General features: G+C 66.4%; 43 protein-coding genes and 2 pseudogenes. 26 read left to right on the top strand and 19 right to left on the bottom strand.

Annotation, left to right across the window (positions count from 1 at the left end):
* Both ACLQ62_RS08260 and ACLQ62_RS08255 read right to left on the bottom strand, forming a co-directional pair.
* Positions 1–273, bottom strand: a pseudogene (locus ACLQ62_RS08260) (hypothetical protein); the annotation flags it as partial.
* Positions 274–279: 6 nt separating this feature from the next.
* Positions 280–651 (bottom strand): DUF4190 domain-containing protein, encoded by a 372-nt coding sequence (locus ACLQ62_RS08255; protein ID WP_411721165.1) that lies wholly within the window; start codon positions 649–651, stop codon positions 280–282.
* Positions 652–855: 204 nt separating this feature from the next.
* Between ACLQ62_RS08255 and ACLQ62_RS08250 the strand changes: the two are divergent.
* Both ACLQ62_RS08250 and ACLQ62_RS08245 read left to right on the top strand, forming a co-directional pair.
* Positions 856–960, top strand: a pseudogene (locus ACLQ62_RS08250) (DUF2510 domain-containing protein); the annotation flags it as partial.
* A gap of 396 nt (positions 961–1356) precedes the next feature.
* Positions 1357–1818, top strand: a complete 462-nt coding sequence (locus ACLQ62_RS08245; RefSeq protein WP_411721166.1) for a G5 domain-containing protein — start codon at positions 1357–1359, stop codon at positions 1816–1818.
* A 16-nt stretch (positions 1819–1834) separates the two neighbouring features.
* Here the strand turns inward: ACLQ62_RS08245 and ACLQ62_RS08240 are convergent, their stop codons facing one another.
* From ACLQ62_RS08240 to ACLQ62_RS08225, 4 genes are all read right to left on the bottom strand, one after another.
* Entirely contained in the window at positions 1835–2305 is a 471-nt protein-coding gene (locus ACLQ62_RS08240) for a hypothetical protein (RefSeq protein ID WP_411721164.1), read from the bottom strand.
* An 87-nt stretch (positions 2306–2392) separates the two neighbouring features.
* On the bottom strand, positions 2393–3421 hold the full coding sequence (locus ACLQ62_RS08235; RefSeq protein WP_411721163.1) for an LLM class flavin-dependent oxidoreductase: 1029 nt from the start codon (positions 3419–3421) through the stop codon (positions 2393–2395).
* Between the two features lie 90 nt (positions 3422–3511).
* Positions 3512–5293: a DNA/RNA helicase domain-containing protein gene (locus ACLQ62_RS08230; protein ID WP_411721162.1), complete on the bottom strand. Its 1782-nt coding sequence runs from the start codon at positions 5291–5293 to the stop codon at positions 3512–3514.
* A complete protein-coding gene (locus ACLQ62_RS08225) occupies positions 5280–5600 on the bottom strand; it encodes a nucleotide pyrophosphohydrolase (protein ID WP_411721161.1) in 321 nt (106 codons plus the stop codon). The genes ACLQ62_RS08230 and ACLQ62_RS08225 overlap by 14 nt, the downstream gene beginning before the upstream one ends.
* A 902-nt stretch (positions 5601–6502) precedes the next feature.
* On the opposite strand from ACLQ62_RS08225, the gene ACLQ62_RS08220 reads away from it, so the two are divergent.
* The 13 genes from ACLQ62_RS08220 (at position 6503) to ACLQ62_RS08160 (ending at position 19973) form a co-directional block, all read left to right on the top strand.
* Positions 6503–7657 (top strand): Fic family protein, encoded by a 1155-nt coding sequence (locus ACLQ62_RS08220; RefSeq protein ID WP_411721160.1) that lies wholly within the window; start codon positions 6503–6505, stop codon positions 7655–7657.
* A 291-nt stretch (positions 7658–7948) separates the two neighbouring features.
* The gene (locus ACLQ62_RS08215) at positions 7949–8194 is read left to right on the top strand and encodes an AbrB/MazE/SpoVT family DNA-binding domain-containing protein (protein ID WP_411721159.1); all 246 of its coding nucleotides are present in this window, start codon (positions 7949–7951) and stop codon (positions 8192–8194) included.
* The gene (locus ACLQ62_RS08210) at positions 8191–8556 is read left to right on the top strand and encodes a PIN domain-containing protein (RefSeq protein ID WP_411721158.1); all 366 of its coding nucleotides are present in this window, start codon (positions 8191–8193) and stop codon (positions 8554–8556) included. Before ACLQ62_RS08215 ends, ACLQ62_RS08210 begins: the two co-directional genes overlap by 4 nt.
* A gap of 49 nt (positions 8557–8605) precedes the next feature.
* Positions 8606–9529: an aldose 1-epimerase family protein gene (locus tag ACLQ62_RS08205; RefSeq protein ID WP_411721157.1), complete on the top strand. Its 924-nt coding sequence runs from the start codon at positions 8606–8608 to the stop codon at positions 9527–9529.
* Between the two features lie 245 nt (positions 9530–9774).
* A complete protein-coding gene (locus ACLQ62_RS08200) occupies positions 9775–10257 on the top strand; it encodes a hypothetical protein (RefSeq protein WP_411721156.1) in 483 nt (160 codons plus the stop codon).
* A gap of 152 nt (positions 10258–10409) precedes the next feature.
* Complete coding sequence (locus ACLQ62_RS08195) at positions 10410–11459, top strand: NAD(P)-dependent alcohol dehydrogenase (RefSeq protein WP_411721155.1); 1050 nt, start codon at positions 10410–10412, stop codon at positions 11457–11459.
* A gap of 166 nt (positions 11460–11625) precedes the next feature.
* Positions 11626–12597: an acetylxylan esterase gene (locus tag ACLQ62_RS08190; protein WP_411721154.1), complete on the top strand. Its 972-nt coding sequence runs from the start codon at positions 11626–11628 to the stop codon at positions 12595–12597.
* Between the two features lie 244 nt (positions 12598–12841).
* Complete coding sequence (locus tag ACLQ62_RS08185) at positions 12842–13918, top strand: BMP family protein (RefSeq protein WP_411721153.1); 1077 nt, start codon at positions 12842–12844, stop codon at positions 13916–13918.
* Between the two features lie 7 nt (positions 13919–13925).
* Entirely contained in the window at positions 13926–15536 is a 1611-nt protein-coding gene (locus tag ACLQ62_RS08180; RefSeq protein ID WP_411721152.1) for an ABC transporter ATP-binding protein, read from the top strand.
* On the top strand, positions 15533–16615 hold the full coding sequence (locus ACLQ62_RS08175) for an ABC transporter permease (RefSeq protein WP_411721151.1): 1083 nt from the start codon (positions 15533–15535) through the stop codon (positions 16613–16615). Before ACLQ62_RS08180 ends, ACLQ62_RS08175 begins: the two co-directional genes overlap by 4 nt.
* Positions 16612–17511: an ABC transporter permease gene (locus ACLQ62_RS08170; protein WP_411721150.1), complete on the top strand. Its 900-nt coding sequence runs from the start codon at positions 16612–16614 to the stop codon at positions 17509–17511. The genes ACLQ62_RS08175 and ACLQ62_RS08170 overlap by 4 nt, the downstream gene beginning before the upstream one ends.
* Positions 17512–17580: 69 nt before the next feature.
* Positions 17581–18030 carry a nucleoside deaminase gene (locus tag ACLQ62_RS08165; protein WP_411721149.1) on the top strand — a complete coding sequence of 150 codons (450 nt, stop codon included), beginning with the start codon at positions 17581–17583 and terminating at the stop codon, positions 18028–18030.
* Positions 18031–18263: 233 nt separating this feature from the next.
* A complete protein-coding gene (locus ACLQ62_RS08160) occupies positions 18264–19973 on the top strand; it encodes a BCCT family transporter (RefSeq protein ID WP_411721148.1) in 1710 nt (569 codons plus the stop codon).
* Between the two features lie 107 nt (positions 19974–20080).
* On the opposite strand, the gene ACLQ62_RS08155 is transcribed toward ACLQ62_RS08160, so the two are convergent.
* Positions 20081–20890, bottom strand: a complete 810-nt coding sequence (locus ACLQ62_RS08155) for a class II glutamine amidotransferase (RefSeq protein ID WP_411721147.1) — start codon at positions 20888–20890, stop codon at positions 20081–20083.
* Positions 20891–20976: 86 nt separating this feature from the next.
* Between ACLQ62_RS08155 and ACLQ62_RS08150 the strand changes: the two genes are divergently transcribed.
* The 8 genes from ACLQ62_RS08150 to ACLQ62_RS08115 all read left to right on the top strand — a co-directional run bounded on the left by ACLQ62_RS08150 (position 20977) and on the right by ACLQ62_RS08115 (position 27682).
* Positions 20977–22095 carry a glutamate--cysteine ligase gene (locus tag ACLQ62_RS08150; RefSeq protein ID WP_411721146.1) on the top strand — a complete coding sequence of 373 codons (1119 nt, stop codon included), beginning with the start codon at positions 20977–20979 and terminating at the stop codon, positions 22093–22095.
* Between the two features lie 82 nt (positions 22096–22177).
* On the top strand, positions 22178–22609 hold the full coding sequence (locus tag ACLQ62_RS08145; RefSeq protein ID WP_411721145.1) for a hypothetical protein: 432 nt from the start codon (positions 22178–22180) through the stop codon (positions 22607–22609).
* Between the two features lie 116 nt (positions 22610–22725).
* On the top strand, positions 22726–23949 hold the full coding sequence (locus tag ACLQ62_RS08140) for a YihY/virulence factor BrkB family protein (protein WP_411721144.1): 1224 nt from the start codon (positions 22726–22728) through the stop codon (positions 23947–23949).
* A gap of 80 nt (positions 23950–24029) precedes the next feature.
* Positions 24030–24812, top strand: coding sequence for an alpha/beta fold hydrolase (locus ACLQ62_RS08135; RefSeq protein WP_411721143.1), 783 nt, complete (start codon positions 24030–24032; stop codon positions 24810–24812).
* 113 nt (positions 24813–24925) lie between these two features.
* Positions 24926–25741, top strand: a complete 816-nt coding sequence (locus ACLQ62_RS08130; protein WP_411721142.1) for a DUF1206 domain-containing protein — start codon at positions 24926–24928, stop codon at positions 25739–25741.
* A 92-nt stretch (positions 25742–25833) separates the two neighbouring features.
* A complete protein-coding gene (locus ACLQ62_RS08125) occupies positions 25834–26187 on the top strand; it encodes a UBP-type zinc finger domain-containing protein (protein WP_411721141.1) in 354 nt (117 codons plus the stop codon).
* Positions 26187–26918, top strand: a complete 732-nt coding sequence (locus ACLQ62_RS08120; RefSeq protein ID WP_411721140.1) for an NAD(P)H-hydrate epimerase — start codon at positions 26187–26189, stop codon at positions 26916–26918. The genes ACLQ62_RS08125 and ACLQ62_RS08120 overlap by 1 nt, the downstream gene beginning before the upstream one ends.
* A complete protein-coding gene (locus ACLQ62_RS08115) occupies positions 26915–27682 on the top strand; it encodes an SGNH/GDSL hydrolase family protein (RefSeq protein WP_411721139.1) in 768 nt (255 codons plus the stop codon). The genes ACLQ62_RS08120 and ACLQ62_RS08115 overlap by 4 nt, the downstream gene beginning before the upstream one ends.
* 143 nt (positions 27683–27825) lie before the next feature.
* Here ACLQ62_RS08115 and ACLQ62_RS08110 read toward each other — a convergent pair whose 3' ends face one another.
* Positions 27826–28245, bottom strand: coding sequence for a hypothetical protein (locus ACLQ62_RS08110; protein WP_411721138.1), 420 nt, complete (start codon positions 28243–28245; stop codon positions 27826–27828).
* Positions 28246–28348: 103 nt separating this feature from the next.
* Positions 28349–30289, bottom strand: a complete 1941-nt coding sequence (locus tag ACLQ62_RS08105) for a DUF5107 domain-containing protein (protein ID WP_411721137.1) — start codon at positions 30287–30289, stop codon at positions 28349–28351.
* Between the two features lie 167 nt (positions 30290–30456).
* Between ACLQ62_RS08105 and ACLQ62_RS08100 the strand changes: the two genes are divergently transcribed.
* Complete coding sequence (locus ACLQ62_RS08100; protein WP_411721136.1) at positions 30457–30963, top strand: general stress protein; 507 nt, start codon at positions 30457–30459, stop codon at positions 30961–30963.
* 44 nt (positions 30964–31007) lie between these two features.
* Here ACLQ62_RS08100 and ACLQ62_RS08095 read toward each other — a convergent pair whose 3' ends face one another.
* From ACLQ62_RS08095 to ACLQ62_RS08065, 7 genes are all read right to left on the bottom strand, one after another.
* Positions 31008–32003 (bottom strand): Gfo/Idh/MocA family protein, encoded by a 996-nt coding sequence (locus tag ACLQ62_RS08095; protein WP_411721135.1) that lies wholly within the window; start codon positions 32001–32003, stop codon positions 31008–31010.
* A gap of 102 nt (positions 32004–32105) precedes the next feature.
* Positions 32106–32984: a hypothetical protein gene (locus tag ACLQ62_RS08090; RefSeq protein ID WP_411721134.1), complete on the bottom strand. Its 879-nt coding sequence runs from the start codon at positions 32982–32984 to the stop codon at positions 32106–32108.
* A gap of 1 nt (position 32985) precedes the next feature.
* A complete protein-coding gene (locus ACLQ62_RS08085) occupies positions 32986–33264 on the bottom strand; it encodes a hypothetical protein (RefSeq protein WP_411721133.1) in 279 nt (92 codons plus the stop codon).
* A gap of 106 nt (positions 33265–33370) precedes the next feature.
* Positions 33371–34129 carry an ABC transporter ATP-binding protein gene (locus ACLQ62_RS08080; protein WP_411721132.1) on the bottom strand — a complete coding sequence of 253 codons (759 nt, stop codon included), beginning with the start codon at positions 34127–34129 and terminating at the stop codon, positions 33371–33373.
* Complete coding sequence (locus ACLQ62_RS08075; RefSeq protein ID WP_411721131.1) at positions 34126–35127, bottom strand: iron chelate uptake ABC transporter family permease subunit; 1002 nt, start codon at positions 35125–35127, stop codon at positions 34126–34128. The genes ACLQ62_RS08080 and ACLQ62_RS08075 overlap by 4 nt, the downstream gene beginning before the upstream one ends.
* On the bottom strand, positions 35117–36106 hold the full coding sequence (locus tag ACLQ62_RS08070) for an ABC transporter permease (RefSeq protein WP_411721130.1): 990 nt from the start codon (positions 36104–36106) through the stop codon (positions 35117–35119). The genes ACLQ62_RS08075 and ACLQ62_RS08070 overlap by 11 nt, the downstream gene beginning before the upstream one ends.
* 50 nt (positions 36107–36156) lie before the next feature.
* Positions 36157–37110 carry a siderophore ABC transporter substrate-binding protein gene (locus tag ACLQ62_RS08065; protein ID WP_411721129.1) on the bottom strand — a complete coding sequence of 318 codons (954 nt, stop codon included), beginning with the start codon at positions 37108–37110 and terminating at the stop codon, positions 36157–36159.
* A 113-nt stretch (positions 37111–37223) separates the two neighbouring features.
* On the opposite strand from ACLQ62_RS08065, the gene ACLQ62_RS08060 reads away from it, so the two are divergent.
* Positions 37224–38000, top strand: coding sequence for a siderophore-interacting protein (locus ACLQ62_RS08060; RefSeq protein ID WP_411721128.1), 777 nt, complete (start codon positions 37224–37226; stop codon positions 37998–38000).
* 311 nt (positions 38001–38311) lie between these two features.
* Here the strand turns inward: ACLQ62_RS08060 and ACLQ62_RS08055 are convergent, their stop codons facing one another.
* The 3 genes from ACLQ62_RS08055 to ACLQ62_RS08045 form a co-directional block, all read right to left on the bottom strand.
* The gene (locus ACLQ62_RS08055) at positions 38312–41797 is read right to left on the bottom strand and encodes an SNF2-related protein (RefSeq protein WP_411721127.1); all 3486 of its coding nucleotides are present in this window, start codon (positions 41795–41797) and stop codon (positions 38312–38314) included.
* Between the two features lie 107 nt (positions 41798–41904).
* A complete protein-coding gene (locus tag ACLQ62_RS08050) occupies positions 41905–42063 on the bottom strand; it encodes a hypothetical protein (RefSeq protein WP_411721126.1) in 159 nt (52 codons plus the stop codon).
* Between the two features lie 73 nt (positions 42064–42136).
* Entirely contained in the window at positions 42137–42289 is a 153-nt protein-coding gene (locus ACLQ62_RS08045; RefSeq protein ID WP_411721125.1) for a hypothetical protein, read from the bottom strand.
* 133 nt (positions 42290–42422) lie between these two features.
* Here ACLQ62_RS08045 and ACLQ62_RS08040 point away from each other — a divergent pair, with 133 nt between their 5' ends.
* Complete coding sequence (locus ACLQ62_RS08040; protein ID WP_411721124.1) at positions 42423–45932, top strand: TM0106 family RecB-like putative nuclease; 3510 nt, start codon at positions 42423–42425, stop codon at positions 45930–45932.
* Positions 45933–46154: the final 222 nt, after the last annotated feature.

The following is a 46154-nucleotide window of genomic DNA, read 5'->3' as shown; positions in this document are numbered from 1 at the left end:
GCTGGCGTTGAACGGTGTTGACCAGTCGGCGTAGGCGCGGCTGATCACGATGGAGCCGAACGAGGAGGCGTAGTCGAGGATGGCCGCGACGTCGACGGTGGCCGCGCGGATGCGGGCCGCGATCACCAGGTCGGCATTGCTGCGGTTCGCGACGAAGTGGCGGACGCGGTCCTTGCCGAACTGCCCGTCACCATGCAGCTGGTTGTAGCGGGAGATGACGATGTTGTCGAAATCGATGTAGACGGCGACGCGGTCGCGGGGCTTCTTGGCCATGCGCGCTCAGGCGCCGACGACGTCGGTGGAGCTCGACGACGCGGCGGCGGCGATCAGCCAGAGGGCGGTCGTGCCGATCGACAGGGCGACGACGAGGTAGCCGAGCACAAGACCGGTGAGAGCCCCGCCGCGTCCGACGCCGGCGCGGGCGGAATTGTTGAGTCCCACGTGCCCGAACACAATGGCGAGAACCGCGGGCAGGAACGCGACGAACATCATGAACAGCCCGAAGATCGGGATCGGTATCCAGATCCCGAAGACGATCGCGACGATGCCGAGCACTAGGGCGGTGACCGCCATGCCGTTCGATGGCTGCTTGATCATCGACTGGTAGATGACTTGGTGCTGGCCGTATGGGTTCTGTCGCGGGTTGCTCACACGTTCCAGAGTGGCAGCGCTGTCGGCTGGGCGGCAGCACCTATTTGGGGCGGCAGTTAGCGCGATATAACCCCGCCCCTCAGATCGACTCGGTACGTCCCCGGACTGGGGCGTGAATGCGCACGACTTCGCCTGGAGAATAGGATCGGATGCTCTCCTTCCGGTGATCGCCGCCCGATACACACACGACTATGAAGGAGCGCAATGTCCGCGCCCATACCCGGCTGGTACGCCGATGCTTCGCATGGAAACCAGGTGCGCTGGTGGAACGGCACAGCGTGGAGCGATCACCCGACACCGAGCATCCCTGCTCCGGCCGCAAGCGTCCCTGCTCCTGTAAAGAAGGCACCAGTCCCAAAGGCCGCGAAGATCGCGGTCGCAGCGGCGCTCGGATTGATCGTGCTTATCATTGCGGCTGGGAGTGGCGTCCTCGGGCAACTGATCATCTTGGCGGGGTTGCTCGCTGCCGCGCTTGGCGCATATGCGGCAGCAGTGGGATCTGCTCCCCGCTTCAGAGTGAAATCACGAAAGATCGGCGCCCTTATTCTCGGTGCGGGACTCTTCGCGGCCATGATCGGTGGAGCGGCCAATGCAGCGACGTTCGCGCCGCCAACTGCGTCGCTATCCGCAGGTGCGGTATCTGGTTCTGATGACTCTGAGCCTGCCGAGACTCCAACCTCAACTCCAACGCCCACACCGGAACCGGTGGTCGAGCAGAAGGAAGTTCGCGAACCGATCGTCATCCCCTTCGGCAGCACGACGACGAATGACGCCACTCTCGCAGTCGGCACAACTGCGGTCACTGTTCCGGGTGTCAATGGCGAAAAAGTCATCGTTCACCAGGTGACGTACACGGACGGGGTCGAGACCGAGCGCTCCGTGCTCCGTGAGGAGATAACGGTGCAGCCGGTCACGCAAGTGACGGCCGTGGGTACAAAGCAGCCTGCGCCGCCGCCCCCTCCTGCGCCGGCACCCGCCCCAGCGCCCGCGCCCAAGAGCAGCGGATGCCACTCCAGCTACTCGGGAGTGTGTGTGCCGATCGCTAGTGATGTCGACTGTGCTGGGGGTGGCGGTAACGGGCCTGCCTACGTCAGCGGGCCGGTGCAGGTGGTTGGGCACGACGAGTACCAGCTCGACCGCGATGGCGATGGGATCGCCTGCGACTGAACCGGCCGCCGCTGGGTTAGTAAGCGGCTTCACCTGGAGCGAGGGCTTCGACGTTGGAGCTTTTTGCGATCTTCTGGATGCTTTCATCCAACAGCTCGCGCGCCGTCATGAGATGGTGCCAGTAGTTGTCAGGGTCGATGTCGCTGTCTTCCAAGTACCGGTTGCAGGCGCGGGTCATCTCCGTGAGTGCGCGTTGGACCTGTCGATCGCCGCGAATGCCGTCACGGGTGCGCTTGATTTCGTCCCTCAGAGCGAGAACGCTCCGACTGACGCGATGGAAGTCAGGAAGTTCTTTCGCGTCCGGAACCGACTGCACTTCTTCGATCGGCGTGAATGCCCTCCGACGGTTAATATCGTCGATGAGTCCGCGTAAAAGTCCATCTTCGGTGCGACGTCGCTGAACCATGAACGTTGCTAAGGCGATGACGACCGTGAGGGCAGCGCCAATGACGGCGACGAGAAGGTCAGGTAAGAAGGTGAGCCACATAGGCACAGTGTGTCAGCTCGTCGGAGTGCGGATTCACCCCTCATCGGTCCCGCGGCGCTGCAGTAGGGTGAGCCGCTCGACGTAGTGCTACGCGAGCATCTCCCGCACCAACGGAATCACCTGCGTGCCATACAGCTCGATGCTCGACATGAGTTGCTCGTGCGGCATCGGCCCGTTCGCGTACTTGAGGTCGAACCGGTCGAGCCCCAGCGTCTGCGCCGTCTTAGCGATCCGGCCCGCGACCGTTTCCGGCGAGCCGGCGTAGAGCGAACCGTGCTCAATCTCGTTGATGAACTCGGTTTCCGTCACGGGCGGCCAGCCGCGCTCGCCACCGATCCGGTCGCGGTTCGCCTTGAAGTGCGGCCAGAGCTGCTCGCGGGCGAGCTCGTCGGTGGCGGCCACGTGTCCGGGGGAGTGCGCGCCGAGCGGCATCCGGGGCAGGCCGAGCTGATCGGATGCTCGCCCGTAAAGTTCGACGTAGGGCAGGAACCGGCCCGGGTCGCCGCCGATGATCGCGAGCATCATCGGGATGCCGGTGCGCACCGACCGTACGACGGACTCCGGTGATCCGCCGACGCCGATCCAGGAGGTCAGTCGGCCGGACTCGGTCTTCGGGAAGACGTCCTGATTGACGAGCGGGGCACGGTAGCTGCCTGACCAGGTGATCGGCTTCTCCTTGAGCAGCTGCACGAAGAGGTCGAGCTTCTCATTGAACAGGGTCTCGTAGTCGGCGAGGTCGAAGCCGAACAGCGGGAACGACTCGGTGAATGAACCGCGGCCGAGGATGACTTCGGCGCGGCCGTTGCTGGCGGCATCCAGGGTGGAGAAGCGTTCGAAGACGCGGATCGGGTCGTCGCTGGAGAGCACGGTGACGGCGGTGCCGAGGTGGATGCGTTCGGTCTGGCCGGCGATCGCGGCGAGCACCATGTCTGGGGCGGAGATGGCGAAGTCGTCGCGGTGGTGTTCGCCGATGCCGATGAAGTCGATGCCGACCTGGTCGGCGAGAACGCCTTGGGCTATCGTGTTGCGGATCACCTGGGCGTCGCTCTGGCGCTCGCCGTTGCTGTCGACGGTGACGTCGCCGAAGGTATCGAGCCCGAGTTCGAGGTGTGCCATGCCAGTGTCCGTTTCAGTCGCATATCGATGCAAACGCATCATTCGCCCCAACGAGTGAAGTTCGAACCGTATTCCCGCCGGTCGGGCTTGCTACTTTGCCAGCGGTATAAAGTCCCGCAGGTACTCGCGAAGCGCCGGATCGCAAACGTAGACAAAGGTGCCGCGGATGCCGCGGGTCAAGAGAACCGCGTAGATGTTGCGTATGAATCGGAGCAGGTCTTCGTCCGTGTACTTCTTACCGAGTGTCTTGTTGTTTTGTTTGCCTCTCGTATCGAAGTACGAGGCCCGGTCAACATATAGCCGCCGAGTGCGAGGGTCGAACCGCAGATCAGGACCGATGATCACGCCCGCATAGTTCAGGTCATACCCCTGCACCGTGTGGATAGAGCCGACCTCCTCGAGCGACTTGGGTGACGCGATCCAGTCCGTCTGGGTGCTGTTCCAGCGGAACCGCTGACCGTCCACCTCGATGTCATACAGGGTCTTGTCATTCTTGGACTTCCACGGCCATGCGAATCCAGCCAGCAGCCGAGACAGGCTGGCTTCTTTCTCTTTTCGAAGCACTTCCTCACGCATCTCGGTAACGCTCTCGAACAAACGGAAGTCGTAACCGTCAAAGCTGTGGGGCAAGAGCGGCTCAGTTAGATTTGATTCGTCTGACGCGCCTAGCATGCGCCGAACGTAGTCGACATAGTTCGCTCCCGCCTGCACCCGCATCTGCGTGGCTAGAGGGTAATGGCGGTGCCTGCCTTTTGCCGCACGGACGAGTCCGTCGAGCAGCTCGAACGGTAGGTCCGCCGGGCGCACACTCTGCGCCGCGTCCAGCAGAAAAATCTGATGCTTACTCTTAGCCCGAAGCCAGTCGAGCTGAGTCTTGCCCTTGTCGTCCGCGCCGAAGAGCTTCTCGTTTATCTCACGGAACTTGGTGTTCTGCGACGCAGACGCTTGGTTGGCACGTTGATTCAGCCGATGAGCTTCGTCGATGACAAGCAGGTCGAAGTACTCGTCAGACTCCCCGACGTCGAAGGCCGTCTTGACCATCGCGGGGTGCAGCCCAGGAGTCTTCTTGAACACCTTCCTGATCGACTCGCGGAGCGACTGCTGCGGCACGACAAGGGCAAACCGAAGGCCGGATAGTAGCTCTTTGTAGTCGGCGTCGAAGAAATCGGAAAACATGGTGTCGCTGTCGAAATCCTCAGCCGGGGCTGTGCTCGCGATGTCGACAAGCAATTTGAGCAAATAGATCGCGACCACAGTTTTGCCGGTACCCGGGTCACCTTGGATGACGATCGTGCTGTCGGTGCCACTTTCGAGATCCTCAAAGAGTCCTTCGAGGATGCCTTCCACAGCGACGGCCTGATCCTGCGTCAGTGCCTTGAATGGAGAAAGCTTGAAGAGGTCGCTGTTCTCGATTTCGGGGATGCTCCGGGTGAAAACTCCGTCGCGTCTGAGCCGGTCGAAGACGTCACGGAACGTCTCTTGGTAGAGCTCTCGGTCGTAATACTCCCCGTCCGTGATTCCATCGTTCCGGTTGAGCACGCGATATGCGCCATCGCCGGCCAGAAGCCGGATCAGAAAAGACTCCAGATCGAGGCAGGCCGACTTGTTGAATCTCTCATCGACGATGACGCGGATGGTTTTCAGGTGCTGTTTGTCCGGGGAATCGAAGTGCTGGCGCATCCGCGTGGCGGCGTTTCGCGACTCTCCAACGTAAACGTCGTTGAACCCCGGACGCCTGCGCGCTTTGTCGCCGTGCTTCGCGTCATCCAGCACGTACACGACCGGCCAGTTGGTGTTACGTGGATGGCCGGGAGCCCACCGTGAAACTGCCTCGTGAGTGAAGTCGAGGCGAGTGATTTCAGAGGGCGTCATATTTTGTGCTTCGACCCCGCGCTTTTTCGACTGGGTACTTCTCTCGCGTAGTGGCCAGCTTGTCCAGAACAATCTGATCAGGGTCAGCGCCGATGCGGTCGGCGAGCAGCATGCAGTAGGTGAGCACATCAGCTAGTTCCTCGCGGACGCGAGCCGCGTCGGCGTCGGCGTTCCATTGGAAGCACTCGAGCAGTTCACCCGCCTCTATGACGATGCTCTTGGCGAGGTTTTCAGCGCTGTGGAACTGCGCCCAATCGCGCTCGGCCATAAACGATGCGATCTCATCGCGGACTGACTTGTCGACCATCCCGTCAACCTAGCAGGACTGTCCCGCGAGTTAAGGTCGGGCGCTCCAAGCCGCATCGCACGCGTCTTGGTGTGTCTCCTATAGGCAGCGTGCGCTCTCCGATCACAATTAACCGTGGATCTTTAGGCCGGAAGGTCTAAGTGCCTCCGACCCATTGAACGCCCCGCAATTGGGGCCACCGTCACTAAACGGCATTGCCGAATTTCACCCATGCACATATTTTGACCCCTTGCCGGAGGTCCTTCACTTGTAAAGTGGTCGAGCTTGCAAGTCGAACGCATAGCCACGTGCCCGGGTGGTCGTCGAAAGTCTGCTGAAGGTCGAGGGCATTCAGGGCGAAGGCACGGACCAGTAACCACTTACTGGGTTGGCGTCGCACCCGACTCTCGCTTTGTCAGCCGACGTGTTGTGTCAACGTGATGGGCGGCGAGTTATCGAGCGCATGATGGACGCTGATTCATCTACCGGTTCTGACGGTGAGTTCTCTGAGTAGTCATCGAAACGCGGCGTGTCTACCTTAGTTATCGCCCATCCTAGCCGGGCCTGCCGGAAAAGCCCTGATCAGAGACCCTTTCCGGAGAGTCAAAATTCTGCTTTGGCAGAATTCACTCTCGGCACCAAAAACGTTCATCGCTCGATCCGACTGGTCGTTTCCGGCCCAGATCTTACGTCATTTATGGCTAGCTGGCTGATGCCAAAGTTTTCGTGAGCCTGGCCGGTCCTTGCCTTGATTACTCGCGATATCTATGGGACGTGGGTAAAGTGCGCGCTACCGGCAAATTAAATAATGTGCACCAACGTTTCAATTGTCAGGGAGCCGCATTCGCCCCGAAACTCAAGCAGAAGCTGGGGAGTTCGAACAATTCATACAAATTCGAATTCCTTGACACTAAAATGTCAAGATGGATGAAATTGAATATCCTCACTTTTCTTTCGACAGCGATCTGACTCGTGCTGTGATCGAACTGGAACGGGAACGCGCCAATCTCAATAAAGGGACCACGCCCCACGAGGTCTTTCTCCAACTCAAAGACTTGTTCCAGCTCCTCACAAGCATCATGTCCGCGCGCATCGAAGGCAACAGAACTTCAATCCTCGATGCAGTCAGCGGCGCGGCTAGCTTGCGAAATTCTTCCGCGCCCATTGAACTAAATGACGGAGTGGAAGAGATCCTCAATATCCAGCGAGCCGTCGACTTCATCGACAAGAAGGTCGGGTCGTCTCCGATCAACCACCTATTTATCCGAGAGCTTCATCGGATCGTGGTCTTCGGTCTGACTCGCGAAGGAGATCGCACTCCGGGTGCTTATCGGGTGGGAGAGGTGTCCATAGGTAGGTCGAGCCATCGGCCGCCGTGGCCAGCTGATGTCCCGGATCATATGTCCTCCCTCATCGCCTTTATCAGTGAAGAGGTAGAGCCGCAAATGCAATTGCTACAAACCGCAATCGCTCACCATCGTTTTCTTTGGATTCACCCGTTTGGTAATGGAAACGGTCGAACTGCCCGGTTGCTCACGTACGCGATGCTTGTCAAGCAGGGATTCACGTCTGCGGAGGATTACCGCGCAGTAAACCCCACCGCGGTATTTGGGTCGGATCGTCAAGGATACTACGACAATCTAGAGGCTGCGGATTCTCTCTCGAACGACGGAATGGTCGCCTGGTGCACTTACGTCCTGTCGGGGCTGAACACGGACCTTAAGAAGCTGGGACGTCTAAGCGACAAAAATTTTGTGACGGGCGAGTTGCTCATCCCTGCTGTTGAGCGTTTGCGCTCTGCTGGGGGCTTGACGTCCGGAGAAGCTGCGGCGTTGGCCGTTGCCGCAAGGAAAACGATCGTCAAGGCCAGAGATCTCGAGCTGGCATTCCCCGGCTCGCCATCGACGCGCAGTCAAGCCATCCGGCGGCTCACCGATCGGGGCTTGCTGAGTGCGACGGCTCCTGGGGCACGCACCTATCAACTCATTTTTGCTCCAAATGAGTTGACGGTCCATCTCGTAAATCGCCTCAATGTCGCTGGGTTGCTGCCCAACATCCTCAGGGAAGATCCGCTCTGACGAGCAAGCGGCCGTTTCCACACGGCACCTACTTGCTAGCGCGTGTCGGTAACCCGCGGCAGTAAGCGGAAGTGAGTCACGTTGCCGGCGCTTCGACGGGTTCACCTTGGGGTGACCCGCTTTTGCTCCGGCGGGCGGTGTCACGTTGAGTTTTGAGTGTCGCGGGGCAATAAGTCCATCGGGATGTCGATACGGGCTCGCTTTCTCGGCGCTGCCCACCCTTCCTGTTTCCAGCGCCTTCGGGTCGTCGGCGCCCTCCCCCGGCGCGGCATCAAGTGGTACCTTCGCTGCATGAGTGGGACAGAAACAGTCCGAGTGGGAAACAAGGGCCGGATCGTGCTGCCTGCCGGGATGCGCCAGCGACGGGACTGGGCCGAAGGCACGACCCTCGTGGCGATAGAAACCGAGACGGGAGTACTGCTCGCCGAGCGAAGCGCCCTCGAGACGATTCTTCGCGAGCAGCTTTCCGGGGCGGATGTTGTCGCCTCGCTCCTGGAGGAGAGGCGGAGGGCTTCCGCGGCGGAGGACGACGCGTGAACGTGTTCGACGCATCCGCCCTGCTTGCCTACCTTCGCGGTGAATCCGGCAGCATTACGGTTCGCGAACAGCTTGAGCGAGGTGGCGCGTGCAGCGCCGCGAACTGGTCGGAAGTGGCCCAGAAGGTGATCGCGGCGGAAGCGGATTGGGGCCTGGCCCGCTCTCTGCTGTTGAGCTTCGAGCTGGTGGTGGAACCGGTCACTGCGGTCGATGCGGAGAAGGCCGCCGCGCTGTGGCGATCCGGCGAGGGGCTCTCGCTTGCTGATCGGCTGTGCCTCGCGCTCGCCGAACGGCTCGACGCACGAGTCTTGACCGCGGACCAGCAGTGGCTGGGTCGCGAGCGAGTCACCACGATTCGGTAGGTGCTCGTCGGCGGTCCAGTCCTCGCGCAACAAGCGGCAGAATTGACCCATGACCATCCCGCTCTCCGGAACGCAGTTCGAGCTCACCAGCGGCCCATACACCGCCACCATCGCCAGCGTCGGCGCCTCGCTGCGCTCGCTGCAGCACAACGGCCGCAACCTCGTTGTGCCGTTCGACGCCGACGAGGTGCGCCCCGCGTACCGGGGCGCCACCCTCGCTCCGTGGCCGAACCGCGTGGTCGACGGTCGCTACAACTTCGAAGGCACCGACTACGAGCTGCCGCTCACCGAGCCGAAGCGCGGCCACGCGCTGCACGGACTCGTCGCCTGGCACGACTTCATCGCCCTCGACGAAGCCGACGACCGGGTGATGCTCGCGACCACGATCGAGGCGCAGAGCGGGTACCCGTTCCGCATCCAGGTGCGGGTCGAATTCCTTCTCGACGAGGGCGGCCTGCACACCACCGTCGCCGCCCGCAACACCGGCACCGCCCCCGCGCCGTTCGGCACCGGCCCGCACCCGTACCTGGTTGCCGGTGAGGGGGCCGTCGACGACTGGACACTCCTTCTCCCGGCCGAGCAGGTGCTGACCGTGACAGAAGACCGGTTGATTCCGATCGAACTGGCGGATGTTTCCACCGACTCGGGCGGAACCTTCGACTTCCGCACGCCCCGCGTCATCGGAGACACCTTCATCGACCACGCGTTCACCGGGCTCGTTCGGGACGACAACCGGACCGCCGAGGTTCGCGTGATGGCGGCATCCGGTACCGGAGTTCGCATGCGTTGGGATTCCTCGTGCAAGTGGGTGCAGGTGCACACGGCTGACCAGGAGGCCCCGAAGCCCAGCCGAATCGGCCTCGCTGTCGAACCGATGACGTGCCCGCCCGACGCGTTCAACTCCGGTGAGGACCTGCTCGTGCTCCAGCCGGGCGGCGTCACGTTCGCCTCGTGGAGCATTGCGGCGCTGTAGACCGAGCCCCGGGTGCGCTGGAGTGCACGCGGCGGGATCTCGATAACGCTGCTTGGTTCCTGAGCCTGTCGAAGGGCGCTGCGCTCGCGGCGCACTCGATCAGCGGTGTGGCGACGCGCGGCGGGGCATCCGTCTCGATGGGCAGCGCTCCCCATCGAGTAGGCACCCGTCGCGCAGATAGCCTTCAAGTGAATCACCTTTTCCCGCTGCGGCCCTGGTCCGTCGGCGCCGTCGTTGGGACACCCATGAAGTTTGCACACGCTGCCGCCGCCACCGCACTGGCCGCCGGCCTGGTCCTGACGCTGGGCGCGTGCGCGTCGGGTACCGCCGAGGATGCCGCCACATCGTCGCCGGATGCCGTCGAGACCGAGACCGCAGGGCCGGAAGAGACCGAGTCCGAAGGCACCGGCTCCGGGGATGCCGCAAAGAACGGGGGAGTGACCGACGACATCGGCACCTCGTGCGAGGACGTCAACACGCTCATGGCCGACCTTCGCGCGGTCGACAACGCGGATCACAACGGTTACGAAGAGATCTACTTCCGTGCCGAGGAGGCACAGGAGACGGCCCCCGTCGAGACGTACGACCTGTATTCGGCGTTGTCGCTGCTGGCGCTCGAACGGTCGTCGGGCGAAAGCGCCTCGCAGGACACGAGCGACCGGATGAGGGATGCCCTGTTCGCTTCCGCCGGGCCCTGCACCGCCGAGGATGTGACGCTCACGTTCTGAGCCGCGACTTGGCTGGCGCGGAGGGCGGAGCAAGCGAGCGGGGTGCGAATGGAGGCACGTCAAGGCTCCGAGGGAATGCAACGCGCCGTTGTAGCCTTGACCCCTACCGCAGGCGTACGAGTGCCTGCCCCACCCACTTCCGGAGGTACTCCTTGACCACCACCGTGCCCGCCCTCGTGACAGCATCCGCCGGAGCGTCCTTCGAGCGCTCCACCATCGAACGCCGCGACGTCGGCCCTCACGACGTGCAGATCGACATCGCCTACGCCGGCATCTGCCACTCCGACATCCACCAGGCCCGCGAAGAGTGGGGCGCCGGGATCTTCCCGATGGTCCCAGGCCACGAAATCGCCGGCATCGTCACCGCCATCGGCACGGATGTCACCAAGCACCAGGTCGGCGACCGGGTCGGCATCGGATGCTTCGTCGACTCCTGCCGCGAATGCGAGAACTGCCTCGCCGGTGAGGAGCAGTTCTGCCTTCAGGGCAACGTCGCCACCTACAACGGACGCCAGTACTCCGGCGAGGAAACCTACGGCGGCTACAGCACCCAGATCGTCGCCGACGAGAACTACGTGCTGAGCATCCCCGAAGGCATCGGCCTCGACGTTGCCGCCCCGCTGCTCTGCGCCGGCATCACCACTTACTCGCCGCTCAAGCACTGGGGTGCCGGGCCGGGCACCAAGGTCGCGATCGTCGGCATGGGCGGACTCGGACACATGGGCGTCAAGATCGCCGCCGCGCTCGGCGCCGAAGTGACCGTGCTCAGCCAGACGCTGTCGAAGCAGGAGGACGGCCTCAAGCTCGGCGCCACCGACTACTTCGCCACGAGCGACCCGGAGACGTTCGAGAAGAACAAGAAGCGCTTCGACCTGATCATCAACACGGTGTCGGCGGACCTGCCGATCGACGACTACCTGTCGATGCTCACCCTCAACGGATCGATGGTGTTCGTCGGGCTGCCGGAGAACGCGCAGACGTTCCGCGTCTTCTCCCTCACCGGCGGACGCCGCAGCCTCGCCGGGTCCAACATCGGCGGCATCCGCGAGACCCAGGAAATGCTGGACTTCTGTGCCGAGCACGGGCTTGGCGCTGACGTCGAGGTGATCGGCGCGGACCAGGTCGACGAGGCGTACGAGCGCGTGGTCAAGAGCGACGTGCGGTACCGGTTCGTGATCGACACGGCCACCATTCCGGCTTAGCGGGGGAGCGGCTGCGCCCACACTCCTTCGATTCACGCGTCCCGGACGGAAACATCCGGTACACCGCGTGATTTTGTCCGAACCGAGTGAATCGGTGCGGTCGCTTCGTCGGCACAGAAGCAGTTCGAGGAGGGGCTCGCCCAAAGCAGTCTGAAAGGCGGAGCAGATGTACACCGACCTTCCCGAACGCGAACTGCGGCGCTACCGCAGCGCCCAGATCGACCCGGCCGACTTCGACGACTTTTGGGCGAGGACCCTCGACGGCTCCCGCGCACACGACCTCGCCGTGCGCGTGGAGCAGGTCGAGTCGCGGCTGGTCACGATCGACCTGTACGACGTGACCTTCGCCGGTTTCGACGGGCACCCGGTCAGAGCCTGGCTGCGGGTGCCGGCCGGTGCCGTGGCATCCGGTCGGTCGCTGCCGACGGTCGTGCAGTTCGTCGGATACGGCGGCGGGCGCGGCCACGAGTTCGAGAACCTGCTGTGGGCGAGCGCCGGTTACGCGCACCTGGTCATGGACACCCGCGGCCAGGGCGCCGGCTGGAGCACCGGCTCGACGCCCGACCCGGTCGGCTCCGGGCCGGCGACATCCGGCGTGATGACCCGCGGCATCGAGAGCCCGGATAGCTATTACTACCGGCGGGTGTACATCGACGCCGTGCGGGCGGTCGAAGCGGCCCGGTCACTCGACATCGTCGACAGTGCGCGGGTTGCCGTGCTCGGCGGCAGTCAGGGCGGCGGAATCGCGCTCGCCGTGGCGGCGCTGGTGCCGGATGTCGCTGCTCTCGTCGCGTACGTCCCCTTCCTCTGCGATTTCCCCCGCGCGACGGTCATCACCGACCGGGACCCGTACAAGGAGATCGGCCAGTACCTCGCCATCCACCGGGAATCGCGCGCTGCCGTGCACGAGACCCTCGCCTACTTCGACGGGGTCAATTTCGCCCGGCGTGCGAGCGCTCCGGCCTGGTTCTCGACCGCACTCATGGACCCGACGTGCCCGCCGTCGACGGTGTTCGGCGCGTACAACGCGTACACCGGCCCCAAGGAGATCACCGTCTGGCCGTACAACGGCCACGAGGGCGGGGGAGTGCTCGACGACGTGATGGCGCTCGATGCGCTGAAGGGCGTGTTCGGGTAGCGGCGGCTGCCGCCAGCATCCGCTACGAATTCACTCAATCCGGGCCGGAACATCCGGCGCACCGGGTGAACGTGTCCGGACCGGGTGAACCGGTGGCCGGGGCGGGGATCGAAGGGCCCTTCGCCGACACCGAGCAAACTTAACGCAAGAGAAACAACCCCGCTCTGGCGGCGGCGGATGCCACAAGCCTATTCTCAGAGGACGACCCGGCTGTGCGGTCGCTCAGACAGAGAGAAGGCACCTCATGCTCCGACGTTCCGCCCGCAATTCACGCAGATTCCTCGCCACGCTGGGCGTGGCATCCGCCGCCGCACTCCTGCTCGCGGGCTGCGGCGGCGCGACCGGCAACGAGGGTACCGACGACGCCACCACCGAACCCGGCGCGAGCGACGTGCCCTCGGTCTTCGGCGCCTTCGCCACCCCGCTCGAGGAGCCGTGGGACGGCGCCATCCACGCGGCACTCGAATCCGCCGAGGAAGACGGCCTGATCACCTACGACCACACCGACAACCTGCACACCGCCGACGAGATGGAACGTGCGCTGCGCGACATCGCCACCAACCAGGCGCCGGACATCATCATCGGAGACGCCTTCGCCGCCGAAGACGCCGTCCGGGCTGTGGCCAAGGAGTTCCCCGACATCGCCTTCGCCTTCGGCTCCGGTGGTAAGGAGCAGGAACCCAACTTCAGCGTCATCGACAACTGGATGCAGGACCCGGCCTACCTCGCCGGCATGCTCGCCGGAGGTCTCACGAAGTCCGGCACCATCGGCGTGGTCGGCGCGATGCCGATCCCCGAGGTGAACCGCATCGTCAACGGCTTCATCGCCGGCGTCGAGGAGACCAACCCGTCCGCGACGGTGACCGTGTCGTTCATCAACTCGTTCTTCGACCCCGCCACCGCGAAGCAGGCGGCGGAGGCTGCGATCGCCGGCGGAGCCGACGTGCTGTTCGCCGAACGGGACGGCGTCATCGCCGCCGCCGAGGAGAACAACCTGCCGGTCTTCGGCATGATGGTCGACCAGCAGGAGCAGGCTCCCCAACACGTGGTGTCATCGCTGATCTGGGACATGCGCCCAACCGTCGACGCGATCGTCGAAGCGGTCCAGGCCGGCGACTACACAGCGACAAACCTCGCCGAGTACTCGTTCATGGTCAACGGCGGCAGTTCCATCGCCCCGATCAACACCGAAACGGCGTTCGAGATCCCCGCTGACCTGATCGAGAAGGTCGAGGCCAAGCAGGCCGAGATTCTCGACGGCAGCTTCGAAACCCCGATCAACGAAGAAGCCCCCGCCGGTTCCACCACCATCGGCGAGTAAGCGCTCCGTGACCGTCAGCACACCAGGGGCGGCGTCGACCGCCGCCCCGCTCCCCACCCCGCTCGCCGAACTCATCGACATCACCAAGACGTTCGGCGCGGTCGTCGCCAACGACTCGATCTCGCTGACCGTGCTGCCCGGCGAGGTGCACGCGCTCCTCGGCGAGAACGGCGCAGGCAAGTCGACACTCACCCGCATCCTCTACGGCCTCAGCCAGCCCGACAGCGGTGAGATCCGGATCGACGGCACGACAACCCGGATCGACTCGCCAGCGGATGCCATGGCATCCGGAATCGGGATGGTCACCCAGGAGTTCTCCCTCGTCGACACGATGACGGTCACCGAGAACCTCATGCTCGCCGGTGTTGGGTTCGGCCGGGTCTCCCGCGCCGAGGCGCGCGGCCGGGTGCTCGCCGCGGCGGAACGGGTTGGTGTGACTCTCAACCCGGATGCCATCGTCGAGACCCTGTCGGTCGGCGAACGTCAGCGGGTCGAGATCGTCAAAGCACTGTTCCACGACTGCCGCGTGCTCATCCTCGACGAACCCACCGCGGTGCTCGTGCCACAGGACGTCGAGCTGCTGTTCGAATCGATCGAACGGCTCACCGCCGACGGCATGGGCGTCATCTTCATCTCCCACAAACTGCACGAGGTCACCCGTATCGCCGACCGGGTCAGCATCCTCCGACGCGGCACCATCGTCGCCTCCCGGCTGGCTTCCGGCCTCGCCCCGCGTGACATTGCCGCACTCATGGTCGGCTCGACCGCCCTCGCCGTCGAAGAGTCGCCGGCGCTCGCCACGAGCATCGGCCTCGAGCTCGACGAGTCCGCCGTCCCGGATGCTGCGCCCGCGGCATCCGCCCCCCTCCCGTTCGAAGAGCCGGCCCTGGAACTCCGCGGTATCAGCCTCCGCACGGCAGGGTCGACGGTGCTCGACGACATCACCCTGCGCGTCGGACGCGGTGAGATCGTGGGCATCGCCGGGGTGTCCGGCAACGGCCAGACCGAACTCGTCTCCGTGCTCTGCGGAACCCTGCCGGCCACCGGCGGTACCGTCTCCGTCGCCGGAACCGGGATCACCGGCCTCGACCCGGCTGGGCGGATCCGCGCCGGATTCGGCCGGCTCACCGAGGACCGCAGGGGCAGCGTCATCCCGGCACTGACTGTCACCCAGAACCTCGTGCTGGAAGACCTCGACGGGTTCAGGAAGGGACCGTTCCTGGACCGGCGTGCCATCCGCGACCACGTCGCCGCCCTCATCGAACGCTTCGACATCCGCGCGCAACCGGGCGACCCCATCCGCTCGCTGTCGGGCGGCAACATGCAGAAGGTGCTGCTCGCCCGGGCGATCTCCCGCAACCCGCGCGCGCTCGTCGCCTCCCAACCCACCCGGGGCCTCGACATCGGCGCCTGCGACTACGTCTACTCGCAACTGCGCGCCCTCCGTGACGACGGCGCCGGCGTGCTCCTCATCTCCGAGGACCTCGACGAGCTCCTCGGCCTGTGCGACCGCATCGCCGTCATCTTCTCCGGCCGGATCATCGGCGAGCTTCCCACCGCCGAGGCCACCCACGAATCCCTCGGCCTGCTGATGACCGGGCAGCAGGATGCCGCATGAGAGTCCTCCTCCGCGCCCGCGAATCGCGCTGGCTGGCGCCCGCCGCGGTCGGCCTCGCCGTTCTCGTGACGCTGCTGATCACCGCAGGACCCATCCGGCTCGCGGGCGCGAACCCGGTCGCCGCCTACCAGCGCTACCTCGTCACGCCGCTGACCACGATCGGCGGGCTCAACGAAGTGCTGCTCGCCGCGACGCCGCTCATCTTCACCGGCCTCGCCGTCGCCATCGCGTTCCGGGTCGGCTACTACAACATCGGTGCTGAGGGACAGTTCCTGGCCGGCGCCGCCGCGGCGACCGTACCTGGCCTGTACCTCGCCGACCTGCCCGCCGTGTTCGCCTTGCCGCTGGCGCTCGGCGCCGGTGCGATCGGTGGGCTCGCTTGGGCGGTCGTGCCCGCCTGGCTCAAACGCCATGCCCACATCGACGAAGTCGTGACGACGCTGCTGCTCAACCCGGTGGCGCTGCTGCTGATCCAGGGCCTGCTCAACGGCCCGTGGCGCAACTCGCAGAGCGGGTTCCCCGACAGCGACCGGTACGGTGCCGGCTACACCCTCCCGGTCATCGTCGAAGGAACCCGGGCGCACTGGGGGCTGATCCTCGCGCTGGTGCTCGTCGGAGTCACCTTCGTGATCATGTCGTTCACTCCGCTCGGGCTGCGGCTGAAGGCGGCCGGCCAGTCACCGGCGGCAGCGCGGTTCTCGGGTATCGCGGTGTCGCGCCTACAGTGGCGCTGCGCCCTGGTCTCGGGTGGGATCGCCGGGCTCGGCGGGGCGAGCCAGGTGCTCGGCGTGCAGCATCAGCTGACCGGCGGCATCTCCAGCGGCTACGGCTACACCGGGGTCGTCGTCGCCACCCTCGGCGCGCTGACCGCCGGCGGCGTGCTCCTCGTCGCCCTGCTGCTCGGCACCATCACCGTCGGAGCCCAGAACGCCTCGATCACCCTGCAGCTGCCGACACAGATGGGTGCGATCGTCAGCTCGACCCTGCTGCTCACCGTGGTCTCCTTCCTGGCGCTGCGGCGTTACCGCGTGGTGTTCCGCCGACGAACCCGCACGGCCGACGAAGGGGCGACTTCGTGAACCTCCCGTTCTTCGCCATCCTCGCCGCGACGCTCACCATCGCCACCCCGCTGGTCTGGGCGGCGCTCGGTGCGATTCTCAACGAACGCGCCGGCATCATGAACCTCGGCATCGAAGGCACGATGTACGCGGGAGCCTTCTGCGGGTTCCTCGCCACAGCGATGAGCGGATCGCTCTGGTTCGGCCTCGCGTCCGCCGTGATCGCCGGCCTTCTCGCCGGAGCGCTGATGGCGCTGCTCACCGTGACCCTCGGGGTGAACCAGCACGTCGCCGGCATCGGCACGACCCTGCTGCTCGTCGCCGCGTGCGACTTCACCAACCGGCTGCTGTTCAGCGGAGCAGCGCAGATCACGACCGAGAAGTTCGACCGGTTGCTGCCCGGCGGCGGACTGTTCTCCCAATACCCGATGACCTACGTCGCGTTCCTGCTGCTCGCGCCTGCACTCTGGTGGGTGCTGCGCTCCAGCGGATTCGGGCTGCGCCTGCGGGCCGTCGGCGAGAACCCCGAGGCAGCGGATGCCGCCGGCATCCCGGTCGCGAAGACCCGGTACGCGGCGCTCATCCTCGGCGGCGCACTGATGGCGCTCGGCGGTTCGTTCCTCACCCTGTCCCTGCTCGGCTCGTTCACCATCGACATGGTCAGCGGGCGCGGCTGGATCTGCATCGCCCTCGTCATCTTCGGCCGGTGGCGGGTCTGGCCGGTCGTCGCCGGTGCCCTGCTGTTCGCCGTCACCGATGCGCTCCAACTGCAGCTCGCGATCTCACCGGCGTTCAGCGAGGTGCCCAACGAGTTGCTCATCGCCTTCCCGTACCTCGTCGTCATCGCCGCCCTCGCGATCTGGGGCCGAGGCGTCCGGTACCCCGGCGCCTACCTCAAGCCGTACCGGCGCGCGTGATGGCGAGCCGTCCTGTGGGCGCCGCCACCGGCATCCGCTTTTCTACGCTTCTCTCGAAACGGAGTAATCATGACCCTCACTGACAGCCAGCAGCTCGATGCCGCGATCGCGGAGGCGCGGAAGAGCCGCGCGGAGGGCGGCATCCCGATCGGGGCGGCGCTCATCGTCGACGGGGAAGTGCTCGCGACCGGGCACAACCGCCGGGTGCAGGATGCCAGCGCGATCCACCACGGCGAGACCAACTGCCTCGAGAACGCGGGGCGGCTGCCGGCGAGCGTCTACGCGCGGGCGACGATGGTGACCACCCTGTCGCCGTGCGACATGTGCACGGGAGCGATTCTGCTCTACAAGATCCCGCGGGTGATCATCGGCGAGAACCGAACCTTCTACGGCGGCGAGGACTACCTGCGCTCGCGCGGTGTCGACGTCGTCGTGCTCGACAGCGAGGAGTGCGTCGAGTTGATGACTGAGTTCATCTCCGCCGAGCCCGCGCTCTGGAACGAGGACATCGGGGTCTAGGGGCGCGGGTGTCCGGCGCCGGGCACCGTTTCACTCGTTGCGGACCGGGACAGCCGGTGTGACGGATGCTTTCGTCCGGACCGGGTGAGGAGGCGCCGTCAGCCGTGCCATCCTTTCGCACAACGCGACCCCGCTCGACGTGCTCGGTGATCAGATTGCTCAATCCCACCGAGCCGGGCAGAGCGCATTGTCCCTCATTGTGGGGGAAAGCGCACAGATCTAAGCTGGGCGGCATGTCAACCTCTGCCGCTACCGCGGCTGCTCCTGTCTCGAAGGTTCCGGAAGTCGCCAAGTGGGTGTTCTGGCCCGCAGCGATCGTCATCCTCCTGTTCGTTGCCTTCGCCGTACTGCTCCCGCAGGCTGCCGAGTCGCTGTTCGCCGGTATCCAGGCCAGCATCGTCAGCAACTTCAACTGGTACTACGTGCTGATCGCGGCATTCTTTGTCATTTTCAGCCTCTGGGTGGGCTTCAGCCGGTTCGGCGACATCAAACTCGGCAAGGACGACGACGAGCCAGAGTTCTCGATCGGCTCCTGGTTCTCCCTCCTCTTCGCGGCCGGCATGGGCATCGGGCTGGTCTTCTACGGCGTCGGTGAACCGCTCAGCCACTTCGCTGAGCCGCGCCCCGGCGTCGAAGGCACGCCAAGCCAGCTCGCCTCGCAGGCGCTGTCGCAGACCTACCTGCACTGGGGCGTGCACGCCTGGTCGATCTACGTCGTCATCGGGCTCGCTCTCGCCTACGCCATCCACCGCAAGGGCCGGTCGGTGTCGATCCGCTGGGCGCTCGAACCGCTGCTCGGCAAACGCGTGCGCGGCGGGTGGGGCAACCTCATCGACGTGATCGCCCTCGTCGGCACCCTCTTCGGTGTCGCCACCTCGCTCGGACTGGGCGTCGTTCAGATCAGCGCCGGGCTGGAAAGCGCCGGGATCATCGCGGCATCCGACTTCGTCAACGTCATCCTCATCCTGATCATCACCGGGGCTGTGCTGTTCTCGGTGCTGTCGGGTGTGGCCAAGGGCATGAAGTGGCTGTCGAACCTCAACCTCATGCTCGCGGGCATCATCGTCCTCTTCATCCTCATCGTCGGACCGACCCAGTTCCTTCTGCGCGACTTCGTGCAGTCGATCGGCGCATACCTTCAGGGATTCATCGGGCTGTCATTCAACGTTGCCGCGTTCAGCGGCGAAGCGGGGGAGGCATGGCAGGCCACCTGGACCACGTTCTACTGGGGCTGGTGGATCTCATGGGCACCGTTCGTCGGCGTCTTCATCGCACGGATTTCCCGCGGCCGCACCGTTCGCCAGTTCGTCACCGGCGTGCTGCTCGTGCCGACGCTGATCACCTTCCTCTGGTTCAGTGTGCTCGGCGGAACCGCGCTGTACTCGGAACTGAACGGCCCGGGCGGGCTGGTCAGTGCGGACGGCACAGTCAACGTCGAAGGTGCGCTGTTCGCGATGTTCGACCAGTTGCCCGGGGGCACGGCGCTCACCATCGGCGGAATCATCCTCATCGCCATCTTCTTCGTGACGTCGGCCGACTCCGGCGCTCTCGTGATGGCGATGTTCGCCAGTGGCGGCCAGGTGGAACCCAAACGGTGGATCCGCGCGTTCTTCGCGATCGTCACATCCGCCCTCGCGATCGCCCTCCTGCTGGCGGGCGGACTGCAGGCGCTGCAAACCGCGGCGATCATCATCGCGCTGCCGTTCAGCATCATCATGCTCTTCATCTGCTGGGCCACGGCTCTCGCTTTCGGCCGAGAGCATCGGGCCTTCGAGAGAGCCCAGCGGTCCGCGCTTCTCGACCACATCGGCGACCATTACGGGCTCGACACCGACGATTCCTCGGACGGGGCGCCGATACCCGGCCGGAGGTCGATCTTCCGGCGCAACCGCAACCGGGTGTCGTCGGGGGCGTCGGAGGAGCATCCGACCGAGGTGTTCTAGGGCCGCCGCTGCTGCGCCGGCGCCATTTCACTCGTTCCGGTCGGATGCACGCGGCACGCCGGGTGAATTCGACCGGAACGGGTGTATTCGTGCCCCGAGGCGCGACCTCAGGCGCTCGGCCCCACCGGTAGCAGTTCGAGCCGCGTCAACTCGCGGGTCTCGAGGTCGATCATAGCGGCGGAGTCCGGAGGCACATTTGTCCAGCCCGGCTCGTTGAGCCCACTCGAGATGACGTGCACCGCGTCGGCGGTGATGCGGTAATCCATCGTGTAGTACTCGGTCGCGTGGCGGGGCGGCATGTCCGCGTCTGAGGCATATCGCGCACTCAGCGCCCGCGGCGGCGACACCGCTTTACTGTTCACGTGGATCGCGAACAGCGCAGTCGGCGTGAGGAGCAGCGCGTTGAGGCTCGCATTCGGGAACTCGTGCGTCATCGTGTGCAACGCCCGGGTGACCCCATCGGCCTCGGAGTCGCTCTCGGCGATGCACTGCAGGACGAAGCGAAAGTACCGCTCGCTGTCGGTGTCGCCCCGCAACTTCGCGGTCGACGCGGGCGAGAGCATCTCGTCGAGCCGCGCGATCGGCGTGATGTTGCCGTTGTGCGCGAACGCGTAGTCGCCGTCGGTGAACGGATGCGTGTTCTCCGGCACCACAGGAAGCCCTCCGCTCGCCCAGCGCAAGTGCACCAGACCCGCGGAGCCGAGCGGTTGCCGGGTGAGGTCCGCATACAGCGGGTCCCGAGCTGCGGAACCGGGCCGCGAGACGGAGTGTGTCAGCTGATCGGCGCCCCGCCAGGCGACCCCCCAGCCATCGCCGTGCAGTGACGCAAGTGAGGTGAACGCCTGAAACTCGGATGCCCCGAGCGCGTCGACGGCGGCGAGAGGACGGGCGGCGACATAGCCGAGCAATCGGCACACGGGCGTGGGTTCCTTTCGATGATCGAGCTCCAGCATTCTCCTCTCTCGTGCTGGTGGCAACCAAGTCCGGCTGAGACACTGGAGCCATGCGCACCGTGGGGGTCGAAGAAGAACTGCTGCTGGTGGATCCCAAAAGCGGTGGACCGCGTTCGGTGGCCATCCGGATCCTCAAACAGGCTGGTGGGGCACCGCCCGATCCCCACCCCGAGCATCTCGGCGGCTCGCTCGAGCACGAAGTCCAGCAGCAGATGCTGGAGACGAACTCGGCGCCGCACGCCGACCTCCGGGAGCTGGCCGACGACATCCGCGACTGCCGCCGACGGGCGATCGCTGCCGCTCGCCAGGCCGATGTGCGGGTGATCGCGGCCGGCAGCTCGCCGTTGCCGGTCGAGCCGAGGCTGTTCCGGGACCCACGCTATGAGCTGATCGCCGACCGGTTCGGCATCACCGCCAGCGAACAGATGACCTGCGCCTGCCACGTACATGTGGCTGTCGATTCAGACGAGGAGGGCGTCGCCGTTCTCGACCGGATCCGCGGCTGGCTCGCCGTGCTGACCGCCCTCAGCGCGAACTCGCCGTTCTGGCACGGCACCGACACCCGCTACGCGAGCTACCGGTCGCAGGCGATGCTGCGCTGGCCGACCGCCGGCCCGACCGAGGTGTTCGGTTCGGCCGAGAACTATCACGCCACGGTGGACGCGATGCTCTCCTCCGGGGTCATGCTCGACAAGGGCATGGCCTACTTCGACGCCCGCCTCTCGCACCATGTGCCGACGGTCGAGATTCGGGTGGCGGATGTCTGCGTGGATGCCGCCGACACGGTGCTGATCGCCGCCCTGGTCCGCGGTCTGGTCGAGACCGCCGCCACCTCCTGGAAGCGTGGCGAGGCCGCGCCGCGGATCCCAGCGATGATGCTGCGGCTCGCCACCTGGCAAGCCGGACGTTATGGCGTCGGCGGCGACCTGCTCGATCCGGGGACGTTCCGGCCACGACCAGCGGCGGAGGTTGTGGCCGATCTGGTCGAGCACGTGCGGCCGGCGCTGGCGAGCTCGGGAGATGAAGAACTCGTCGAGCAGCAGGTCGCTGAGGTGCTGCGGCGCGGTAACGGCGCCGACCGCCAACGCGTCGTGTTGGAGCGTACCGGCCAGCTGGCGGATGTCGTGGCGGACCTGGCGCGGGTGACCGCCGGGCAGGATGCGCTCTGATCCTGCGTGCTCGACCTCTGCGGTGCGGATGCCGCGATTCCACCCACTGTCGGAGGGTCGTCGTATACCTGAGATGTGCCGGATGAACCTATTCATTTCGATGGAGGACATCATGAAGGTACTCGTGGCACCACCCGTTATCGAGGCGGACGACGGCAGCATCAACTCCCTGGCGATCGAGGGCGAACTTGTCATTGATCCGGGCCCCTGCTCGTGCGACGTCGACGACTGCGTGGCAGGTTACTCGTTCATCGGTGCGGCGTCCGGCCGGCTGACGACGCAGGCCGTCATCGCCGATCTGCCGTTCCTTGAGCTGAAGCAGTTGTGGAAGATCGTGGCGGGCGGATGCTGTCGCGAGTGCGCCCGCAACGGCAACGCCGCACAGATGATGCGAATCTCCCGCGCCACCGCCAACCGCTGGCCGGTCGGTTCGGTCGTCGGCCGCAGCGCCGGGTTCGCCTTCGTGCAGGCTCTGGGCGATGGTTCCGGCGACCCGAAAGGCTCAGCAACCTAGCCCGGCCCGCCGCACTATAACTTTGCCGACGGCATCCGTCGACCCTCTGGTCACATCCCGGACTGGCGAGGAATCTTGAAGCCCGGGTTGTGCCCGGATCTGCTGAAGGGGCGACCATGAGCACGAACCAGAAAACCAACGACAAGGGCCGCGAAGACAGTGTGGCCAAGGCGCAGAACGCGCCCGACCCCAACGACTCGCGCAAGCCAGACGACCCCACCGATGTGAAGAAGCCGTCGTGGGGATACGTGCTGAAACGGACGCTCCGTGAGTTCGGGCGGGACAAGTGCACGACACTGGCAGCCGCGCTGACCTACTACGCGGTGCTCGCGATCTTCCCGGCGTTGCTGGCACTGATGTCGCTCATCGGCCTCTTCGGACAGGCGGAGCAGACCACGCAACTGCTGCTTCAGGTCGTCGAGAGTCTGGGGGATGCTTCAACGGCTGAGACCCTGCGCGAACCGATCGAGCAACTCGCCAGTTCAGAAGCGGCCGGCCTCGCACTCGTGATCGGTCTTCTCGGCGCGATCTGGTCGGCATCCGGTTACGTCAGCGCCTTTTCGCAGGCGATGAACCAGATCTACGAGGTGGACGAAGGCCGACCGTTCTGGAAGCTGCGCCCCACCGTGCTCATCATCACGATCGTGCTCCTCGTCATCGCGGTTCTCATCGTTCTGCTGCTGATCGTGTCCGGTCCGATCGCCGAAGCGATCGGCGGTGCGATCGGACTCGGAGACGCGGCGCTGACCGTCTGGAACATCGCCAAGTGGCCGGTGATCGTGGCCCTCGCGATCCTCATGGTGGCGGTGCTGTACTACGGCACACCCAACGTGAAGCAGCCGAAGTTCAAGTGGATGACCCTCGGCGCTCTGATCGCGCTCATCATCATGGCCGTGGCCACCCTGCTGTTCTTCTTCTACGTCTCGAACTTCGGCAACTACCAGAAGACCTACGGCAGCATCGCCGGCGTCATCGTCATGCTGTTGTGGTTCTGGATCGTGAACCTGTCGCTGCTGTTCGGCGCCGAATTCGACGCTGAGATGGAGCGGGGTCGTCAGCTCCAGGGTGGCATCGAGGCCGAGGACTCCCTGCAACTGCCGCCGCGCGATACCAAGGCGAGCGAGAAGAAGCAGAAGCAGGAGCAGGAAGACATCGACAGCGGGCGCAAGCTGCGCGAAACCGCTGGTAACAGTACCGAGACGGACGAGTCGAACGAGACCGATGAGGGTGACGAGGATCACTCCGCCGGTCCCCAGACCGCGGAGGGTCGCAAGGCCGAGAGAATCCGGAACGCGGAGCGCCGTGAGGCGGAGAAGGAACGCGAGGAGCGCAAGAGCTGACCGAGCTCTCCTGACTCGCGAACGCTGATGCGCCCCGCCGGTTCGGTGGGGCGCACTTCGTTGCCCGCAATAATGGGATCATGCCCCTGGTTCCCGAATCACCCGACCCTCGTTTCGTTCTCGCGCGGGACAACATCCGCATCGCCACCTACGAATTCGGGGATCCGAACGGCCGACCGGTCGTGCTTGTGCACGGCTTCGCGTCGGCTGGTCTGCTCAACTGGCACCACTCGGGCTGGACGCGCGTGCTCAGCCGGGCCGGGTTCCGGGTGATCGCCATCGACCAGCGCGGGCACGGCGCCAGCAGCAAACCGCACTCGCCCGACGCGTACACGATGCCGCTGCTCGTCGATGACCTGCTCGACGTGCTCGACACCTTCCTGCTCGACGAGACGCTGTTCGTCGGCTACTCGCTCGGCGCCCGCGTCGGCTGGCAGGCCTGCCTGGACCTGCCCGGCCGGATCACCCACGCCGTCCTCGGCGGCATCCCCGATGGGGACCCGCTCACCCGGTTCCGGGTGGACGAAGCCCGGGCTTGCCTCGAGACGGGGAACGCACCGACCGACAAACTGACCGCTGCCTATGTGAAGATGGCCAGCGGCATCCGGGGCAACGATCTCGGCGCTCTCATTTCGCTGGTCGAGGGGATGCGCGGGGGCGCCCAGCCGGACCCGGCGAACCCGCCGCAGCAGCCGGTGCTGTTCGCGACGGGGACCGAGGATGCGATCCTCGAGAAGTCACGCACCCTCTCGGAGTTTGCCCCGAAGGGCACCTTCTACGAGATCCCCGGGCGCAACCACTTCAACGCGCCGACGTCGAAGGACTTCCGCAATGCGGCGCTGGAGTTCCTCGGCACCTGCTGACACCCGCGGGATCCTGCGGCCGATGGCGCGGTCAGGCAAGCACGATTCTGCTCTGCCGCGCAAGGGGTATCCGGTTAGCAGCTGATTCGGCTGGCCGGCTCTATGGTGAAACCATGTCACACTCATCTTCCGCCGGATCCGCGCGATCCGCCGCATCTCGCCTGCAGGACAACCCTGCATTTCAGCTCATGGCTCGGATCGGATTCGCGGTCAACGGGCTGCTTCACATCCTCATCGGCGGCATCGCACTCGGTGTCGCGTTCGGCTCAGGCGGCAGCGCCGATCAGGGCGGCGCGCTCGGCCATCTCGCGTCGAACCCCGCTGGGATGTTCATGCTCTGGGTCGTGACCATCGGGCTGTGGGCGCTTGGGTTGTTCCAGATCCTCGAGACGTTCCTGGTGCGGGGTTCGGACAAGGACGCGTGGATGAAGCGCGGCAAGGAGGGCGGCAAGGCGATCGCCTACCTCGCCGTCGGGTTCTCCGCGTTCAGCATCGCGCGCGGCGGATCGGCCGACAGCGCCGGCCAGACGCAGAGCTTCACCGCCCAGTTGCTGGCGACCCCCGGCGGCGTCTTCCTGGTCGCGGTTCTCGGCCTGGGCGTCATCGCCGTCGGCGTGTACTTCATCGTCAAGGGATACAAGAAGAAGTTCCTCGAAGACATCAACCTGCCGGCAGGCAAGACCGGACGCACCGTCACCACCCTCGGCCGGGTCGGCTACATCGCCAAGGGTGTCGCGATCGTCGTTGTCGGCATCCTCTTCTGCGTCGCCGCCTTCACCTCGAATGCCGCCGAGGCCACCGGTCTGGACGGCGCGCTCAAGGCCCTCGTCGAGTTGCCGCTCGGCAGGATCATCCTCTCGGTGGTCGCGCTCGGCCTCATCGCGTACGGTATCTACTGCTTCGCCCGGGCGAAGTACGCGCGGCTCTAGACCTCGTCGCGTCCTGACTCGGTCGATCGGTCACCGCTCCTTGGGACCGACCGGTAGCGGGAGTATGCTCCCAATCACCGGGAGGGGGAAGCATGACCGAGATCGAAGGCATCGACCCGAGCGCGACGCCGGTCGACACCATCTGCCTCGACTGTGAGGCCATCGACGGGTGGTGGGTGCACCTGCGTCGGTGCGCTTTCTGTGCACACATCGGATGCTGCGACAGCTCGCCCTCGAAACACGCGGCCGCGCACTTCGTTGAGACGGGGCATCCGGTGGTGCAGAGTTTCGAACCCGGCGAGGACTGGTTCTGGGACTACGGCCGAAAGTTGAGGTTCTTCGGGCCGAAGCTCGCGGAACCGCGCAGCCGCCCGCACCACCAGCCGTCGCCGGGGCCGACCGGGCGGGTGCCGGACAACTGGCGTGACCTGACGCACCCGCTCTGATGAAGGCGTACACGGCGGCCCAGATCCGTGCCGCCGAAGAACCGCTGCTCGCCGCTGGGGTACCGCTGATGGCCCGGGCCGCAGCCGCGCTGGCCCGCGAGATCCGCCTGCTCCTTCCCGCCGGTGGCGCCGGCACCGTGCTGCTGCTCGTCGGTCCAGGCAACAACGGCGGTGACGCCCTCTACGCCGGCGCCGAACTCGCCGCGCTCGGCAGCACGGTCAGCATCCTTCCCACCGCCGATCGGATGCACGACGGCGGCCGGGTCGCCGCCGTCGACGCCGGTGCGCGGATGCTGCCGGCCGACATCGACACGGATGCCGCGGCATCCGTCGCGCGGGATTCCGACGTGATCGTCGACGGCATCCTCGGCACCGGAACGAGCGCCAGCCCCGCGCTGCGCGGACGGGCCCGGGAGCTCGTCGCCGCGATCCTGCCCGTGCTGGCGGGGGAGAATCCGCCGATCGTGGTCGCCGTAGACCTCCCGAGCGGGGTGCATCCCGACGACGGATCGGTGCCAGACCCGACGGTGCTGCCGGCCGACGTCACTGTGGCGTTCGGCGCCTGCAAGACCGGGCTGCTGATCGCCCCTGCAGTCGACTACGTGGGCCGGCTGGTCGTGGTCGACATCGGCCTCGGGCCAGAACTGGACCGCGTCGCGGCGATAATGGAGGATGCTGCCGGTGAGCACTCGGCCACCCGGCGGCATCCGTTCGGAGAGTCCACGACATGACCGCACCTTTCTCCCGTTACGTCGCGCTCGGCGACAGCTTCACCGAGGGCGTCGGCGACGTGCTGCCCGACGGGCGCATCCGCGGCTGGGCGGATTTCGTGGCGCTGGGGCTGCAGGCATCCGCCGGTGAACCGATCGGCTACGCCAACCTCGCCATCCGCGGCCGCAAGCTCGGGCCGATCATCGCGGAGCAGCTCGAACCGGCCCTCGCCCTGAACCCGGACCTGCTCACCTTCAACGGCGGCGGCAACGACATCATGCGCCCGCGCGTCGCCATCGGCTGGGTCGTCGACGAGACCGTAAAACTCGTGCACCGGGCCCTCGAACAGCCGGGCCTTCACGTCGTCGTTCTCGCCGGCGCGAACCCCTCCCGGCACCTGCCGATGGGCGCTCTGATGCAGAAACGCGGCGACCAGCTGGCGGATGCCGTGCTCACCGCCCTGAAACCGACTCCGGTGACGCTCGTCGACAACTGGGCAGACGAGACGCTGGCCGACATCCGTTACTGGTCGGTCGACAAGCTGCACCTCAACGCTCTCGGCCACGCGCGGGTGGCCTCGAACGTGCTGACCGCGCTGGGAGTTGCGGTGCCGGAGGAATGGGGTGTCGAGGAAGTAGCGGCCGCCGGCTCCGGGTCGCGGTCCCGCAATACCTCCGCGTACTACCGTGAGTTCGTGCTGCCCTGGATCGGGCGCCGGGTCACCGGGCGGTCCTCCGGCGACGGGCGTGAGGCGAAGCGGCCGACGTTGCTGCCGGTGGACTGAGCGGGGCTTCTGCGGCGCACGGATTCACTCACTCCGGACCGGTTCACGCGGTGCGCCGGGTGTTTTTGTCCGCAGCGGGTGAATTCGCTGCACGGGGAGTATCGCCGCGATCGCGAGAAATCTCCGAGATTGCGAACAGCGGCTCAGGCGGTCTGCGCGCTCAGCACTCCGAGAACGGCCAGCGCGTAGGCATCCGGAGCCGTGGTCGCGTCGAAACGCTGCTTCTGCCCGCCGCGGTCGATTTCGACGACCCACATCTCGTCGACGTGGAGCAGGAAGCTGAACGTGGTGCCGAGAAGCTCGCGAAGCTGGTCTTCCCTGGGCAGCCACAGCGTCTTCTCCAGCGCCACCGAGTCGAGCGCCCATTCGGTGGTGCCGTTGAAGCCGAGGATCGTTCCGGTCTCGTAATCGTGCGGTTCGATGGTCATGTCGCTGACCGTGAACACTTCGCCCTCGAACTCTTTGGTGTCGAGGCAGAACTGGTCGCCCGACTCGGGAATCCAGCCGAGGCCGGCCTCGCGCAGCTGCTGCGCCAGCGTTACGGATGTCGTCGTGACCGTCATGCCTGAATCGTGGCACGCGTGGATGGGAATCATCCGCGAATCGCTGTGTTTGCCGGGGTGCAACCGGCGCAGAACCCCTGCAAACGTAGCGACTCGCGGGCCCTCACATCCGGAAGTCGTACCTTGCAGGCAGCGGCTCGGATGACGACACGGCGGCCTGGTACTCGGTCCACAACTCCTCGAGCAACGCGTCACCCTCACGCAGGTCGAGGATGACGAGGCCACGGTCGAGGATGCTCCGGCACCGACCCACGTCGCCGGTCGCCAGGGCGGCACGTGCCTCCGCGAGCAGCACCCGGCCGTCCTCGCGCTGAGAGCCCGGGAGTGATTCGATCAACGCAAGCGACTCGGCCGCACGCCCGTCGTGGTGCAGCACGGTGAGCAGTTCCCGGGTCAGCGGAAGCAGCTCGGGCGCCAGCTCGTGGGCGGAACGGTAAAACCCGACGGCATCAGCGGTGTTGCCGCGGTCCGCGGCCAGCGCGCCCAGGTTCCGCAGCGCCCAGGCGTTGCGGGTCTGGTCGACGGATGCCTGCCACAGCGCCCCGGCCTCGGCGAACGACCCCTGCGCCGCTGCGATCACCCCCAGGTGGAGGAGGGCGAGCCAGTCGGCCCGCTGCCGGAGCAGTGGAGCCCAGCGCGGGTCGATCTGGTACGAACGCGGCGGCTGAAGCGGATCACGCTCGGCCGCGGTTGCGGGCTCGCCCCGCAGGAGACGCAACCAGTAGTCCTCATCGGGGCCGACGGCATCCGTGGGGAACGGCGTGCGTTCCGGGTCGATCGGTTCCCGGCCCTCAAACCGGCGCAGTTCGTTCTCCACCGCACCCCAACCGGATCCGTCCGGGATCACCTCGACGAGCAGCTCACCGGACTGGTCCCGATCCTGAAGCGCTTCGAGCCGCGCGGGAAGGTCGCGGCCGGCCAGGTCGGTGGTGACGGCACCCGTCGCCGCAGCCCAGTCCTCCGACGAAGCGGCGGCGACGTCGAGCTGCAGCGCCCCGTAGGCCTCGACCCAGGACCACTTGGTTTCGGCAGGCATTCGCAGGTACTCCAGCTGGGTGCGCGCGAGCCCCGCCTGGATCTCGCAGTACGAGTCGGCGCCGGACACCCATTCCTGCCAGTGCCGCCCGCCCGGGTCCTGCCCCCAGACGAACAGTTTGCGGCCCTTGAGGTTCGCGGTCGACGCCTGCACGAGGCCGAAACCGGTGCCGTCCACGGCGGTGATCCACGGCATCCGGGCCCCTGCCGTGTCGAAGAAGTAGTCCACGGTCGCGAGCGTGCGAGCCGGCCAGCTGATGTCGACACCGTCCACGACCGGTACCCGGACGGTGCTGAGCACGCGTTCGTGCCCGTATTTCCACGCGGATGCCGCCGGGGCCAGCACGCGCGTCGACGAGGCCTGGGGAACAGCCATGTTCGACCACCAGTACATCGGCGTCGCATTCGGTGAGTCGTTGACGATGGTGCCGCGGATGAACAACTCGGTGGAGTCCTCCGGGAGCCACGCGTCAACGCGGAAGCTGACGTTGCGGATGCGCTCGTACTCGTAGAAGCGCAGCCCCACTTCCCCGTCGGGCCCGCTGAGCGCAGCGGTGTGCACCGGTGAGCTGGTGAACGGGGAGTGCCCGATCATGCCGATGTTCCACTCAACGCCGCCGGCGAACCAGGCGTTGCGGAGCGCGAGGTTGCGGAAGCGGATCGCCTCGTTCTGGTGCAGCAGCTCACGGCCGGTGGCCTGGTCGACCAGCGACCAGAGCCGGCCGCCGAGGCCGGGCAGGAACGTCGCGGTCAGATGCTCGTTCTCGAGCACGATCGTGGCATGTTCCCGCGGCTCCTCGCCAGCGAGGTAGCCGTCCTGGTCGAGGTAGGGCAGTGCGGTCTGCCCACGGCTCGCGCGTTCGTCGACCCCGTCCCCGTCGATGTTTTCGGCGTCCTCGAACCCCGACTGGGCGTGGATGTCGCCGCTGCCGAAGATATTCGGCAACGGGTTCGACGCCCCCCACACCGAGGTCGGGATCGTCAGCGTGCTCCGGCGAATTGACGTCAACGAGGATTCCTCTCATAGGTGGTCCGGCGGCATCCGGCCCCTTGAGAGTCTGGAGTCTGGGCCCCGAACAGTCCAGCGATCCACGAGGGCGATGAGGAAACGTCCAGATCAAAGCGGGTAAAATCGAGATGTAGCTTGACGGAGGAATCCTCGAAAGGAGAACAACAATGAGCCTCAACGACAACGGCATGTTCCAGGACCCGGCGATGCCTGCCGCACCCGGAAACGCTGCGACCGGTGCGATGCGGGAACTGGCCGTCTACCCCGACTACGAGGGCGCGCAACGAGCCGTCGACTATCTCTCCGACCAGAAGTTCCCCGTCGAGTACCTGCAGATCGTCGGTCACGGCGTGAAGACCGTCGAGATCGTGGCCGGCCGGATGACCAAGGGCCGCGCCGCCCTCGCCGGAGCCGCCAGCGGCGCCTGGTTCGGTGTGCTGATCGGCCTGCTCCTGGGTATCTTCACCCCTGGCGCGTTCTGGCTGAGCCTGATCCTCGTCGGTCTGCTCTTCGGTGCTCTCTGGGGCGCCGTGTTCGGTTTCGTCGGTCACTGGGCGACTCGCGGCAAGCGGGACTTCGCCTCGACCCGCACCCTGGTTGCGGACCGTTACGCCGTCATGGTCGACTCCGGCCGCCACCTCGAGGCGGAACGCCTGCTCGCCGACCTGCGCTGAATCGGCGACGCGTCTGAGCCAGGCCCGCTCAGGGCCAGGCCCGCTCAGGCGCGTTCCTCGAGCGGTACCGCTTCGCCGGTCAGCAGGGACTGACGAGCCGCCAGCGCCACCTCGAGGGCACGAACGGCGGATGCCGTCGGGCTGAAACCCGGATCGGTCGCGTTTCGTACACACTCCAGGAAATACTCGATCTGCCGTTCGTAGTGGTCGAGCGACGACAGGGTCGTGCTTTCGGTTCCGTCTGCGGTCGCGAGCCGGTACGCGTTGACGCCGGACGTCCTCCCCGACGCCGTCGGGGCATCCGCTGAGAATTCGTAGTCGAGGAGCCCCAAGGTGCCGACGAGGTTCAGCGACGTCGTGAACGGTGCCCCGGCGGGAACGCCGGCGAAGGTGAGCACCTGGCCGATCGCGCCCGAACGGTACTCGATCGTCGTCTCGATCGGGCCGAGCGGGTCGGTAGCGGTGCTCGCGACCGTGACCGGCGTGCCGAGGAACAGATTCATCTGGTCGAAGTCGTGGATGCCGACATCGACGACGACCCCGCCGGACTCGGCCTCGTCGTACCACCAGGCGGACTCCGGCCGGGTGATGAGCCGGCGGGCGCGGCCGGAAACGACCGATCCGATCCGCCCGGCGTCGACGTCCTCGCGCGCTCGACGGTAGCCTTCGAAGAAGCGGACGACGTGGGCGACCATGAAGGTCCGGTCGTTGGAGGATGCCGCCGCGGAGATCGCGAGGGCGTCGGCGATGGCCAGGGCGATCGGCTTCTCGAGGAGCACGTGCTTGCCGGCATTCAACGCACGGACGGCGATGTCACGGTGGGTCGTCGTCGGGGTGCAGACCGACACGACATCGACCTCGGGATCCGCGAGCACCGCGCCGAGGTCCGTGACCACGCGCGCCGCGGGTGCTTCCGCGAGGTTTCCGCCCGCTCGCCGGCTGCAGACGTAACGGATGCCGTCACCGAGTCCGAGCGCGGTCCATGCGGCAGCGTGGGTGCGCCCCATGTAGCCGGCGCCGACAATTGCGATGGTGGTCACGGGTTCCCTTCTGCCGCGGGAGTTCCGCCGCCGGGCGGCCGCGCACCTGCGCGCCGTCGCTCCCATTGTGACGGTTACGACGTTCTGCTGGGAAGGACGTGGTCAGCTCGGGTTTCGCGGCGCCCGGTGCCGCGGCGGCTGCCGCTTCTGGTGGGCGAATTCACCGCCGGCACGTCCACCGTATGGGCGGCCGTGGTCGGCGTATTCTTCGCGGAAGAAGGCCATCCGCCACGGACCCAGCTCGATCCGGGCACCGGTGCGGAGGATCTGGCCGTCGACCTTGCGGCCGCTCGACGTGGATGCCCCGGCCCGCCCGGTCGGGTAGAAGACGTACTCGTCGTCGCGGTCGTGAACGATCTCGGCGTGAGCGTCGAGCAACCCGTCGAGTCGCAGGTCGGAGTTTTCGCCCGAACCAATCCGGGTCACCGTCGGCAGCAGGTCGAACTCGCGCGGTCGTTGGCCGCGGTAGTTCTCCGATCCGACGACGAAGATCAACCGCGGCCGCCCGGATCCCGGGGTGTAATGGGTGGTCGTCGCCCGGCGGCGCACCCGGCGGTCGAAGGTCGGCGCCAGCGGAAACAGGGTGGACGGCGGCAGCTCGATGGCGGCCTCGGCTTCCGGATTCCGGCGCTTCGGTGTCAGCAGCGGCGCCAGAGCGCCCGGCGCGCCCAGCTCGATGTGCGGTGACCAGGTCACCATGCGCTGCGCGATCGTCGCGTGCACGGCACCGATCCGCGCGATCAGCCCGGCCGGGCCGGTGATCGCGACCGTCAGCCCGCGACCCGCGAGTTCAGCGGCGACGAAACGCAGGGTCGACAGCTTCGGCCGCCGCCCACCGAGGAACAGTTCCGGATCGCTCGTGTAGACCTCGACGTCGGTGCCGTTCGCGGTCACCGTGCCGTGCATCCGCGGGGCGTCGTCCTGCGCTCCCGGCTCGACGAGTGAGAACGACAGGTCGATGTCGAGAAAAGTCGACGCCATGTCAGGCGCCGGATGAGCCTGAGCCGGATGAGCCTGAGCCGGTAACCGAGCTGTCACTCGTGGTTATCCGGAGCGTGCCGTTGAATTTCCAGGTGGCGCGTGGGGCATCCGGTCCGATGTCCCGGGGAACTTCGACGGTCATGTCGATGAAGTTGTAGTCGATGACAGCACTTCGGCCAGTCAGGTATGACCACATCTCCTGGCCGAGATCCGTCCAATCACGGATGCTCCGCTGATTCGACGCGCCCCCGGTGCCGACGGTGTCAGCGTTGTCGCTCATGAGAAACCCACCTTCTGGCCGCTCCGTTGCGGCCGCATCCGTTCACCCTAGAACGGGATGCCACGCCTCACTGCCGATTCTCGAGAAATACTCAGGTAAGGGGCTGCTACCGGTAGAAGTAGCCGATCCGCTCGCCGTCGACCTCGCTCACCGCAATGTCGAGGTCGTAGATCGAGTGGAGCACCGAAGACTGCATCACCGAATCCGACGGGCCGTGCAGCACCACCTTGCCGTCGCGCATGGCGACGATCTCGTCGGAGTACACGGAGGCGAAGTTGATGTCGTGCATCACGAGCACGATCCGCTTGCCGGTGTCATCGGCCGCGGTGCGCAACAGCTTCATGATCTCGACGGCGTGGCGCAGGTCGAGGTTGTTGAGCGGCTCGTCGAGCAGCACGTAGTCGGTGTCCTGGGCGAGGACCATCGCGATGAACGCCCGCTGCCGCTGCCCGCCGGAGAGCTCGTCGAGGAAGCGGTCGACGAACGGGCCGAGGTCGAGGTAGCCGATGGCCTTCTCGATCGCGTCGCGGTCGACCGACGTCAGTCGGCCCTTGGAGTACGGGTACCGGCCGAACGACACGAGATCCTGCACGGTGAGCCGCGCGGCGAGGTGGTTGTCCTGCCGCAGCACGGCGACCTTGGTGGCGAGCACCGACCCGGCCGTGGACGTCACGTCGAGCCCGTCGATCGCGATCGAACCGCCGTCGAGGGGCAGAAGCCGCGCAATCATCGACAGCAGGGTCGATTTACCCGCACCGTTCGGCCCGATGATCGACGTCACCCCGCAGCCGCCGAGCTCGAGCGACACCTCGTCGACGACCGCCTGCCTGCCGTACCGTTTGGTCACCTGCGTGATCGAGATCATCGCACTCCTCTTATCACCAGCAGAACAATGAACAGGATCCCGCCGGCGAACTCGATCACGACGCGCAGCGCCGTGTCGAGCGCGAACACGTGCTCCAAGATGAACTGCCCGCCGACGAGGCAGATCACGCCGAGCAGCACCGTCGCCGGCAGCACGAGCAGATGCCGGGACGAGCCGAGCAGCGCATAGGCGAGGTTCGACACGATGAGCCCGAAGAAGGTGATCGGGCCGACGAGGGCGGTCGACACCGAGACCAGCACGGCGATGAGCACGAGCATGATCGTGACGACCTGACGGTGGTTCAGGCCGAGCCCGATCGCGTGGCTTTCGCCGAGCCCGATCACGTCGAAGACCCGCAGCATCCGCATCCCGACCAGGCAGACGACCAGCACCGCAACCGCCGACATCAGCATCAGCTCTTCGTCGACGGTGTTGAAACTGGCGAAGAAGGCATCCTGGAGCACCGCGAACGACGCCGGGTCGAGCATCCGCTGCATCATCGACGACAGGCTGCGGAACAGGGTGCCGAAGACGATGCCGACGAGCACGAGCAGGTAGATGCTGCGTTTCGCGCCGGCGAAGATCCAGCGGAACAGCAGCGTCGAGAACGTCACCATCACTGCCACTTCGACCACCCATTTCACCTGTTCGTCGGCCGTGGCGAGGGCGCTGGCGCCGAAGCCGAAGACGACGAGGGTCTGAATCAGCAGGTAGAGCGAGTCGAAGCCCATGATCGACGGGGTGAGGATGCGGTTGTCGGTGATGGTCTGGAACAGCACCGTCGACACCCCGATCGCGAAGGCGACGAGCACCATGGCGTAGACCTTGCGGGCCCGGAACGGTACGGCGAAATCCCAGCTGCCGACGATGCCGACGGTGAGGAAGATGACGACGGATGCCGCGGCGAGCACCGCGAGGATCGCCAGTCGCACGCCGGGGCGCCGGGTGTGCGCGAGAACCGAGCTCGTGCGGCTCGGGGTGAGAGTGTCAGTGGGCACGCGCGGGCCTCCGCAGCAGAAGGTAGAGGAACAGCACTGAGCCGATCACGCCGACGACGATGCCGAGCGGGATCTCGTAGGGGAACCGGATCACCCGGCCGAGGATGTCGCAGGCGAGCACGAAGCCGGCGCCGAGCACGGCAACCCACGGGATCGACCGGCGCACGTTGTCGCCCATCGCGATGCTGACGATGTTGGGCACGATCAGGCCGAGGAACGGGATGATGCCGGCGGTGACCACGACGATCGCGGTGACGACGGAAACGATGGTGAGCCCCAACGCGAGCACGCGGCCGTAGCGCAGGCCCAGGTTGGTGGTGAACTCCTGGCCGAGACCGACGACGGTGAACCGGTCGGCGGCGATCCACGCGATCACCGTCATGGCCAGGGCGAGCCAGAGCAGTTCGTAGCGGCCACGGAGAATGCCGGAGAAGTCACCGGTCAGCCAGGTGCCGAGGGTCTGCAGCAGGTCCAGCCGGTAGGCGAAGAAGGTGGTGACCGCGCCGATGACGCCGCCGAGCATGATGCCGACGAGCGGCACGAGCACGATCGAGCGAACGGGGATGCGGCGGAGGATCAGGAGGAAGAGGCCGGTTCCGGCGAGGGCGAAGATGGCGGCGACGACCATTTTGGCGAACAGCGGCAGTGTCGGCGCGAAGACCGTGACGACGAGCAGGCCGAGCGCGGCGGATTCGGCGGTTCCGGTGGTCGACGGTTCGACGAACTTGTTGCGCACGAGCATCTGCATGATCAGGCCGACGATCGACATGGCGACGCCGGTGAGCACGAGCGCGAGGGTGCGGGGGAGCCGGCTGATCACGAGCAGTTGCGCCGCCTTGCCGTCCGGGCCGCCCTCGAGGAGGCTCAGCGGTGACACGTCGCTCACGCCGATGAAGGTGCTCAGCACGGCGAGCAGCGCGACGACGATCCCCGCGCCGATCAGCAGGACAGCCGATCGGCGCGGGGATTTCGGCGTCACAGAAGCGCCCCGCGGAGGGCGGGGCGCTTTCGTGGCGGTTACAGCAGAGATTACTTCAAGCCGTCCGTGACCTGGTCGAGCATCTGGTGAACGGCGCTGAGGCCGCTCATGACGACGTAGAACGGGACGCTGTCGAGGTAGAGCACCTGGTCGTTCTGCCAGGCGGTGGTTCCGGCGATCACCTCGTTGTCGAGGACCTGCCGGGCGGTCGAACCGCTTTCGCCGACCGCGGCGTCACGGTCGATGACGAAGAGCCAGTCCGGGTTGGCTTCGAGGATGAACTCGGCAGACACCGGGTCGCCGTGGGTTGCCGCCTCGACGTCATCGATCGCGGTGGCGAGGCCGAGCTCGTCGTGCAGCCAGCCGAAGCGTGATCCGCTGCCGTATGCGGTGATCTCACCGGCGTTGGTCATGAGAATCAGGCCGGTGCCGGCATCCGTTGCCAGTTCCCTGGCCTTGGCGAGTTTGCTGTCGATCTCGTCGAGCGCCTTCGCGGCTTCGTCCTGCTTCTCGAAGATCTCGGAGAGGGTCTCGACGTTGGCGCGGAAGCTGGGCAGGTAGTTCTCCCAGTCGAGGCTGAGGTCGATCGTCGGTGCGATCTTGCTGAGCTCTTCGGCGGCCGCCGCCGACCGGTTGGCGACGATGATGAGGTCGGGTTCGGCCGCGTTCACCGCCTCGTAGTCGGGTTCGAACAGGGTGCCAGCGTTGAGGTATTCCTCGCCGGCGTACTCGCTGAGGTATTCCGGAACGTTCTCCTGCGGCAGTCCGGCAACAGTCACGCCGAGGCTGTCGAGGGTGTCGAGCGACGCCATGTCGAAGGTGATGACGTTCTCCGGGTTCACCGGAACTTCGGTGGTTCCCTGTGCGTGTTCGACCTCGACCTCGGTGGCTGCGGACGCCTTCGGAGCGGATTCCGCCGGGGTCTGCGCGCAGCCGGACACGGTAAGCGCGCCGGCCAAGGCCAGAACGCCGAGAGGGAGCAGGCGAGAGCGGGCAGGGGTCATCGGAGAACTCCAATTCAGGGGAAGGGGCGGGCCCCGAGGGGCCGTCGACTCGGCACAGCGGTCGAAGGTTAGGCTAACCTAAGAGCAAACCGTTTGTCGAACTCCGGAGTTTCATGCCTTTCACCCTCGCCCGTTCCTCGCGAGACCTCGTTTTCCGCACCGCCCAGCTCACGCGGCGCGACTGGCTGACCCCCAGTTACGCGCGCCTGCGGTTCGAAGGCGCCGAGTTGCGAGGCTTCGGGTCGCTCGGTTCAGACGACCACATCCGCGTCTTCTTCCCCGACCCGGATGCCACGCCGAGCGACGTTCCCGCCGAACCGCGTTCGGGAGTCAGCCGGGAATACACGCCATTCCTCTGGGACGCGGACGCGGGCATCCTCGACCTCGAATTCGTCGTGCACGGGGACACCGGAGTGGCCGGCCCGTGGGCTGCGGCGGCGGAGATCGGTTCGACCGTCGGGATCGGCGGACCGCGGGGCTCACTCGTGCTCGACGGCGCCCCGGACAGCTGGTTCCTCGCGGGCGATGAGACCGCCCTGCCCGCCATCAAACGGTTCATCGCGCTGATGAATCCGGATGCCGTCGGCCAGGTGATCGTGGAAGTAGCGGATGCCGCCTTCGAACAGGACCTCGACGCCCCCGCCGGCGTGCGGGTGCGCTGGGTGCACCGTGGCCCCGCGCCGGAGAGCTCGATCCTCGGTTCGGCACTGGACAGCCTGACTCCTGGGGATCGGCCGGTCGGCGACGTGTTCGCGTTCGTCGCTGCTGAGCAGTCGATCGTGAAACCCGGCCGGGCGCTGCTTCTCGGCCGCTGGAACCTCGACTCAGCGACGACGATCGTCAAGGGCTACTGGAAGCGCGGTGAGGCGGAATACCACGCCCCGCACTAGCCGCCTTCCCAACGACCTGTTCGCCGGCTCAATCTGCGCAAATGGCTCTGAGCGGCGGCACCGAGGTGCTTGTGCGCAGACTGAACGGATGCCGCCCGCCCTCTTTCCGCTCGCCTCGTACCCCGAAGGGTGCGATCAACGGGGTCACTCAGCTCAGAGGGTAATCGTCAGCAGAGAAGCTGGACTCGCCAGCGAACGTCGGGTCGTAATCGAGACCGAACTCGTCATACCCGCGGTCCTCCGGTCCAGTAGTCATCGGTCCAGTGTACGAGCAGGTGGGGCACCTGTCTGTACCCCAACGAGGGCGAGGCTCAGTCGGCCGACGCCCAGCGCGACCGTTTCCCGGCATCCGCCACCGCGAAATCCGCCGCGGCGCTCTCCACCGCAGACAGCGGCTCCGGTTCCTCGAGCAGCCCGCGGATGTCGTCGGCGGTCAGGGCGGAGCTGAACACGGCGTCGTCGTCCATCACCGCGTTGAACAGTTTCGCCTTCTGAGCCTTCAGCGCCATCACTTTCTCTTCGATGGTGCCGTTGGCGACCATCCGGTAGACCATAACGTTCTTGGTCTGACCGATCCGGTGGGTGCGGTCGACCGCCTGCGCTTCGGTCGCCGGGTTCCACCACGGGTCGAGCAGGAACACGTAGTCCGCTTCGGTGAGGTTGAGTCCGAAGCCACCGGCCTTGAGGCTGATGAGGAAGATCGGGGCGTCGCCGTCCTTGAAGCGGCGGATGACATCCGCCCGTCGCGTCGTTGAACCGTCGAGGTAGGCGTATGGGATCCCGGCGGCGTCGAGGCGTGCGGCGGCCTTGCCGAGGAACGACGTGAACTGGCTGAAGATCAGCGCCCGGTGGCCTTCGGCGAGCACGTCCTCGAGTTGTTCGAACAGGGCGTCGAGCTTCGACGACGGCACGTTGCCGTATGACTCGTCGACGAGTGACGCGTCGAGGCTGAGCATCCGCAGCAGGGTGAGCGAGCGGAAGACGATGAACCGGTTCTTGTCCATGTCGTCGAGCAGGCCGAGCAGTTTCTGGCGTTCCCGCTGCAGGAACGTGTCGTAGAGCTTCTTGTGCTTGGGGTTCAGATCGATGGTGAGCACCTGCTCCTGCTTCGCGGGCAGGTCGGTGGCGACGAGTTCCTTGGTGCGGCGCATCATCAACGGGCGGATGCGACGCCGCAAGCGGGTGAGAAGCTCGGGCCGGTCGCCGGCCTCGATCGGTTTCGCGTACTCGTCGAGGAACTTGCGTGCGGAGGGGAACAGGCCGGGGGCGACGATCGCGAACAGCGACCACAGCTCGAGCAGGTTGTTCTCCATCGGGGTGCCGGTGATGGCGAGTTTGAACGGCGCCTTGAGGTCGCGGACCGACTGGTGCACCTTCGCCGTGCGGTTCTTCACGAACTGGGCTTCGTCGAGGATCAGCCCGGCCCACTCGTGCTCGTTGTAGGCGTCGAAATCGAGCCGGAACAGCGTGTACGAGGTGATCACGACATCCGCGTCTGTGACGTCGACGACCGGACCGCTCTTCGCCCGGGTGGCGGTGATCGCGCGGACATCGAGGTCGGGGGCGAAACGCTGGGCTTCGATCTGCCAGTTCGAGACGACGGATGTCGGTGCGACGACGAGGAACGGACGTCTCTTCTCCGGCTCGGTCGCCTCTTTCGCGTGGCTCATCAGCGCGAGGGTCTGCAGCGTCTTGCCGAGGCCCATGTCGTCGGCGAGGATACCGCCGAGCTGGTGTTTCCAGAGGAAGGCGAGCCAGGCGAAACCGTCGAGCTGGTACGGGCGGAGGGTCGCCTGGATGCCGGCGGGCAGCGGAGTCTGCTCGACGGTGGTGAGTTCGCGCAGCCCGGTCACCGCGGCCTGCCAGGAGGCGGCCTGCTCGGATTCGTCTGCGAGGTCCTCGAGGTCCTCCCAGAGGCTCGACTGGTACCGGCTGATCCGCATGCCGGTGTCCCATTCGGCGAGGGAGCGAGCCTCCTCGATCAGCTCGTGCAACTGTTCGAATGCGGGCTGCTGAAGTGAGAGGTAGCTGTTGTCGACCAGCAGCAGCTTGGTCTGCCCCTTCGACAACGCCTTGAACAGCGGACCGAACGGAATCTGCTGCCCGTCGATGGTCACGATGACGCCGAGGTCGAACCAGTCCCGCTGGTCGGTTTCGACGGTGGTGACTTTGAGCTTCGGCGGCTCGGTGAGTTCCCGGTAATCGGGGCGCGTTCCGGTGATGTCGACGCGGACGCCGTCCACCGCTTCGATCCCCGGCAGGATCTTGTCGGTGAATTCCGCGGCGTCGAGCCCGACCAGGGTCTGCGATTCGAGCGCCGTGATCGCGCGCGCCCGCTCCGCGATGGCGTGCTCCAGCTGTAGGTCGCGAAGGCCGGAGTCGTGCGCTGTCGCGTAGAGCGGCATCCGGGTCTTCTCGGCGCCCTCGGTGTACTCCCACTCCCAGGAGAGCGCGAGGGTGTGCTTGGCCGAGAAGATCGCGGTGAGCACGAGCACCGGCGGTACCGTCGGCGGGAACTCGACGGTGGCATCCGTCGATGTGATCGGGATGGTGTGCCGCAGCCGCGGGTAGAACTCGGTGAGGAACTCGTCGATGTCGGCGGCGGGGACGATCACGCTGCTGGAGCGGCCGACGAGGCGCTTCTGTTCGTCGGTGAGTCGCTTGGGCGTCGGAGCGAGGGTGAACCGGGCGACCGGTTCCAGGGAGTACGCGTACACGCCGTGGTCGCCGAGGAGCCCAGCGGACTCGCTCGGGTGCCGGATGCCGTCGATGGTGAGGGTGGCGTCGAGGCGCAGGTCAGGGTCGGCGGTGGCGTCGAGGCTGACCGACGCGTCCCCGCCGATCGTGACGACGGCATCCTTGCGGCTGCCGACGAGTTCGATGCCGAGCGAGGTCGCTTCGGCGAGGAGGTTCCAGAGCAGCGGGCTGTTGAAATCGTCAAGGTAGAGCCAGTCAAGGTCCTGGCCGACGGTGTAGACGTTGCGGGCGGCCCGGTGCAGGGCGGCGAACTGGCTGAACCAGCGGTGCTGGGCGGGGTCGAGGCCGAGCCGGTTGACCTGGTAGCTGAAGGTGTTCCAGCCGACGTTCGTGCGCACCCAGTTGCCCTTGTCGTTCCGGATCACCGGGCGAACGCCGAGCCGGTATTCGCCGATGTCAGAGGCTGTTTTCGCGGTGCGGGCGGTTGGGCCGTTCCAGCGGTGCTTGGTGCGTGGGGTCTGCTCACGGAGTTCGAACTGCAGGCCCATCGGCGTCGGCTCGGTTCCGGATGCCGCAGGCTGGCCGGTCAGGGCGCCGACGGCGGATTTCCAGGCGGGCTGCGACGGGTCGCCGGGTGCGTCTGCGGTCGGACCGTTCGCCGGCCGGGACGTGCTCGGCCAGGTCGTCTCACCCTCGTACCACTCGTCTGCCTCACGCACCTGGCGATCGAGCCAGGCGCGATCGTGCGCGCTGGCATCCGTCAGTCCGGACGGCGGCAGGGCGATGCTCTTAACCGCGAGGGCGTTGCTGGCGAGGAGGGCCGCGGCGACGTGCTTGCAGTCGAGGTGGACCGGGCAGGTGCAACTGGATGAGGTGGGCCGGCTGAAGTCCTTGCGTGCAGGGGCCAGACTCACCTGGCAGCGGTACGGGCGCGGGGATGTTCCGTGAACCTCGGCGGTGAGGCTCCTTGATTCGTCATCCCAGTCGATGGCCGTGACCGCGCCGGTCCGGGCGTACGCGGTGGCTCGATTGAACGCGGCGTTGCCGACAAGGCGGATGATGTCGGTGACATCCACCAGGGGAGCGGCGGCAGGCGACATCCTTCTATGTTCTCACGCGGCGGCTGACAGTCGGGCCCGAATCGCGATTCGGGCCCGCTCTCCCCGAGGGAAAGGACTTCGGGGAGAGCGGGCCTTCGGGAACCGGGTCAGTCTGCGGGGCCGCCCGATGCGGTGTCGCCGGTGTCGGTGTTGGTGCCCGATCCGTCAGGGATGCCCTCGGCCGGCTGTCCTGGGCGGTCCTCGGTCTCGTCGTGGTGGGAACGGTCGCGCGGCTTCGGGTGTTCGGTCTGCTCGTTGTCAGTCATGGGCCCACCGTACGCGGCCCTGAGGCGTCCGCGATAGAGCGCGGCGGCATCCGGGCGGATGTGCTAAATGGGTTCAGTGGGCAGGGCCGCCGGATGCGGTGTCGTCGTCGGAGTCCGGGTGACCGTCGGATCCCGACCCATCGGGGATGCCGTCGGCCGGCTGACCGCGCCGCTTCGCCAGGGGCGTTTCGGTCGGTTCGGCGACGGCGTTGTCGCTTCTGTTCATGCTTCAACGGTACGCCGAGTGCGGCTTCGTCGGAAGGGGTGTTTCGCGCCCTCCTCCCTTCTTTCAGGCATCGGGTCACCCCGCTGTCGGTGGCTGCGGCTACTCTCGGAATTGCCCGACCATTGGAGGTCCATTGTTCTTCCTCGACGACCCCGTTTCCACCGGTTCGCTGGTGACCACCGCCTCGCTCGTGACGAGCGCAAGCGATCTCACCACCGCTTCCACATGCGAATTCGCGTTCCTGCGCAAGCTGGACGCGAAGCTGGGGCGCGTCGAGCGGGTCGACGAGGTCGTCGATGCGATGCTCGCCCGCACTGGGCGGCTCGGCGATGAGCACGAGGCCCGCGTTCTCGAGGCGTACCGGGCGCAGTTCGGGTCGGGCGTCGCCGAGATCGAGCGCCCCGAAGAGTTGACCCGCGAGACCCTGGCGGAGGCGGTTGCGGCGACCAGGCGCGCATTCGACACCGGGGCAGACGTCGTCTTCCAGGCCACGTTCTTCGACGGGGGCTTCGTGGGTTTCGCTGACTTCATCGTGCGGCAACCGGACGGCCGCTATCTGGTGCAGGACACGAAGCTCGCCCGCTCGGCGAAGGTGACGGCGCTTCTCCAGCTGGCCGCGTACGTGCAGCAGTTGCGCCAGCTCGGCGCCCGGCCGGCCGACACCGTGCAGCTGCTGCTCGGCAACGGCATGACGAGCGAACACCGGGTGAGCGACATCCTGCCCGTATACCTCAAGCGAGAGCAGCGCCTGCAGCGGATCATCGCCGAACGGCTCGACGACCCCAATGACGCCGCCGTCGAATGGCGTGATCCGCGTTACGCGATCTGCGGTCGCTGCGAAACCTGCGAAGCGGAGATCCAGGCCTCCCGCGATGTGCTCCTCGTCGGCGGCCTGCGGGTCACCCAGCGCACCCGGCTGGCCCGGACGGGCATCACAACGATCGAGGAGCTTGCTGACTCGACCTCCGACGTCGAGGGCATCGGTGGAACCACCCTCGCCGGGCTGCGCCTGCAGGCGAAGTTGCAGCTCGAGGGCCCGACATCGCCGGAGGACCACACGCCGCCGCCGGTTCGTGTGTTCCATGCGGAGGCCCTAGCCGCGCTGCCCGAACCCGACCCTGGCGATATCTTCTTCGACTTCGAGGGCGACCCGCTCTACACCGAGGGCGACGCACGCTCGTGGGGGCTCGACTACCTCTTCGGCCTCGTCGACGTTTCCGAAACCTTCACCGCGTTCTGGGCACATTCCTTCGCCGAGGAGCGCGTCGCCCTGCGCACGTTCCTCGACTTCGTGGCCGAGCGGCGGCGCACATTCCCGAACCTGCATATCTATCACTACGCGTCGTATGAGCGCACACACCTGTCGTCGATCGCCGCCAGGCACGGCGAGGGCGAAGACGAAGTCGACCAGCTGCTGCGCGACAACGTGTTCGTCGACCTGTACCCGATGGTCAAAAAGAGTGTTCGGGTGGGGTCCCGCTCCTACTCGATCAAGAAACTCGAGCCGCTGTACATGGGGAACGAACTGCGGACGGGAGACGTTACCAACGCCGCCGCGTCGATCACCGAGTACGCGGATGCCCGGGAACTCATAGCGAACGGCGACGAAGCGGCCGGCCAGCACAAGCTCGACGAGATCGCCGACTACAACCGGTACGACTGCGTGTCGACGCTGCGCCTGCGGGACTGGCTGCTCGAACGGGGCCGTGAGAACGGCATCCTGCCCGGCACGCTGCACGAGGCGAAGGACTCGGTTCCCGAGATCGAGCCGTCACCGCTTCGCTACGCCCTGCTCGCGCTGGCCGGCGACCGACTCGCAGCCGGCCGCTCAGTGGACCAGACGGCCGCCGCCTTCGCTGCCGCAGCACTCGACTACCACCAGCGTGAGCAGAAGAGCTTCTGGTGGGGTCACTTCGCCCGGCTGATCCAGGACGTCGAGACCTGGGCGGACACCCGCGACGTGCTCGTGGTCGACGACGACGACGGCGCGCGGGTCGAACGGCCGTGGTTCCGCGAAGGCAAGCAACGCACCGACCGGCGCTGGGTGCGCCTCACCGGCAGGTGGGGCCCGGGTTCGAGCGTCAAACCCGGCGAGCAAGCCGGCCCGTACGTGCTGTACGAGCACCCAGGACCGTTCGAAGCGACGATCGGCGACCCGGGCTCGCGGCCCAGCCGCACCGTGCGGGTTCTTGAGGTCGACGACCGGGGAGCCCTGGTCGAGGAGACCCTGCAGGCAGGCGCCGAGCCGTTCGACACGCTGCCGATCGCGCTCACCCCCGCCGCCCCGCCTCCTGCCGGGCAGCAGAAACCGGCGATCGAGGAATGGGCGCAAGCGATCGTCGACGCCGCCCCTGAGTGGCCGAAAGACCCGGTGATCGACATTCTCCGCCGCACGCCGCCGCGCACCCTGTCCGGGGCGCTCGCCCCGGTCGCCGGCGACCGTATCGGCGCGGTGATCGCCAGCATCCTCGACCTGGACTCGTCCTACCTCGCGGTTCAGGGCCCGCCAGGAACCGGCAAGACCTACCTGGGCGCTCACGTCATCACCGCGCTCGTCCGCGAGCACGGCTGGCGAATCGGCGTCGTCGCCCAGTCCCACGCCGTCGTCGAGAATCTGCTCGGTGCCGTCGTCAAAGCCGGGCTCCCCCCGGCTCTCGTGGCCAAGGTTCAGAAGAACGGCGATACCGCCGAAGTCCCTTTCACCGCGCTGGACGCCAACGGCCAGCTGCTGTTCGCAGCCGAGAACGACGCCACCGGCTACGTGCTCGGCGGCACCGCCTGGGACTTCAGCAACAAGGCGCGGTTCCCGCGGCACTCGCTGGACCTGCTCGTCATCGATGAGGCCGGGCAGTACTCCCTCGCCTTCACCATCGCCGCGAGCGTCGCCGCCCGCAATCTGCTGTTGCTCGGCGATCCGCAGCAGTTGCCTCAGGTCAGCCAGGGCCTGCATCCCGAGCCGATCGACACCTCGGCGCTCGGCTGGGTCAGCGACGGCCACGACGTGCTGCCGGCTGAGCTCGGTTACTTCCTCGCCGAGAGCCGGCGGATGCATCCCGCGGTCACCGATCCCGTCTCCCGGCTGTCCTACGAGGGCGAGTTGCACGCCCACGAGGTCACCTCCACCCGTTTCCTGGCCGGGATCGAACCGGGGCTGCACATCGAACCCGTCGAGCACGCCGGCAACGCCGTGTCGTCGATCGAGGAAGCGAACCGTGTCGTCGAGCTGGTGCGGTCAGCGATGGGCCGCGCCTGGACCGACCCGACCGAGTCCCGTGCCGACGACCCGCTCGACCAGGACGACGTCATCGTCGTATCGCCGTACAACGCCCAGGTGGCGCTGGTCCGTGACGCTCTGGTCGCTGCCGGGCTGGACCGGGTGCGGGTGGGAACCGTCGACAAATTCCAGGGGCAGGAAGCAGCGATCGCGATCGTGACGCTTGCGGCATCCGCCCCGACCGAGGTGCCGAGGGGGATGGGGTTCCTCATCCTCAAGAACCGGCTCAACGTGGCGATCTCGCGGGCGAAGTGGGCCGCGTACCTCGTGTATTCGCCGGCGCTGACCGACTACCTGCCGGCAACGGCGCAGGGCATCACCGAGCTGAGTGCGTTCATCACCCTCGTGGAACCGCAGCAGCAGTCGTAGCCGGTCGGGCGGGTGGTGCGGCTTCGTGCTGACTGCGCGCCCACTCGGAGGTGCCGCTCGGTCACGCGGGTCAATCGGCTCTGCGCGGGTGCCCTTTCGCTGCTTGCCAGGATGGTCGTGAGACATCTGGTGAGGGTGTGGGGAAAGCGAAGTAGAACATGAGCGAGATGATGATTGTCGGCCGGACCGCGAGTGGGAGCCGGTCGTATCCGTTGTCGTTCC

Source organism: Mycetocola sp. (genome assembly GCF_046716805.1).
Classification (GTDB): domain Bacteria; phylum Actinomycetota; class Actinomycetes; order Actinomycetales; family Microbacteriaceae; genus Mycetocola_A.
This window is presented reverse-complemented; position numbering and strand designations above follow the sequence as displayed.

What these genes read in the sequence shown, in the direction of transcription:
- ACLQ62_RS08240 (WP_411721164.1), bottom strand. Translation starts at nt 2,305, where the DNA reads ATGTGGCTCACCTTCTTACCTGACCTTCTCGTCGCCGTCATTGGCGCT.
- ACLQ62_RS08235 (WP_411721163.1), bottom strand. Translation starts at nt 3,421, where the DNA reads ATGGCACACCTCGAACTCGGGCTCGATACCTTCGGCGACGTCACCGTC.
- ACLQ62_RS08230 (WP_411721162.1), bottom strand. Translation starts at nt 5,293, where the DNA reads ATGACGCCCTCTGAAATCACTCGCCTCGACTTCACTCACGAGGCAGTT.
- ACLQ62_RS08225 (WP_411721161.1), bottom strand. Translation starts at nt 5,600, where the DNA reads ATGGTCGACAAGTCAGTCCGCGATGAGATCGCATCGTTTATGGCCGAG.
- ACLQ62_RS08220 (WP_411721160.1), top strand. Translation starts at nt 6,503, where the DNA reads ATGGATGAAATTGAATATCCTCACTTTTCTTTCGACAGCGATCTGACT.
- ACLQ62_RS08215 (WP_411721159.1), top strand. Translation starts at nt 7,949, where the DNA reads ATGAGTGGGACAGAAACAGTCCGAGTGGGAAACAAGGGCCGGATCGTG.
- ACLQ62_RS08205 (WP_411721157.1), top strand. Translation starts at nt 8,606, where the DNA reads ATGACCATCCCGCTCTCCGGAACGCAGTTCGAGCTCACCAGCGGCCCA.
- ACLQ62_RS08200 (WP_411721156.1), top strand. Translation starts at nt 9,775, where the DNA reads ATGAAGTTTGCACACGCTGCCGCCGCCACCGCACTGGCCGCCGGCCTG.
- ACLQ62_RS08190 (WP_411721154.1), top strand. Translation starts at nt 11,626, where the DNA reads ATGTACACCGACCTTCCCGAACGCGAACTGCGGCGCTACCGCAGCGCC.
- ACLQ62_RS08185 (WP_411721153.1), top strand. Translation starts at nt 12,842, where the DNA reads ATGCTCCGACGTTCCGCCCGCAATTCACGCAGATTCCTCGCCACGCTG.
- ACLQ62_RS08175 (WP_411721151.1), top strand. Translation starts at nt 15,533, where the DNA reads ATGAGAGTCCTCCTCCGCGCCCGCGAATCGCGCTGGCTGGCGCCCGCC.
- ACLQ62_RS08165 (WP_411721149.1), top strand. Translation starts at nt 17,581, where the DNA reads ATGACCCTCACTGACAGCCAGCAGCTCGATGCCGCGATCGCGGAGGCG.
- ACLQ62_RS08160 (WP_411721148.1), top strand. Translation starts at nt 18,264, where the DNA reads ATGTCAACCTCTGCCGCTACCGCGGCTGCTCCTGTCTCGAAGGTTCCG.
- ACLQ62_RS08150 (WP_411721146.1), top strand. Translation starts at nt 20,977, where the DNA reads ATGCGCACCGTGGGGGTCGAAGAAGAACTGCTGCTGGTGGATCCCAAA.
- ACLQ62_RS08145 (WP_411721145.1), top strand. Translation starts at nt 22,178, where the DNA reads ATGAACCTATTCATTTCGATGGAGGACATCATGAAGGTACTCGTGGCA.
- ACLQ62_RS08140 (WP_411721144.1), top strand. Translation starts at nt 22,726, where the DNA reads ATGAGCACGAACCAGAAAACCAACGACAAGGGCCGCGAAGACAGTGTG.
- ACLQ62_RS08135 (WP_411721143.1), top strand. Translation starts at nt 24,030, where the DNA reads ATGCCCCTGGTTCCCGAATCACCCGACCCTCGTTTCGTTCTCGCGCGG.
- ACLQ62_RS08130 (WP_411721142.1), top strand. Translation starts at nt 24,926, where the DNA reads ATGTCACACTCATCTTCCGCCGGATCCGCGCGATCCGCCGCATCTCGC.
- ACLQ62_RS08125 (WP_411721141.1), top strand. Translation starts at nt 25,834, where the DNA reads ATGACCGAGATCGAAGGCATCGACCCGAGCGCGACGCCGGTCGACACC.
- ACLQ62_RS08120 (WP_411721140.1), top strand. Translation starts at nt 26,187, where the DNA reads ATGAAGGCGTACACGGCGGCCCAGATCCGTGCCGCCGAAGAACCGCTG.
- ACLQ62_RS08115 (WP_411721139.1), top strand. Translation starts at nt 26,915, where the DNA reads ATGACCGCACCTTTCTCCCGTTACGTCGCGCTCGGCGACAGCTTCACC.
- ACLQ62_RS08110 (WP_411721138.1), bottom strand. Translation starts at nt 28,245, where the DNA reads ATGACGGTCACGACGACATCCGTAACGCTGGCGCAGCAGCTGCGCGAG.
- ACLQ62_RS08100 (WP_411721136.1), top strand. Translation starts at nt 30,457, where the DNA reads ATGAGCCTCAACGACAACGGCATGTTCCAGGACCCGGCGATGCCTGCC.
- ACLQ62_RS08090 (WP_411721134.1), bottom strand. Translation starts at nt 32,984, where the DNA reads ATGGCGTCGACTTTTCTCGACATCGACCTGTCGTTCTCACTCGTCGAG.
- ACLQ62_RS08085 (WP_411721133.1), bottom strand. Translation starts at nt 33,264, where the DNA reads ATGAGCGACAACGCTGACACCGTCGGCACCGGGGGCGCGTCGAATCAG.
- ACLQ62_RS08080 (WP_411721132.1), bottom strand. Translation starts at nt 34,129, where the DNA reads ATGATCTCGATCACGCAGGTGACCAAACGGTACGGCAGGCAGGCGGTC.
- ACLQ62_RS08065 (WP_411721129.1), bottom strand. Translation starts at nt 37,110, where the DNA reads ATGACCCCTGCCCGCTCTCGCCTGCTCCCTCTCGGCGTTCTGGCCTTG.
- ACLQ62_RS08060 (WP_411721128.1), top strand. Translation starts at nt 37,224, where the DNA reads ATGCCTTTCACCCTCGCCCGTTCCTCGCGAGACCTCGTTTTCCGCACC.
- ACLQ62_RS08055 (WP_411721127.1), bottom strand. Translation starts at nt 41,797, where the DNA reads ATGTCGCCTGCCGCCGCTCCCCTGGTGGATGTCACCGACATCATCCGC.
- ACLQ62_RS08050 (WP_411721126.1), bottom strand. Translation starts at nt 42,063, where the DNA reads ATGACTGACAACGAGCAGACCGAACACCCGAAGCCGCGCGACCGTTCC.
- ACLQ62_RS08045 (WP_411721125.1), bottom strand. Translation starts at nt 42,289, where the DNA reads ATGAACAGAAGCGACAACGCCGTCGCCGAACCGACCGAAACGCCCCTG.